Below are 51,850 nucleotides of genomic sequence, written 5' to 3'. Positions count from 1 at the left end.
GCGTTCCTCGCCGCTCAACCGCACAACATACTTCTTTACCGAAATCTCCTTGGCAGCCATCATCGTCTCCATCGCTCCCGTTGCGACGGAATCGAATCACAAAAAGACCGTCCTTTCAAATTAATTGAAGCGAGCGACTAGCCGTGAGCGCGTAACGCCGCGGCAGCCCTTTGGTTATTCGCCCGCCGGCGTTCCTGGCCAGCCGGATTCATCTGCCGCAGGCGCGCGATCACCTCCTGCGACGCCGTGTCGGGTGAGCCCGCGGAGAAGGGCGGCGCGGGATTGTATTCCAGCCGAAGCTGGATCATCTCCGCGGTTTCGCGATCGGAAAGATGTGAGACCAGCGTCAAGGCAAAATCGATCCCGGCGGTGACGCCGCCGCCGCTCACGCGGTTGCGGTCGACGCAAACGCGTATCCTGGTCGGCAGCGCGCCGTAAGGTTCGAGATATCCCATCGCCGCCCAGTGGGTGGTGGCCTTGTATCCTCTGAGCAACCCGGCGGCGCCCAGAACCAGCGATCCCGTGCAGACCGACGTGACGTATCTGGCCGCCTTCGCCTGCGCGCGCAGGAAATCGAGCATCTCCTCGTCAATCACCATGTCGTCGGTGCCCGCGCCGCCGGGCACGCAGATCACGTCACACTGCGGGCAATCGGCAAACGAGACGGTCGGCATCACCGTCAGCGCGGTGTCGCTCGGGACCGGTTCGATCCGTTTCCAGATCAGGTGCACGGTTGCGCCGGGCAGGCTCGAGAATACCTGCAGCGGGCCCGTAAAATCGAGCTGGGTCACCTTCGGAAAGACGACGATTCCAATCTGAAGCGGGTTCGACATGAGCGTTTGCCTTGAGGGGTTGCCTTCGAGGTTTGGCTTGACGTTGCCACTCTGGCATGATGTGGTCTCGTCATAAATGGCATATTTCCCTCATTTTAGGACATGAGCCTTCCGATGATCGGCGTTCTGATCTTCCCCGACTTCCAGTTGCTGGACGCCTCCGGTCCGATTTCGGTGTTCGAGATCGCAGGCCGGCTTGCTGGCAAGCCCACGTCCATCCGCGTGATTGCCGAAGCGCCGGGCGCGGTTCGTTCTTCTTCCGGCGTCGAGATGCTGGCGCGGGGCTTGCGGTCGGCTAGCGGCCTGTCGACCCTGATCGTCGCGGGCGGTGAGGGGGTTGTCGCAGCGTCCAAATCAGCGCGGCAGCTCGCCTTCGTGCGCTCCGCGGCGCGGCGCGGCGTTCGGATCGCGAGCGTCTGTTCGGGCGCCTACGTGCTGGCCGAAGCCGGCCTCCTGGATGGCCGGCGCGCCACCACGCATTGGCGACGCACGCGGCATTTTCTTGCCACCTATCCAAAGGTGAAACTGGAATCCGACCGCATCTTCGTGCGCGACGGCGATATCTGGACGTCGGCCGGCATCAGCGCCGGCATCGATCTGGCGCTGGCCATGGTTGCCGAGGATTTCGGCGAGGAAATCTCGCGGCAAACGGCGCGCCAACTCGTGCTCTACGCACGGCGCAGCGGAGGGCAGTCGCAATTCTCCTCGCTGCTCGAGTTGAAGGCCCCGACCGGCCGGTTCGCGCCGCTTTTGACGTGGGCGCGCGAGAATCTCGATGCGCCGCTGACGGTCGAACATCTCGCCGACAAGGCCGGCATGAGTTCGCGTCATTTCACGCGGGCCTTCGTCGCCGAAACCGGCACCACGCCGTTCAAGGCCGTGGAGCGGCTGCGGCTCGAGGTGGCGCGCCAACGGGTGCAATCTTCCAGCGAAGCGATCGAGCGCGTGGCGCAAAGCACCGGCTTCCGCGATCCCGAACGGATGCGCCGTGCCTTCCTGCGCGCGTTCGGCCAGCCGCCGCAATCGCTGCGGCGGGCGGCACGGGCGCGTTAGTCACCGATGCGACAGTCGCCGCCCGGCGACAGGCCCTCTTCGATCTGGTCCAGGTTCTGGATCTTGTAGATCAGCACCGAAATAACCCAGCACGCGGCAAACACACCGACGATAAGATAGCCGAGAACGCCGAAGCTCTCGTTCACTTGATCGATCAGGTTCCAGAAGCGGCCCTCGAGTCCAAGCCGGCTCGCAAGCAGGCCGAGCACTTCCAGTCCGCCGATCAACAGCGCCACGATGATCGATATCAGCGTCATCGTGAGGTTGTAGTAGAGTTTCCGGACTGGCTTGATAAAGGCCCAGCCATAGGTCTGCACCATCAGCACGCCATCGGTGGTATCGACCAGCGTCATGCCGGCCGTGAACAGCGCCGGGAAGATCAGAAGCGACCAGGCCGCAAGTCCCGCGGACCCCTGTGCGGCGGAAATCCCGAGCAGTCCAACCTCGCTCGCCGTATCGAAACCGAGCCCGAACAGGAAGCCGAGCGGGTACATGTGCCAGCTTCGGGTCATGACACGGAAGACGGCACGGAGCCCGCGCGACAATAATCCTCGCCGGGAGAGAAGATCGTGCAGTGCTTCCTCGGTCACCCGCTCGCCGCGTCGCAGCGCCGTGAAGGCGCGATAAACCGAGACCAGGATCAGCGCGTTGATCAGGGCAATAATGAAGAGAAAGCTTGCGGAGACGCCGGTCCCGATCACACCGCCGATTCCCTTGAGCCAGGCCAAGTTGCCTTCGAGCGCGCCGACCGAGAGGGCGATCAGCAGCGAAGCGATGACGACGACGGTCGAATGCCTAAGCGCAAAGAAGAACCCGGCCGAGACCGGCCGCTTGCCTTCCTGCATCAGCTTGCGTGTGACGTTATCGATGGCAGCGATGTGATCGGGGTCTACCGCATGACGGAGCCCGAAGGCGTAAGCGAGCGAAGCAGTGCCCAACAGGATCGGCTGGTCGCGAAATTCCAGGAACGCCCAGAGCCATGCCAGTACGTTCGCCGACACCAGAACGGCATAGAGAACCGCCGTCTTGGCGTTCAGCGCGGCGGGCTTGTCGTCGAACAGTTCTGCAAGGGAGATGCGCAAAGCGGATAAGCGTCAGGTTTCGCCGTCGCCCTGGCGATAAAACTGTGTGCCAAGGACGATCGGCGCGCGGCCCTGGCTGCGTCGATGCTGGTTGGTGTCGCGCAGCGAATAGACGCAGCCGCAATATTCCTGCTGATAGAACTCTTCGCGCTTGCTGATCTCGATCATGCGCTGGGCGCCGCCGCCCTTGCGCCAGTTGAAATCCCAATAGCTCAGGCCGTCGTAATGGCCGGCCGCGCGATGCCCGCAATCGTTGATCTGGGCCATGTTCTTCCAGCGTGAGATGCCGAGCGAGGAGGTCATGACCGGAAAATCGTTCTCGTGCGCATAGAGCGCCGTGCGCTCGAAGCGCATGTCGAAGCACATCGTGCAGCGCGTGCCGCGCTCGGGCTCCCATTCCATGCCCTTGGCGCGCGCGAACCAGTTTTCGGTGTCGTAATCGGCATCGATGAATGGCACGCCATGCTTCTCCGCGAAGCGGACGTTTTCATCCTTGCGCAGCAGGTACTCTTTCTGCGGATGGATGTTCGGATTGTAGAAGAAGATCGTGTAGTCGATTCCGGAGGCGAGCATTGCCTCCATGACCTCGCCGGAGCACGGCGCACAACAGGAGTGCAACAGCACGCGCTTCTGTCCGTCGGGGGCTGCGAGTTTTTGTCGTTCGCTCAATTCAATCATGCGTCGCTATCCGCCTGCGAGTTCCGGATGATGCTCGCCGCTGGCGGACCCTTCCGTACAAATCCATCGATCGGGGCTGAGAAATACCACCTCCGGAGCGGAAATGGAAATGGCGGCAGGCTGGCGCCTTATGAAACGGTTTTGCCGGCCGCCAGCTTGAACAACTCCGATCTCACCTGATCGAGCACACCTCGATAATCGCGCGTTTCGTTTTGCCGGAACAAGCGAACGGTCGGGTACCAGGGGCTGTCATCGCGGTTGAGTAGCCAGCGATAGTCCGGCGTCCAGGGCAACAGGACCCAGGTCGGGCACCCAAGCGCGGCGGCGAGATGGGCGACACTGGTGTCGACTGATATGACGAGATCAAGGCATTTCACCAACGCGGCGGTGTCGGCGAAGTCGGTGAGTTCCGTTGTCCAGTCGAGAATGTTGCTGGTCGCGAGATCGGCCTTGTCGCTTTCTCTGACGTCCTTCTGAAGGCTGACGAAGACTGCATCGACGTCGAGAATGCGCGACAGCGTTTGCAGCGACATCGAGCGGTTGTGATCGTTGCGGTGGGTTCGGCTGCCCGACCAGACCAGGCCGACCCTTAAGCGCTCATGCGGTCCAAGCCGCGCGTCCCAGGCCTGAACGTGTTCTTCGCGCGGCGGCGGCAGGTAAGAACGATCCGCCGGAATGCCATCGAGGCGGGTGTTGAAGGCGAGCGGCAGGCTGCCGATCGGGCAGTGCATGTCGAAGGCGGGCAGGGGGTCGGAGAAGGCGAGGCACTGCGACACGCCGGGAAACCCCGACAACAGGGAGACCAGCGGGCGCTCGACGGCAAGGATGACCCGCGCGCCAAGCGCCGCCACGTCAGGCACGTAGCGGACGAATTGGATCGTATCGCCCAAGCCTTCATCGACGTGCACGAGAAGGGTCTTGCCTGCGATGGATTCCTTGCCCAGCCACATCGGCTGGCTGAATTTGGGGTAGGGCGCGGGATCGGGAATCTTCCAGCGTGCCTCGCGGCCCGACCAGCCGGCTTCGAAATCGCCGAGCAGCATGTTCAGCAGCGACAGATTCCAGTCAGTGGTCGCGTTGTTCAGGTGGCGGGCACGGATGTTCTCATAGAGCGCGAGCGCTTCGTCGAAGCACTGCAGCTGTTGCAGGATGTTGGCCTTGTTGTTCAGGATTTCGATCGAGTCCGGCAAGCGCTCGAGCGCACGATCGAACCAGGCCCGCGCCTCTTCCTCGCGGCCGAGCGATTGCAGGCAGGCGCCGATATTGTTGTGCGTGTCGGCATTTTCGGGGACAAGGGTATTGGCACGCAAATTGTCCGAGAGCGCAGAATCGAATTTCCGCAAAGCGAGCAGGGCGCGGGCGCGCGCCTGCAAGGTTGGCGCGTGGTTCGGCAGCGATTGGTCGCAAATATCGAGACAGGTGACGGCTTCTTCGTTCCGTCCGGCGTCGTGAAGCAGGACGCCGCTCTTGTAAGCGGCATCCTGGTTGCGCGGATCGAGCTTGAGCGCGTGTTGAAAACTCAATAGCGCATGGTCGTACCGCTTTAGTTCCAGCAGTGCGTCGCCCATCGCCTTCCACAGGGCCGCATCGTCCGGTTTGAGCTGCACGGCCTTGTCGAAGGCCCTCAGCGCCTCTTCGTGCCGGCCCTGGCGCGACAGGGTGGTTCCGAGGCTTGCGAGATAATCGGCCCTTGGGTCGTGGGCGATGGCGCGGGCGATCCACTCCAGCGCGTGGTCATGTTGAGTGGCCGCAAATGCGATCAGCCCCATCAGGTGCAGGGCCGGCACGTGATCGGGATCGGCCGCCAGCAATTTCTGACAACAAAGCTGGGCCTCCAGCGATTGCCCCGCTTGCAGCAGGCGATGACCGACCTGACATTGCGCGGCCGCATCGGTCTTCGATTGCTCGAACTTGGATTTTTTGGCCCGGCGTTCTCTGCGGTTCATCGGCACTTTGTCGGATCGGTCGGTGCCTTAAACCTCTAGATGATTCGTCTTATCGACAAGTCTGTTTGGCTGTCATGGCCGGACGACCAGCGCTGCATTACCTCAGCGCGCGCAGCCAGGCTCCGATGTCGCGCACCGCGACGTTGGCCTGGTCAAGCAGCTTGCCCATGGTGAAGAAGCCGTGGAACTGGCCGGGGAAGGTGCGATACGTCACCGCGACGCCGGCCTGTTCGAGCTGCTTGGCATATTCCTCGCCCTCGTCGCGCAAGGGATCCGCACCGGCGGTCAGCACATAAGCGCGCGGCAGGCCCGCCAGGGTTTTGAGGCGCGCAGGTGAAGCGCGCCAGTCGTCGCCGTCGGCCGCGCGGGTTAGATAATGATCGCGAAACCAGCGGATCACCGTATGGGTGAGCAGGATGCTGGTCTCCGGCTCGCGGTGTGACGGATGCGTCATCGCAAAATCGGTAGCGGGATAGATCAGCACCTGGCCTGAGATCGCGGGCCTCTGGCTCTCGCGCGCCGTGATCGCGACCACCGCGGCCAGGTTGCCGCCGGCGCTGTCGCCGCCGACGCAGAGCCGCGTGGCGTCGATGCCGAGTTGTTGCGCGTGATCGGCGATCCAGGCGGTGGCCGCGATCGCGTCATCGACGGCAGCAGGGAATTTGTATTCGGGCGCGCGCCGGTAATCGACGGAGATGACGATGAGCTGGCCATCGTCGGCGAGTTTCCGGCACACCACGTCGTGGGTGTCGAGATCGCCAATCACCCAGCCGCCGCCGTGGAAAAAGACCAGGCACGGCGCCAGGCCGTTCGATTGCCTCAGCGTTCTCGGCGTGTAGATCCGCGCCGGGATGAGCCCCCCGGCCGCCTCGATCGCCAGCGGTTCGACCGATTTCAGCAGAGGCGGCTCGGGATTGGTTACGAAGCGGGCCTGCCGGTAATATTCGCGTGCTTCCTCCGGCGTCAGCGTCTCATAAGGAGGACGGCCGGCCTCCTGGAAGGCCTGGAAAACGAGAGCCGCGTCGGGATCGAGGGTAACAGGCATGGGAGGGAACCTCAGAAAGCGGCCCTGATGGGATGAACTATTCCATTCACGACGCCGCTTGGCTAGCGCAGTACCCCAAGGCGGCTTAGGGCCGCCCTTTCCCCGCCTTATTCAACGTGTTAACCCGAGCGCCTTATGCGCGGTTATCGCTTTTTCGTGCCGTGCATCCGATTCGCTTATGATATTCGCGAGATGATCCGAGCTCTCCTGCTGACCGGTTTTGCGGCACTAGCGCCTACTTTCCGAAGTTCGTGCTACACCTCAGCGCCGATCGTTCACGAACTTCGGAAAGTTATGGGCACTAGCAAATCTATGATTCTAGTACCGCTTCTCCATTTGAAGTTCCGGGACGGAATTCGCCGCTTGCGGTGCTGGAACTTCAAATGGGCGGTACTAGTCGCCGTCGCCACGATCTCGCTTGCGCCGGTGCCGGCGCACGCGCAGATCGGTACTATCTTTTCCGATCAGCCGCGGCCGCCGGGCAGTGTGCCCCATGGCCAGCAGCAGCCCCCTCCCGACGACGAGGAGGACGTGCCGGAATTGCCGCGTGGCCGCCTGTTGCCGACGCGGCCCTTGCCGGGCCAAGGCGTGCCGCCGCCGGGAGCCGTGACGTCGCAGCCGCTGGCGCCGCCGCCGGGCACGGCCATGATTCCGCAAAATCGGCAGCCCGGCGCCCCGCAGCAGCCGGGCCAAGGCGTCGCTGCCGCGCCGTCCGGCGTCAACGTTCCGCCGGGACAGCGTCCCGATCAGAAGGGCGCGCCGCAGGCCCCGGCGCCGTTACAGCCCGGCGACGAGGTGGTCACCGAGTTGCCGACGCAGAAGATCGTCAACAAGAAGGCGAGCTTTTCGGGCCTCGACAAGATCACCGGCCGCGTCATCAATTTCGATGAGGATATCGGCGAGACCGTCCAGTTCGGTGCGCTGCGCGTGAAGACCGATGCCTGCTATACGCGTCCTGCGACGGAAGCCGCCAACACCGATGCCTTTGTCGAGGTCGACGAGATCACCCTGCAGGGCGAGGTGAAGCGGATCTTTTCCGGCTGGATGTTTGCCGCAAGCCCCGGCCTGCACGGCGTCGAGCACCCGATCTACGACATCTGGCTGACCAACTGCAAAGCGCCGGACACGACTGTCGTCAGCGTGCAGACCGATGCGCCGCCGCCGAAACCGGCGTCGCCGCCACCCGCACCCAGGAAGCCGGCACCCAGGCAGGCGCAACAGGCACCGCGGCCGCCGCCTCCACCGCAGTATCAGCAACCGCCGCCGCCTCCGCCGCAACAGCAGGAGCAGGACTCCGGCGGCCTGTTCGGGATTTTCCGGCGATAGACTCGACATGCCCCGAACGCTGCGCAGCGCGCCGCATTCGCGGCGTGGTGCGTTGCTGATCCGGGGTCCGTTTTTTGTGTTGCGACGATGGGTCGGCTTTGTGGAGCGGCGCAACAGGCGCTGCACCGCGTCCGGGACACGATGATGCGTTCAGCTGCGCGCGGCAATGATTTCCAGCGCGCGTGCGCCGTCGAGCGGCGGTTCGGCCGGCAACCTGTCAAAATCGGCATCTCCCTGCAGCGCCTTTTCCAGCAGGGTGACGTAGCGGCGGCGCGGGATTTCGGTTGCCCCGAACTGGCGCAGATGCTCGGTCACATATTGCGTGTCGAGCAGTTCAAACTCCCCGGCGATGAGGCGGGCGACCAGATGCACGAGCGCCACTTTCGAGGCGTCGCGGGCGCGGTGAAACATGCTTTCGCCGAAAAAGGCGCGGCCGAGGTTGACGCCATAGAGGCCGCCGACCAGATCGTCGTCTTGCCACACCTCGACACTGTGGGCGTGGCCAAGCTTGTGCAGCCCGATATAGAGGTCGCGTATCCGCTGATTGATCCAGGTGTCGTTGCGGCCGGGTTGCGGCGCCGCGCAGCCGGCGATGATGGCCTTGAAGGCACGGTCGACGGTCACCGTGAAAGTGTTGGAGCGGACGGTGCGCGCCAGGCGTGAGGCGATGCGAAAGCCGGTGAGCGGGATCACGCCGCGCATTTCCGGCTCGACCCAGAACAGGCTCGGATCGTCGGCGCTCTCGGCCATCGGGAAAATGCCGCAGGCATAGGCGCGAAGCAGCACTTCGGGGGTGATCTCGGTACTGGCTGTGTTGCGTGACATCATGGAGTCAAGGATAGCAGGCGAGAGGATCGCCCCGCAAAGCGAATGTCCCGACCGGCAAATCCTAGCTCGCTGCCCTGAGGCTGGCCTTCGCCGGGCTCTTGGTGGTGCGAGGGAAGCAGAGCACGACACGGGTGCCGTCATGGTCGGGGTCGCGTTCGACGGTCGCCGCCAGCTTGGTGGCCATCGCAGCGACGATGCGCTGCCCCATGCCGGTTGAGCGCGGATCGGTTTTGGCGTTGAGGCCGACGCCGTTATCCGCAATCGACAGCACAAGTTCGTCGTCGCGCGCCACAAGATCGACATGGATCGGACCGGCGCCATCGGGATAGGCGTATTTCACGGCGTTCATCACGAGTTCGTTGACGATGATCCCGATCGCAACCGCCCGGTCGGGATCGATTTCGATCGGCGCCACTTTCAGCGTGAGCCGCGACATCCTGTTGCCTTCGGCCGACCGGCGGAGGTCCTCGATCAAGGCGTCGAGATATTGATTGAGCAGCACGCTTTTGAGGTCATGGGAGGTGTAAAGCCGGCGATGGACCTGGGCTACCGCGGCGACGCGCCCCATGGCGTTGGTGAGTGCGGCCTTGACGTCTTCCTCGGCGGCCGAGCTTGCTTGCAGATGCAGCAGCGAGGCGATGATCTGCAAGCTGTTGCCGACGCGGTGATTGACCTCGCGCAGCAGCACCTCGCGCTCGGCAGCAAGCGCGGCAAAGCGGTCGCGCGCGGCATGCACCTCGGCTTCGGCCTCGTCGCGCGCCTTTTGCAGACGCGCCTGCCGCAATGCGCCCTCGACCGCGACCTGGAGCAGGGGAATGAAATCGCCTTGTACGTCCTTGACCAGATAGTCGGCCGCGCCGGCCTTCAGCGCGGTGATCGCGATCTTGGAATCCTGCGAGGCGGTGACAAATACCACCGGCGGCGCGTTAGGGATCGCCAGAATTCGTTCCAGGGTTTCCAGCCCGTCGAGGCCTGGCATGTATTGATCGAGTGCAATGACGTCGATGCCACCTTGCGCCAGACGATCCAGCCCGTCCGCGCCGCCATTGGCGTGGACGACCTTCAGCCCAAGCCGCGTCAGGCCGCGGTCGACCAGACGCGCGAGCGCCTTGTCGTCGTCGATGTAGAGGAGCGTCGGCGTCTCAGCGTTCATGTGGCGGCAGGGGGCACCTGAATGACCGAGAAGAACAGGCCGAGCTGGCGAATGGCGTTGGCAAAGCTTTCGTAATTGACGGGTTTGGTGATGTAGACGTTGCAGCCGAGTTCATAACAACGCTTGATCTCATGGGAATCGTCGGTCGTTGTCAGCACCACCACCGGGGTCGACTTGAGGTGCTTGTTCTCCTTGACACGTTGCAGGATTTCGATCCCTCCCATGTCGGGCAGGTTGAGGTCGAGCAGGATCAGGAGCGCTTCTCCCTTGTGCTCAAGACCGGAACCGTCGTTTCCGAACAGGTAACGTAAGGCGGTCGTGCCGCTTGTAAACGGCACGATTTCGTTATTGACGCCGGATCGCCTGATATTGCGTTCGATCAGACGGGCATGACCCTCGTCATCCTCGATCATAATGATGGTGACCGCTGCGCTCATGGCTCCCTGTTCCGTCGGTTGGCGTTCCAATTGATAGGAAGAGTTACTGTGAAGGTACTTCCTCGATCAAGCTCGGAAGCGACCGACATGGTTCCGCCAAGTCGTCGCACCAAAGTGCGGACATGGGCAAGGCCAATTCCCTGACCCGGCTGGTCCTGCAGCCCTGCGCGCCGGAAAAGGTCAAAAATGCGCTGGTGATCCTTGGGGTCGATGCCGCGGCCGTTATCGCTGATGTCGAAGATCGCAAAGCCGAGCTTGGTGCGACCCCGCACGGAAATCCCGCCGGGGACGCCCGGCTTGAGGTATTTAAGTGCGTTGTCGATCAAATTGGAGAAAATCTGCTCCAGCGCAAGGCGGTCGCTGGTGATTTCGGGGAGCGGTTCGATGTGGATCTGCGCCTCTGCCTCCGACGCCTGATGCGCAACCGTGGTGACTATCGCCTCGATCAGCTCCCGCGTATCGATCCGGACAGGCTCGAATTCCCGCCGTCCCTCCCGGGTGAGATTGAGGATGGCAGAGATCAATCGGTCCATTTTCGCAATCGATGACTTGATGAATTCGAGGGCTTCGGAAAAATTATCCAGTAGTTGCTTGTCTTCGGTTTCCAGCGCGGCCTCGACGCTATTTTCCGCGTCGACCAAAACCGGGCTCTGCGCCGCAGCAAGATGAAGCGCTCCGATCCGCCTGAAGATGTCGGTGCGCAGCTCCTCGAGTTCGCTGGTAAATCCCATGATGTTGACCAGCGGCGAGCGAAGGTCGTGGCTGACGATGTAGGCGAAGCGTTGAATTTCGTTGTTGGCCTCGCGCAGGTCCGCGGTGCGCTCGTCCACTGTAGCTTCGAGGTTAAGGTTGGCGTCGCGCAATTGAGCCTCGGCCGCGTCGCGCGCGCGGGTCGAACGCCGCAGCAGAAATATGGAAATGCCGGCCAGGAGGATCACGAGACCGGAGCCCGCAACGGTGACGATGGAGGCGAGCCGTTCAGTGCGGTCTGCGGTTTGGGTACGCAGCATGAACAGCCGCTCTTCTTCCGCTCGCATTCGGCCGGCGATGTCGTTGATGCGCTGCGTTGCCTTGCCCGAGTCGGACGAGCGCAACATCGCGATGCCGCCGGCGGTGTCGCGCCGCCGGGCAAAGCCAATGGCTTTTTCGAATTCGTCGAGCCGCGCCTGAACAGGCTCCCGTATCTCGTTAAAATTCCTGATCTGGGTCGGATTGTCGCCCGACAGCTTGATCAATGCGTCGATACCGGAATGAACTTTGCTGGATGCGTCGAGATATTCATCGAGAAAGCGCTGCTCCTCGGTCAAGAGGTAGCCTCGTGCCGCACTTTCTGTCGTACGAATGCGCAATTGTAACGTTGAAATGTCGTTTTCGACCTCGACCGTGTGCACCACCCAGTCGTTGTCTTCGCGGGCGCGATCGACCAGAAGGACCGACAGCGCGCTGATCGCGACGAGCACCAGGAATCCTGTCGCAAGCGGCAGGATTTGCCAAACGGCGCCGCCACGTTTCGCACCCGGCGTTCGAATTTTCGTATTGGACGAGATCAAGGCCCCCTAAGGAAACTCCGGCGAAGCGAAACGTTCAAGCCAACTTTTTGGTTCCAGCGCGCGGAACATTTGCGGTATCGGCGCAAAACCGGCAAATTCAGTTTGCCGATTGGCCGGCGAGGTACTGCTCGAGCCAGTGGATGTGGTAGTCGCCGTCGATGATGTCGGCCTCTCGCACCAGGGCCCGGAACAGGGGGAGCGTCGTTTCAATGCCCTCAACTACCATTTCGTCGAGGGCCCGGCGCAGCCGCATCAGGCACTCGCTGCGGGTCTTGCCGTGTACAATCAGCTTGCCGACCAGCGAGTCATAATAAGGCGGGATCACATAGCCCTGGTACACGGCGGAATCGATCCGCACCCCGAGGCCGCCGGGCGGATGGTATTGCAGGATCTTGCCGGGCGACGGGCGGAAAGTGACGGGGTTTTCGGCGTTGACGCGGCATTCGATGGCGTGGCCGTTGATGGTCACCTCGTCCTGCGTCGCCGGCAGATCGCCGCCGGCGGCGATCCGGATCTGCTCCAGCACGAGGTCGATCCCGGTGATCATTTCAGTGACGGGATGCTCGACCTGGATGCGGGTATTCATCTCGATGAAATAGAACTCGCCGTCCTCGTAGAGGAATTCGACCGTGCCGACGCCGAGATATTTCATCTCCTGCATCGCCTTTGCGACGGTCGCGCCGATCTTCGCGCGTGCGGCGGCATCGAGTGCGGGCGAGGGGCCTTCTTCCCATACCTTTTGATGCCGGCGCTGCAACGAGCAGTCGCGTTCGCCGAGATGGATCGCGCCGCCGCGGCCGTCACCGAGCACCTGGATTTCAATGTGGCGCGGCTTCTGCAGATATTTTTCGAGATAGACGGACGCATCGCCGAAAGCGGATCTGGCTTCGTTCGCAGCGGTCGACAGCGCCAGCGTCAGGTCTTGCGCCGTCTGCGCGACCTTCATGCCGCGTCCGCCGCCGCCTGCCGCCGCCTTCACCAGTACGGGAAAGCCGATCTGTTGTGCGATCGCCATCGCGTCATCGCCGGCGCTGACCGCGCCGTCCGAGCCGGGCACCACGGGAATGCCGAGGCGCTTGGCGGTTTTCTTGGCCTCGATCTTGTCGCCCATCAGGCGGATATGCTCGGCCTTCGGTCCGATGAAGTGAAGGTTGTGATCGGCAAGTATTTCGGCAAAGCGGGCATTTTCCGACAGGAAGCCATAGCCGGGATGCACCGCATCCGCACCGGTAATTTCGCAGGCCGCGAGCAAGGCCGGGACGTTGAGGTAGCTGTCCTTCGACGGCGGCGGGCCGATGCAGACGCTTTCGTCCGCCAGACGCACATGCATGGCATCGGCGTCGGCGGTCGAATGCACCGCGACCGTTGCAATGCCAAGTTCCTTGCACGCGCGCAGAATGCGCAGTGCGATTTCGCCGCGATTGGCTATGAGGATTTTATCGAACATGCGGTTCCAGGGGCGAGTGGCGAATAGCGAGTGGCGAATGGTAATGGAACATTCTATTCGCTATTCGCCACTCGCTGTTCGCGTCTACTCGATAATCACTAGTGGCTCGCCGAACTCCACCGGCTGGCCATCCTCGACAAGAATCTGCGTGACGGTGCCGGCCCGCGGGGAAGGAATCTGATTCATCGTTTTCATGGCTTCGATGATCAAGAGCGTCTGTCCCACCGACACCTTGGAGCCGACTTCGATGAAGGGCTTTGCGCCGGGCTCGGATGCCCAATATGCGGTTCCGACCATCGGCGAGGGGACGGCGCCTGGATGCTTGCTGAAGTCGGTTGTCGCCGCGGGCGCGGGGGCCGTCGCTGCTGCAGGGGCCGGTGCGTGGGCGCCGGCTACGGGCGCCGCCACCGGCACCGAAGCGGCAATGCTGAGATTGCGCGCCACGCGCACCCGCAAGCCTGCGCGTTCGATCTCGATTTCAGTCAGGCTGGTCTCGTCCAGCAACAAAGCGAGTTCACGGATGAGCGCTCCGTCGCTGGTTGCAAATTTTGCGGCTGCTTTGTCGTCCGGCTGGCGCGCCATGATCTCGATCCGAAAACTCTTGCTCGTGGTTTAAAGGGCTGGTGGTCCGATTCTGACATCAGGACTTGACGTTCAAGTCTTGGCCTTGACGCCTAGCCTGGCCGCGAGGCCGATGATCGCAAGGCGGTACCCGTCAGCGCCGAAGCCCGCAAGGGTGGCAAATGCCGCCTTGGCGGTAAACGAGTGATGACGGAAGCTCTCGCGGGCGTGAATGTTGCTGACATGCACTTCGACCGCCGGAACCCTTACCCCGAGCAGCGCGTCATGAAGTGCAATCGACGTGTGCGAATAACCGCCGGGATTGATCACGATGCCGGCTGCCTTGCTGGCGTGGGCTTCGTGGATGAAATCAATCAGTTCGCCCTCCCGGTTCGACTGCCGGCAGTCGGCCTTCCAGCCGTATCTTGCAGCCGTATCGGCGCAGAGTTTTTCGACGTCGGCGAGCGTGGCTCGGCCGTAGGTTTCCGGCTCGCGGGTTCCCAGGAGATTCAGGTTCGGGCCATTGAGCACGTAAATCGTTTCGGTGTTGGCCATCCCGGTCCCGGCAAGGTGATCGATGTCGGCGGTTATAGGTAACTAAGGGACGGGAGGGAAGCCTAAGCCCGGGCAGCGCGGCTTCCAAATGCCTCATCTACCTGGTGAAAACCCTCGCAGAATCTGCGGAAACTATTGATTAACCATAATCGAAGGCCGGCCGCATGGGGTGGTCCGGCTTCCGGGAGCTTCCGACGCGAAAAGGGCGGGTCGCAAGGACCCGCCCTGGATTCGCGAAGTCGTTAGCTCAAGATCACGCCGGAAACACATCCACGATCTCGAGGGTCCGCGGATCCACCACCACGATTTGGTCGCGGGCGACGAAGAACTCATAGCCCTGCCATTCCGGATAGATCGTCGCGATCTCGGCTGGCAGCGGATGGAAACCGATACCGCCCGGCACGCGGGTACCGACCGAAACCGCAAAGTTGACATCGTTCAGAGGCGCTACGTGTTCACCGCGGATCACAGTCGTGATCCTGGTGCGCTGCTCGCCGGAGAGCTTGGCGCCGGCACCGGCCTGGCCGGTCGTCTGGCCGCGTCTGCTTTCGGCAGTCGCGTTGCCATTGCGGCCTTCGGCCTTCATGTTGCCGTTACGCTCCTGGCCCTCGGCTTTCATGTTGCCGTTGCGCTCGTTGCGCTGTTCGGCCTTCATCTTGCCGTTACGCTCCTGGCCTTCGGCCTTCATCTTGCCGTTGCGCTCCTGGCCTTCGGCTTTCATGTTGCCCCTATGCTCGTTGCGCTCCTCGGCCTTCTTGCCGGTCTCGCCTTTTTCTTCTTTTTGCGAGCTCATGCTCTTGGAACGGTCAGACTTGTTGTTTTCTTGCGCTGACTTCTCGCCGGTCGATTTTTCGCCAGCCGTGCCCTGGCCGACCGTGCGCTTTTCGGCACCCTTGTTCTCTTGCTGGGCGCTGCGATTGGTCGCACCACTCTTTTGCTCGGCCTGGCTCGACTTCATGCCTGCCGAACCCTCGTGGCCGCCTGCGCCACGGGAAGGTGACGACGGTGAACCCTGCTGCATGCCAGCGCCGCCGCTGGCCGCGCCGCTTTCATGGCCCATATTGCCTTGTGCATAAGCGAACCCGCTTCCGGCAATGAGCGCCGCGGCGGCCGCGGTGATCATCCAACGATTATTCATGAAATTCCTCCTCACGAAGTTTGCACTGCCCGCCGGTCAACGAAAGGAGATTGGTGATGTTCCGAGGTTTCCCCGGTTCCACCGGTTTTGTTTGATGAATGCGCGATGAACCGCAATGCCGCGAAAATTCCAAAGAAAAGGCCGGCGCGAAACGCCGGCCTTTACATCGAAGCTATCGCGTCAGTGCGTCAGCATGTCGCTTTGCCGCAGCGCGCAAGTGCGATCTTCTCCTTCAAACCATCGAGGCCGATGGCGCCGACGATCACCTGCTTTCCGATTACGTAGCTCGGCGTGCCGTTCATACCCATCGATTCGGCGAGCTTGAAGTTTTCTTCAATGGTGGCGCGCGCCTCGGGGCTTGCCATGTCCTTCTCGATGCGGGCCATATCGAGGCCGGCATCCTTAGCAGCAGCGAGCGCCCGAGCCTTGTCGGCCGGTCCACGGCCGCCGAGCAGCCGCTGGTGAAAGTCGAGATACTTGGCGCCGGAATCCTGCATCCGCACGGCGACGGCGACCTTTGCCGCTTCCACGGAACCCTCGCTGAGCACCGGAAACTCCTTCAGCACAACTTTGAGCTTCGGATCGGTCTTCAGCAGATTGAGCATGTCGGACATTGCGCGTTTGCAGTAGCCGCAATTGTAGTCGAAGAACTCGACGAAAGTGACGTCGCCGTTCTTGTTGCCGAGCGTGACATTGCGCGGCGAATTGAAGATCGTTTGCGAGTTTTCCGTCACGCTGGCTTCGTGCTTCTCGGCCTCGGCCGCCGCCTGGCGTTTATTCAACTCGGCCATGGCGTCTTCCAGCACCTCGGGATGGGTGATGAGGTAATTCTTGATGATGGACTCGATCGCATCGCGCTGGCCTTCGGAGAAGGTTTGTGCCGAGGCAGCCGGCGGCGCGGCAAGGATCGCCAGCGCGAACAAAGCAGGGGAGAGCAGGCGGAGCGGCGACATCGGCAATTCCTTTTGAACGGGTTTTTCTTGAATTGAGTTACTGATTGTTCTGCGAACCGGTTTCGGAATCCTGAGGATCGGTTCGATCCCGGGGGCCTACCTGAAGCTGAAACCGCGACGAGTTGTCCTTCTTTCCGGTCGGCAGCTTTGCCTGCACGATATCGTCGGCCTTGACCCAACCGGGTGTGCCGATGGCGAAGCGGGTCTTGGCGCGCGAGGCGAGATCTCGCGCGGTCTTGTTGTCGCCTCGCAGAAACGCCGCCTGTGCCGATGCAAGATCGGCCTCGGCGAGGTCTCCCTTTCGGCCATAGGCCATGGCCAGTTCCATATAGCCGAGCGGCTGCTCGGTTTCGCGCACCATGGCTTTGCGCAAAATCGAAATAGCCTCGGCAGTGTAGGCCTTGTTCTCGGTCCCCACGAGCGCCTGCCCCAGTAAAATCTCGATGAGCGGCGCGTTATTGGAGAGAGCCACCGCCTTGCGCAGCGGCGCAATGGCGTCCGTGGGCCTGCCGCCCTCGGTCAGGGCCTGCCCTTTAAGCTCGTAGAAATACGGGTTGTTGGGCTCGGCCTGGATCAGCGAGTCGATCTGGTTGACCGCGCTGTTCAGATCGCCGTGAAGATAGGTCGAGATCGCGCGCGCGTAGCGCGCGGGCAGGCTGGTATTCGATAGCGGATAGCGCCGATAAACCGTCTCGGGGCGTTCCAGGAACCCGGAAATCTTCGCGCGCATCATGTCGTGACGAAATTGCAGCGCGGGAGGATCCTTCTTGTCCCAATAGGGACTGGTGCGGGCGATCTCCTCCAGTGCCGCGACGCGCTCGGCCGGCATCGGGTGCGACTGGTAATAGGGGTCGGCGCCGTGGGCCGAGAACAGGCTGTCGTTGCTGAGGCGCTTGAACGTCTCGTACATGCCCTTGGGGGATTGACCGGTCGCGGTGAGGAATTTGACGCCGGCGCGGTCGGCGGATTCCTCCTGCGTGCGCTGATAGGAGAGCAGGTTGCGCAGGATCATGTTTTGCGGGGCGCTGATCGCGGCCGCGCCCACGTCCGCAAGCCCGGTATTGCCGTTAGACAGACCCCTTGAGCCGGCCACCAGCGCACCGGCACCAAGCAGCATCGCAATGATCATCTGTGTCTGTGCGGTGGCCAGTTGCTCGTGCATTCGGGAGAGATGGCCACCGGCAAGGTGGCCGGTTTCGTGCGCCAGCACGCCGATGATCTGGTTCGGGGTCTCCGATTGCAGCAGTGCGCCGTGGTTTATGAAAATGCGGTGGCCGTCGGCGACGAAGGCGTTGAATTGCGGCTGATTGATAATCGTGACCTGAATGTTCTGCTTATCGAGGCCCGCCGCGTGCAGGATCGGCTTTGCGTAGTCGCGCAGCAGATTTTCGGTTTCGGTGTCGCGCAGGATCGACAGTTTCTGCTCCTGCGCCAGCGCCGCCATGGGGGCAGCCGCCAGGGCGATCACGGTTGCGATCGCAGTGATTTTCGTCGTTATGCGGAAGGGGGCAAAGGTGAGCGGCATCAAGCGATCTTTAATGATTGGCGGCGGGTCCGATACGCGATATGCCCTAACAATCCGCGGATTAAGGCTTGTCTGGGGCACACGTAAAACTAGCAGATATCGATGATTGAAGCGACACTTAGAGAACGCGCCAGAGATATGTTGACGACGGCGTCCAGGCGCAGCGACGTCCCGCCGTTCATGGTGATGGATGTGATGGCGGCGGCTGCCCGGATCGAGGCAGGCGGAGGCCATGTCATCCACATGGAAGTGGGCCAGCCGGCCGCATCGGCGCCGAAAACCGCAATATTGGCGGCCCATGCCGCGCTGGACGCCGGGCGCATCGACTACACTTCCGCGCTCGGAACCCCGAGCCTGCGGCAGCGGATCGCCCGCCATTACCGCGAGAGTTATGGCGTGAGCGTCGATTCGGCGCGGATCGTTGTCACCACCGGTTCCTCGGCTGCCTTTATCCTGGCCTTTCTCGCGATGTTCGAGCCCGGCGACCGGGTCGCCGTGACGATTCCCGGCTATCCTCCTTATCGGCATATTCTGACCGCGCTCGGCTGCGAACCGGTGTTGATCGAGACATCGAGCGAGAACCGCCATGCCCTGACGGGCGAGGCGTTGCTTGCGGCGCATCGCAAGACGCCGCTCAAAGGCGTGCTGGTGGGAAGCCCGGCCAATCCGACCGGGACCATGATGTCGCGCGAGGCACTGAGTAGCCTGATCTCGGCTGCCGAAAGCGCGGGCATCCGGTTTATTTCGGACGAAATCTATCACGGTCTGGACTACGCCTTTCCGGCGGTGACTGCGGCGGAACTCTCCGCCAAGGCGCTGGTGATCAATTCCTTCTCCAAATACTTCTGCATGACTGGCTGGCGCGTCGGCTGGATGGTCGTGCCTGAAGCACTGGTGCGGCCGATCGAGCGGCTGCAGCAAAACCTCGCCATTTCGGTGCCGACGCTGTCGCAGGTCGCAGCCGAGGCCGCGTTCGACGGCTCTGCCGAAATGGAGGAGATCAAGCGCGGCTACCTGGAAAACCGGCGTATCCTGATCGAGGGATTGCCGCGTGCCGGGCTCACCAAGTTCCTGCCGGCCGACGGCGCCTTTTATCTTTACGCCGACGTGTCGGACTTCACCTCCGACAGTTTCAAGTTCGCCGGGGAGATGCTGGAGAAGACCCATGTCGCGGCGACGCCAGGTGTCGATTTCGATCCGGTCCACGGCCGACAGTTCATCCGCTTTTCCTATGCGCGGTCGGCTGAGGAAATGCGCGAGGCGGTCGAGCGCATCGCGCGCTGGTTGAAGTGATGCCGGTGGTCTTTTGAATTCGACATTCGCAAAGTGGCTGCCGGCGATCGGGCGCGAATGTTAGAATCGGATCACGACCGCCATTGACTCCATCGGGGCAATGGATTTTGGCTTGAATCGAGAAATCCGAGGAGGGGGATGAGTTCGATGGCGCCAACAACCGTGACCGCAGTTCCAATGCGTGCGGCGAAGCCTTGGTACAAGATTCTTTATATCCAGGTCCTTTTCGCGATCGTGCTTGGTGTCATCATCGGATGGCAGTGGCCAGAGCTCGCAAAGAATGACTGGATCAAGGCTCTCGGAGACGGCTTCATCAAGCTGATCAAGATGGTGATCGCGCCGATCATCTTCTGCACTGTGGTATCTGGCATTTCGCATATTCAGGATGCGCGCAAGGTGGGCCGGGTCGGCGTCAAGGCGTTGGTCTATTTCGAGATCGTCTCCACCTTTGCGCTCGCGATCGGCCTGACCATGGGCAATCTGTTCCAGATCGGCCATGGCCTTGCCGCCAGGCCAGATGCTGCTGCGGTCGCGAACTACGTCAAGCAGGCGGAAGCGCACAAGTCGGTTGACTTCGTACTCAACATCATTCCCGACAGCGTCGTCGGCGCGCTCGCGCGCGGCGACATTCTGCAAGTGCTCCTGTTTGCGATCCTGTTCGGCTTCTCGCTGATGGCGATGGGCAGCCGCGCCGATCGCCTGCGGGAGCTGATCGACGATACCGCGCATGCGGTGTTCGGCGTGATCGGCATCGTCATGAAGGCGGCGCCGTTCGGCGCCTTTGGCGCCATGGCCTTCACCATCGGGAAATACGGCCCGGCTGCGCTCGGCAATCTGATCGGGCTGATCGCTCTGTTCTATGCGACCGCGGCTCTGTTCGTGGTCGTTGTGCTCGGCCTGATCGCGCGTTTTGTCGGCTTCTCCATCTTCAAGTACATCGCCTATATCAAGGATGAGCTTCTGATCGTGCTTGGCACGTCGTCGTCTGAAAGCGCGCTACCGCAGTTGATGGAGAAGCTGGAACGGCTCGGCTGCTCAAAGCCTGTGGTCGGTCTCGTGGTGCCAACCGGGTATTCGTTCAATCTCGACGGCACCAACATCTACATGACGCTGGCGACGCTCTTCATCTCGCAGGCGCTCGGCGTCGATCTCAGCTTTGGCCAGCAGCTGACCATCCTGGTGGTGGCGATGCTGACCTCCAAGGGCGCGAGCGGCGTCACCGGAGCGGGCTTCATCACGCTGGCCGCCACGCTTTCCGTGGTCAATCCGGCACTGGTGCCCGGCATGGCGATCGTGTTCTCGATCGACAAGTTCATGAGCGAGGTGCGCGCGCTCACCAACATCACGGGCAACGGCATTGCGACGGTGTTCGTGTCGTGGTGGGAAGGCGAACTCGACAAGGCCACGCTGCACGCGAGGCTGAACCAGCAGATCGATCCGAGCGACGTCCAGACGGCGATCACAACCGGCTAGCTCAGACGCGCGAGACCGCTGATATTAAGAAACGCCCGGTTTTCCGCCGGGCGTTTTTAGATTGAAGTCCGGAAAAACCTAACCGCCGCCAAAGCGTCGCGACCACCATCCAGCGCGCCTCGGCGATGCTTCCGCCGTTGCATCGGGAGTACCCTCGGCCGATGTCTCGCTGTTGGCCGACGCCTCTGGCTGGCTGTAGGGAGCCCCGTCCGTCTCGGATGGACCGTGGTTCGCAAAACTCACCTTTTCGCGGACCGTCGATCGCCGCCTTGCGCCCTTGTCGGACTCCGCCGCATGCGCCTCGGATTCCGCGGCCGAAGGCGAAGACTCTTGAACGGCTGCCGGCTGTTCGGCAGCGGGCGCCTCGTGTTCGGTCGCCGCAGACGAGGGCTGCGAGGTGACCTCGTCGAAATCGGCCACAGCGCTTGCAACTTCCGGCGCCTGAACGGGACTGAGTTCGTCGGTGATCGATCCGGCGAGACCTTCTTCCGGTCCACCGCGACGGCGGCGTCCGCCACGGCGCCCGCGACGGCGCGGTCGCCGCTCGCCGTTACCCGCTTGATCGGAGCGGTCCTCGCTTGCCTGTTCGCCGGTTTCATCTTCATCGGTTTCGTCTTCGCCGCCGATCTCGGCCTCGGCCGGAGCGACAGCTTCTTGCGCGAAAGCGCCTTCCTCGCGCGGCATTGCACCCTCGCGGGCCTCGCCACCGCGGCCACGCCGACGCCGGCGACGCCGCTTGCGCGGACCTTCGCCTGCCGCATCGCTATTTGCTGCCGCGTCACCCGAAAGGCCCTCGGTCTCGTCGGTTTCCACTTCCGATTCCGTCTCGGCGTCGAACGGCTCTTCCTCGTCGTCGAAAGCCTCTTCGGTCTGCGAGGGCGAAGCTGCGGCCTGCGCCGCGAGTAGCGCCTTGGCCGCTTCCAGCGTGTGCACCTGCTCGCCGCGATCGATTATAAACGACTGCTGTCCGCTCACGGTCGGATCGGCAATCACCGAAAGGCTGACCTTGAAGGAGTTCTCGAGATCGCGCAAATGGCCGCGCTTGTGATTGAGAACGTAGAGTGCAACGTCGGTCCGGGTGCGCACCACCATATTGTGGGTCGCGCCCTTCATCAGAACTTCCTCCAGTCCGCGCAGCAATTGCAGCGCCACCGAAGATACGGAGCGGACGTGGCCGCTGCCGCCGCATTGCGCGCAGGGCTCGGTCGAGCTTTCGAGCACGCTGGCGCGGATGCGCTGGCGTGACATTTCGAGCAGTCCGAAATGCGAGATGCGTCCGACCTGTATCCGCGCGCGGTCCTGCCTCAGGCAGTCGGACAGCTTGCGTTCGACCGAGCGGTTGTTGCGCTTCTCGTCCATGTCGATGAAGTCGATCACGATCAGCCCGGCGAGGTCGCGCAGCCGGAGCTGTCGGGCGACTTCCTCGGCCGCTTCGAGATTGGTCTTGAGCGCGGTGTCCTCGATGTGGTGTTCTCGCGTCGAGCGTCCAGAGTTGACGTCGATCGAGACCAGCGCCTCGGTCTGGTTGATGACGATGTATCCGCCCGATCGCAACTGCACGGTCGGCGAGAACATCGCGTCGAGCTGGCTTTCCACGCCCATGCGCGAGAATAGCGGCTGACCGTCGCGGTATTGCTTCACCGCGCGCACGTTGGAGGGCATCAGCATCTTCATGAAATCGCGCGCTTCGTGGTAGCCGGCTTCTCCCGCCACCAAAATTTCGTCGATTTCCTTGTTGTAGAGGTCGCGGAGCGAGCGCTTGATCAGCGATCCCTCTTCATAGACAAGCGACGGCGCCTGCGAATTCAGCGTCAGGTCGCGCACCGTTTCCCACATCCGGATCAGGTATTCGAAGTCGCGCTTGATCTCCGGCTTGGTGCGGGAAGCACCGGCCGTGCGCAGGATGATGCCCATGCCTTCCGGCACGTCGAGGTCCTGCACGACCTCCTTCAGCCGGGAGCGGTCCTGCGCCGAGGTGATCTTGCGGCTGATGCCGCCGCCACGCGCCGTATTCGGCATCAATACCGCGTAGCGGCCGGCCAGCGACAAATAGGTGGTCAGCGCCGCGCCCTTGCTGCCGCGCTCTTCCTTGACGACCTGCACCAGCATGACCTGGCGGCGCTTGATGACCTCCTGGATCTTGTACTGGCGGCGCGGACGGAAGGACCGTTCCGGCACTTCTTCGAGAACGTCGTCACCGCCGACGGATTCGACGAGCTCTTCCTCGGCCTCATCGCCGTCGTCGTCCTCGTGAGGCTCTTCGCCGTTGGCCGTCGCATGGGTTTCGTCGGATGAAGTGGCTTGGGCTTCGCTGGCATATCCGGCATGAGCGGCGTTCTCGGCCGCAACCTCGTCCGGCCCGGCCTCGCCGTCGCTGTGATCGTCGTGCGCGTCGCCCTCGTGTGCGCCTTCCGGAGCCTCGCGCGGCGCTTCCGAAATATCGGCGGCGGCTTCTACGGGCTCGGTTGCCGGCGCTGGCGCCTCGGTGACGTGGGAACCGTGTTCGTCGCCCTCGGCATGCATGCCATGATTATCGCGATCATGATGATGTTCGTGATCGTGCGAATGCGCGTGATCGTCATGGTCATGATGATGCGCCGCTTTGTCATGATGTTCGGCAGCGTCGCCATGATGCTCGTGGACGTGGTCGTCGTGGTGCTGTTCGGCGTGAGCGTGAGCATCGTGCAGTTCTTCTGGCCGTGCCTCGGGGCTCGCCTCGACGATCTCGCTGCGAACGCGCTCGCCATGGCCGCGCCGGCGCGAGTTGCGATGGCGCGAACGGCGGCGGCTGGAGCGGTTCTCGGATTCTTCCTCCGCCTCGCGGTGCGCGCGCTCGTCAGCCTCGATCAGTGCCTGACGGTCAGCGACAGGGATCTGGTAGTAGTCGGGATGAATTTCGCTGAAGGCCAGGAAGCCGTGGCGGTTGCCGCCATATTCGATGAAGGCGGCTTGCAGCGACGGTTCAACCCGCGTCACCTTGGCCAGATAAATATTGCCGCGCAGTTGTTTGCGCTGCGCGGTCTCGAAATCAAACTCTTCGACGCGATTGCCGCGGACCACGACGACCCGGGTCTCCTCCGGGTGGGTGGCATCGATAAGCATCTTGTTGGGCATTTTGGAACTCTTGGCGGCGGCAGGCGCGCAGGACGGCGCGCGCGATTTGCGCGGCCGGGTGACGCGACGGTCCACCTGATTCGGGGGTGAGGGGAAGGCCGAAACGCAAGCTGCGGCGCCTTGCCGAACACCTTTCCCGGAACGAGCCGCGGCGTGCGTGGCTTGCGCCCCGCATCGGCGGTATTTGTCCCTGGAGTGCCGGCAACACAGTCTGGCGCATTAAGCGTCGGCCCGTCTGAGTAAAACTTGGCGGCAAAAACGCCGCTTTTGTCGGTCGCTGAAGGCTCAGGTCTAAAACCCAAGCGCGCGCCTCAATCGTCTATCGGGGCCTTGAGGTCCGATAAGCGGTCAGGTCGAATCTCAAGCCGTCCCTGGAACAAGCTGTTGACCTGGGAGCGGACACCGTCCGGGCTTGAAACCGTCGCCTCTGACGGCCGCGCGGCTCGCGCTGGCTGCAGAAGCGGCCGGAAAGACGCCGAAATCTCCTCCTTTGGAGGTTCCTGCGCTGCACCGGAACGCGACACAACCGTAAATTTTGGCCGTCAGCACCACCTACATACGTGGATCGGCGCTCCCCCGCAAGGGAGGCGTCGCCGGAGGGCAACACCAGCTTCTTTTCCGGATGAAAGTTTTAAGGCCCGATTAACCCTGCGGTCCTAATGCGGTAAGACAGCCGCTAGTGTGGCGAATCTGGCGTTCCTTTCACTATCGCCGTGAGTTGGTTAGGAACTTCAAATTCAAAGCCGCGCTAGAATCAATGAGTTGCTATAGCTCCTTTGATTTCGAGGTTCGCATCGAGGAGCCGCAACTAGCTTGCGAACTTCGGAATCGGAGCTCCAGGAGGCACGGATTCGTTGGCGGGCCGCGCAAATTGCCATGTATTGCTGGGTTTCGCGCTGTTGTGCGCCGCAGCATTGCTGTGGCCGCTTCCCGCCCGAGTGGCCGCGGTTGAGACCCAGCCACCCAGGCCTGCCACCGATGCCCACTTTCCGACCGCTTCCGGCGCGCGTCTGGCCGGTGACGAGAAGCAGACGCGCTTCGTCCTCGATCTTGATCAGTCGATTCCGGTCCACGCTTTTCCTCTTGCCGATCCCTATCGCGTGGTTATCGACATCCCGCAGGTCACCTTTCAACTTCCGCCCGGGGTCGGCGCCGCGGGGCGGGGACTGATCAAGGCCTTCCGCTACGGTCTCGTGATGCCTGGCGGCTCACGCCTTGTCTTTGATCTCACGGGACCCGCGAAGATTTCCAAAGCCTCAGTGCTGGAAGCGGCCAACGGCCAACCGCCGCGGCTTGTGCTGGAGCTGGAGCAGGTTGACCGCACGACCTTCGTCCAGTTGCTGGCGCCGGCCAGCCGCCCGGAACTGAGGCCGGCGATTGCCGATGCCCACGAGACCTCGCCGCCGGCAGCAGCCGTCCCGGCAAAGCCGGAGGAGCCTGCCGCGCCGGCTTCGCCGCCGGATGCGCGCCCGGTGATCGTCATCGATCCTGGTCATGGCGGTCTCGACAACGGTACGCAGTGGGACGGCGCCAGCGAAAAGACGATCGTGCTGGCGTTTGCGCTTGCCCTACGCGATCGCATCGAGAAGAGCGGAAAATATCGCGTCGTGATGACCCGTACCGACGACACGTTCATCCCGCTCGACGATCGCGTGAAATTCGCGCGTGGCCAGTCGGCTTCGCTCTTCGTATCGATCCATGCCGACGCGTTGCCGCGCCGCGAGGGCGATGCCCAGGGTGCTTCAATCTATACCTTGTCCGATCGCGCCTCGGACGCCGAGGCTGAAAAGCTTGCGGAGACCGAGAACAAGGCCGACGCCATTGGCGGTGTCAACCTCACGGAAGAACCCACAGAAGTCGCCGACATCCTTATCGATCTTGCCCAGCGCGAAACACGCACCTTCTCCAATCGCTTCGCGCGCCTCTTGATGGGCGAGATGAAGACCGTGACGAGGATGCACAAGAACCCGCTCAAGTCGGCCGGCTTCCGCGTCCTCAAGGCGCCGGACGTGCCGTCGGTCCTCGTCGAGCTCGGCTATGTCTCCAACAAGGACGACCTCGGGCACTTGCAATCTGACAATTGGCGTTCGCGAACGGTGGGGTCGGTGGCGCATGCCGTCGACATGTTCTTCGCCAAGCGATTGGCGACAGCCGGCAACGGGAACTAGTGGTCCGATTCTAACATTCGCATCCCTTTCTCAGCGTGCACTTTTGCGAATGTTAGAATCAAGGGACCACTAGCAATTGTCTGTTTCTAGTGGAGTTTAGGATTTGACATTCGCTTTCCAGACTCGCGGCCGGATGGGTAGCGAATGTCAAATCCACTCCACTAGTGCCGCCTATTTGAAGTTCCTGCACCACAAGCGGCGAATTCTGTTCAGGAACTTCAAATAGAAAAGCGGCACTAGAATCAATAAGTTTGTGAGTAGCCCATAGCTTTCCGAAGTTCGTCATAAGGTCGTGCTGAGATGTAATACGGACTTCGGAAAGTGGGCACTAGGTAAATCGCCGCGCTGCAATAAGAGGCCCTAGTTTGGCCACAGCGCCCGCACTATAAAAACGGCGCTAGTGGAGTGGATTTGACATTCGCTACCAGTCCGGCAGCGAGTCTGAAAAGCGAATGTCAAATCCAAAACTCCACTAGAAACTTATATTTGCTAGTGGTCCTTTAATTCTAACATTCGCAAAGTGCCCGCTGAGAAGGGATGCGAATGTTAGAATTGGACCACTGGGCCCCAAGGAATCGACACAATTCGCTCGCGGCGGCGTAAGATGACAGCCGCGGTGAACATCCGGTACCGGCCATCAATGGCTGGAAGCGGAATACCTCCAGAAGACGCCGGTCTTTATCGGTGCAGGGACTAACGGAATTTAGAATATGCGCTTGCTGGTGCGGTTCTTGGGTTTCTTGTTCGCCGCGGGAACCGTCGTGTTCCTTGTGGCCGTGGCCGCCGTCGCAGGGTTGATCTGGCACTTTTCCAAGGATTTGCCGGACTATTCGCAGCTTCAGGATTACGAGCCGCCGGTGATGACGCGTGTCCAGGCGGCGGACGGTTCGCTGTTGGGCGAATATGCCAAGGAGCGGCGTCTCTACCTGCCGATCCAGGCGGTTCCGAAACTCGTCATCAATTGCTTCCTCGCCGCCGAGGACAAGAACTTCTACGAGCACGGCGGTATCGATTATTCGGGCATGGCGCGCGCGGCGCTCCTGTACGCGGAGAATTTCGGTTCGAATCGCCGACCGCAGGGCGCATCCACCATCACCCAGCAGGTCGCCAAGAACTTTCTGTTGACCAACGAGGTCTCCTTTTCTCGCAAGATCAAGGAAGCCTTGCTGGCGATGCGGATCGAGCGGGCCTATTCGAAGGACAAGATCCTCGAGCTTTATCTCAATGAAATCTATCTCGGCCTTGGCGCCTATGGCATTGCCGCGGCCTCGCTCGTCTATTTCGATAAATCGGTCAACGAGCTCACGATCGCAGAAGCTTCGTACCTCGCCGCGCTGCCGAAGGCGCCGGCCGCACTGCATCCGGTGCGCAACCACGACCGCGCGGTCGAGCGGCGCAACTATGTGATCGACCGCCTCCTGGAAAACGGCTGGATCAGCGCCGCTGACGCCGAGAAGGCCCGCAAGTCGCCGTTGACCGTCACCAACCGCGCCAACAGCGCACGTACTTTCGCGGGTGAATACTTCGCCGAAGAAGTCCGCCGCGATATTTTCGAGCGTTACGGCGAGAAGAAGCTTTATGAAGGCGGTCTGTCGGTTCACGCCACCCTCGATCCGAAAATCCAGGTGATGGCCCGAAAGACGATGGCCGCCGGCATGGTCAACTACGACGAAGCGCAGGGCTGGCGCGGCGCCATGAGCAAGCTCGACGTTTCCGGCGATTGGGGCGTGAAGCTCGCCGATGTCAAATCGCTGACGGACATATCGCCGTGGCGAATGGCGGTGGTTCTGGAAACCAGCGATCAGTCGGCGCGCATCGGCTTGCAGCCCGGACGCGAACTTGGCGGCGCCGTGAGCAAGCAACGGCAGACCGGGATCATTACGCTCGAGGGCGTGCGATGGGCGAAAGCGGCGTCAGGCCCGACAAAAGGCAAGACGCCGACCGCGGTCTCGCAAGTGCTGTCGCCGGGCGATGTGATCTACGCCGACCCGCTGTTCAAGGACGGCAACGCGGTCGAAGGTCAATACAGGTTGCGCCAGCTGCCGGAAGTGTCAGGCGCGATGGTTGTGATGGACCCGTGGACGGGCCGCGTTCTGGCGATGGTTGGTGGCTTCTCATTCGATCAGAGCCAGTTCAACCGGGCCACCCAGGCCTATCGGCAGCCAGGCTCGTCGTTCAAGCCGATCGTCTATTCGGCCGCTCTCGACAACGGCTATACGCCCTCGAGCGAGGTGATGGACGCGCCGATCGAAATCGACCAGGGGCAGGGTGGCGGCGTGTGGCGTCCGGACAACTTCTCCAACGGCAAGTACCGAGGTGCAACCACGCTACGGAATGCGCTGCGCCTGTCGCTCAACACGGTCACCGTGCGGCTCGCGCAGGATATCGGCATGCCGCTGATCGGCGAATATGCCAGGCGCTTCGGCGTCTATGACGAATTGCCGAACTATCTGTCGTATGCGCTGGGTGCCGGTGAAACCACTGTCATGCGGATGGTCACGGCCTATTCGATGATCGCCAATGGCGGGCGGCGCGTGAAGCCGACGCTGATCGACCGTATCCAGGACCGCTACGGCCACACCATCTTCAGGCACGACAGCCGCGAGTGCCGCGGCTGCGATGCGCCGGGCGGCTGGAAGAACCAGCCCGAGCCGCAACTCATCGATCGCCGCGAGCAGGTGCTCGATCCGATGACCGCCTACCAGATCACGTCCATGATGGAAGGCGTGGTGCAGGGCGGTACCGCCATGGCCCTCAAGGAGGTCGGCAAGCCGATCGCCGGCAAGACCGGTACCACCAATGAGGCGAAGGACGCCTGGTTCATTGGCTTCTCGCCGGACATCGTCGTTGGCATCTATCTCGGTTACGACAAGCCGCGTCCGCTTGGCCGGGGCAATGCGGCGACCGGCGGCCATCTCGCCGCGCCGATCGCGCGCGACTTCCTCAAGATGGCGCTCGCCGACAGACCGGCGATTCCGTTCAAGATCCCGGCCGGCATCAAGCTGGTCCGCGTCGACGCCAAGACCGGCTTGCGCGCCGGTCCCGGCGATGGCGGCCGGACCATCCTCGAAGCCTTCAAGCCGGGAACGGCGCCGCCGGATAACTACGCCTCCGCCGTCGGTCTCGGCGATGACGGCCGGCCGGTCTACCCGCAGCAGCAACCGCCCGATGCCGACCGCAGCCTGTTCCGTCCCGGCACCGGCGGCTTGTATTAGAGTGTTCACTTAGAGCTTGGTTGCGCTTTGCGACTTCCGCCGCTACATCGGTCGGACGTCTCGTGACCTACGGGCTAACGGATCAGAGAATTATGCGTGCCGAAGTCGAACGCCTCGTCGAAGAGATCAAGCAGTCAGTCGGGCTGCTGAGGAGGCATCTTTGACGTTGAAGAATCCACAGCGCGGCTGGCGGAGCTGAACAAGCTCGCCGAAGACCCCAATCTCTGGAACGATCCACAGAAAGCGCAGAAGCTGATGCAGGAGCGCACCTCGCTGGAGGATGCGCTGTCCGGCATCGGCAAGGTCGAGCGCGAGCTTGAAGACAATGTCGGCATGATCGAGCTCGGCGAGGCCGAGAACGATGCGGCCGTCGTCGCGGATGCCGAAGCCGCGCTGAAGGAGCTCAAGAAAGAGGTCGCGCGGCGCGAGCTCGAGGCCCTGCTGTCGGGCGAGGCCGATCGCTTCGATTCCTATCTCGAGGTTCACGCCGGCGCGGGCGGCACCGAAAGCCAGGATTGGGCGCAGATGCTGCTTCGGATGTACACCCGCTGGGCCGAGAAGCACGGCTTCAAGGTGGAATATCTCGAGGAGCAGCAGGGCGAAGAAGCCGGCATCAAGTCGGCGACCATCCAGATTTCCGGTCACAACGCTTATGGCTGGCTGAAGACCGAAGCCGGCGTGCATCGCCTGGTACGGATATCGCCGTTCGATTCGAATGCGCGCCGCCATACCTCGTTCTCAAGCGTGGCGATCTTTCCGGTCATCGACGACAGCATCAAGATCGATATCAAGGATGCCGACGTGCGCACCGACACCATGCGCTCGGGCGGCGCCGGCGGCCAGCACGTCAACAAGACTGAATCTGCCGTGCGGCTGACGCATATTCCGACCGGCGTTGCGGTGGTCTGTCAGGCCGGGCGATCGCAGCACAAGAACCGTGCTCAGGCCTGGGACATGTTGCGCGCGCGGCTTTACGAGATTGAGCTGAAGAAGCGCGAGGAGAAGGCCGCCGCCGATCAGGCTGCCAAGACCGACATCGGCTGGGGCCATCAGATCAGGTCCTACGTCTTGCAGCCGTATCAGATGGTCAAGGATCTCCGCACCGGCGTGCAGACATCGGACACGTCAGGCGTGCTCGACGGCGACCTCGATGAATTTATGGCGTCCACGCTGGCGCAGCGCGCGTTCGGCACGGCGATGGGCGAAGTCGAGGATGTCGAGTAGCGTTAGGTGGTTAGCCCGCCCTGAGCCGAATGCCCGCACGCAGGAATCTTTGCGGATCGACGGCCTCGCCGTCGATTCTTGTTTCGTAGTGGAGATGTGGTCCGGTCGAGCGGCCCGTTGAACCGACGAGGCCAATCACCTGGCCGATCTTGACGACATCGCCGACCTTGACGTCGATTTCGGACAGGTGGCCGTAACGCGTCGACAGCCCGTTGCCGTGGTCGACTTCCACCATGCGGCCGTAGCCGCCCGCCCAGCCGGCCGATGCGACCTTGCCGTTGGCGGTCACGCGGACGGGATCGCCGGTGGACGCGCGGAAATCGAGACCGGTGTGCATCGCCGGACGGCCGAGGAAGGGATCGGCGCGGATTCCAAACCCAGACGTGAACTCGACTTCGCCGACCACGGGCTTGCGGTAGGGCACCAGCGCCAGCGTGTGGTTGAGGCGCTCGACCTGGGCACGGCTGATATTGATACGGTAGAGCTGGCGCTCGAATGCGTCCGCGTTGGCGGGCAGCTTCACCGGTACATAGGGACCGCCCATGCCGGCATGCGGCGTTGCCGCTTCCAACTGACCGAGATTGAGACCGAGATCGCCGATTACGCTGCGCATGCGCCGGGCGCGGGATTCCAGGCTGTCTTCGGCGGAGGTCAGCGAAGCCATCTGCCGTCGATCGACCTGATCGAGCGAATTTTGCAGGCGCCCGAGCACGCTATCGACGCCCCGGATTTTCGCCGCCTTCGTCGCGGGTGCATTGGTGATGACCGGCGCGCGGGATTCAAGCCGCGCCTCGCGATCCGGCGGGGCAACGAACACCGCGGTGTCACTGATCGGCGATGGCTTCGGAATGCCGGAGGACGCGCGTTCCGTCATCGTTGCGCCACGCGACGGTGCCCTGATCGATCCGGTGATTTCGGGAATGGCGCCCATCGCGGTCGCGCGCGATTCCAGCGCAGACTGCCGGCGCATGATCTGATCAAGCTTCTGATCGAACTGTTCCTGATCCAGAAGTTGCCGGCTGGTGGCACGGTCGACCTTGGCGCGAAGATCTGCGATCCGGTCCTCGTAGGCGTATTGCATCTCCGCCTGTCGCCCGATCAGCCGCGTCAGGACGTCGTCGCGAAAGGCAAAATAGGTCGCGGTCGCCGCTGACCACATGCCGAGCGCGGTCACCGTGCCGACCACGATCCAGAAGGCGACAGGCCCAAAACGCACCTGCTTGCCGGCGTGGACCAGCGTGTAGCCCTTCCGGTCAGGTTTGGTAGCGGGTGGATTGGTCGGCTGTCGGCTGGTTTGCCGGCCCGGATCAGGTGGCTGGCGGTACTCGGACTGATAACCGGAACGATACGACATCGGCACTCCCGCGCCGGTCGGAGGGGAGTTCCGTACGGCCCAATTTGCACGAGGGATTTGACCCGGTCATGGTTAATTTTTCGCGAATAACGCTTCCTGATCAGGCCGTTCGGGCGGTGGCAAGCACGTCATCGGCGTGGCCGTCGACCCTGACATTGCGCCAGACCTTGATGACCTTGCCATCCGTTCCGATCAGAACAGTGGTTCGAAGAATGCCCTGGAAGGTCCTGCCATACATGGATTTTTCGCCCCAGGCGCCATAGGCCTCGAGCATCTCGTGCCTTTCATCCGAGGCAAGAGGAATCGAAAGCTGGTGCTTGTTCCGAAACGCTTCCTGCGCTTTGGGTGCATCGCCGGACACGCCGACGACCGCGGTCCCCGCGGCGGCAAACGCGCTCCTGAGTCGCGTGAAGTCGGTCGCCTCGCGCGTGCAGCCAGGTGTGTCGGCGCGCGGGTAAAAAAACAGCACGAGCTTTTGGCCGGCAAAGTCCTGAAGCGAAACCGTGTTTCCTCCGTCCCGAGGTAGATGGAAGGAGGGCGCCTTTTCACCCTCGGCAAGGATGGTGCGCACGGCCTTCTTCCGATTCGATGTCGCGGCGCCTTTGGTTTTTGAGATTTTGGATGAGGGCACCCGTGCCCTGGCTTGCCCGCCTTTTTGGCTCTTGGCCGATTTGGTGGTCGATGATTTCACAGCCGGTCGCTTGGCGGATGCTTTCGAGGCGCTCACACGCGCCTTGCGCGAAGCCAGTGGTTTACCGGATTTCTCGCGCGTTTTCTTGGACATACGCCTTCCTTTCGTCGCTTTCCACGGATCAACCATTGAGGTATTGAGCGGACCAGATCACTGGGCGGGGTCCGTTCGGCATTTTTCGGATTATGCTCAAAAGGATTTCGACACGCTACCCGTGCTGCTCGCGTAGCCTAGCCGGAGACGGGCGGAACTGGTCGCTCGGTCACGCCGCGCCGCGCCAGGCTTTCGCAGCAACGGAAATCGAAGGAATATTTTGCAAGTATGCGCTTTGGTGGAGTTCTCGATTTCAATTCGCATGGGGGAGAGCCCCGGTCAAAATGGGTGGCGGATGACAAATCGATCGCACTGCACTGAGAAGAGCGATGCCGGCGCATGGCGCCGTCGTGGCTCCAGTTGGCCTGTCATCGGCGCCGGCAACGAGAGGCAATGGTAGGGCATAGGTCGACCCAGGATCCAAGACCGTCGGTTGACGCCCATCTCCAGCAGTGGGACGGCGCCGATTGGCATGCGGATGAGCACGACGAGGCGGCCGGTCACCGTGCGCGTCGGTTACTGTCCGGGTCGAATGCCGGCTTCTATCGGCTCACCGACCATCTGGGATCGTTCCGCCGCTACCTTGCCGGCGAACGCTGGTTCTGGCGGCTTTCCATCGTTCTCGCTTCGCTGCTGGTGATTTTTGCCGGCTGCTTCGGCGCCCTGTGGTGGCGGCTCGGCGCAGGTCCCATCAATCTCGACATGATGACACCCTGGCTTGCTGCGGCGATCGAGGAAAACATCGGTCACGGCAATACCGTCGAGGTCGGCGGCACGCAGATCGAGCGGGCCGGCCGTATCCGGATCGCGGTACGCATCCGCGATATCATCGTGCGCGATCGCGACCATGCGATCGTGGCGAGTGCGCCGAAAGCCGAGGTGAGGCTGTCGGGTTCGGCGCTGCTGCTGGGACGGCTGCGCGCAGAAAGCCTGAAGCTGGTCGATGCCGAACTCGCGGTGCGCATTACGCCCGACGGCAATGTCACCGTATCCGCCGGCGACAACGCGCGGCCGCTCGCGACCGGCGTAGCCTCGAAGAAGGAAGCCGGGCTGCCTCCGACGTTTCCGCGTCAGGCCGCACCGAACGAACCGGCGTCTCGTCAGCCGAGTCAGCCCGCCGCGTCCGCGCCAGCAGCCGACAGCGCGCAAACTGGACTGCTCGCGGGCCTCGACTGGCTCGACAGCCTGAGTCTGACCGGGCTTGACGGACAGAACCTCGACGAGATCGGTCTGAAGAACGGCAGCCTCATCGTTGATGATCAGCAACGCGGCAACAAATGGAATTTCCAGAACATCTCGCTCAGCCTGCGCCGCCCGAGCGGCGGCGGAGTTGCGCTCAGCGTTGCCGAGGAGGGCGCGCAGGGCTGGTCGTTGCGCGTGGCGGTGGGACCGTCGAGCAACGGTGTGAGATCGGTGGACATCAAGGCCGACAAGGTTTCGACCGCGAACATCGTTCTGGCGCTGCGGCTGAAAAATCTGAACTACAGCGCGAACCTGCCGCTAAGCGGCGAATTGAAGGGCGAACTCGGACGTGACGGGTTGCCCACTTATTTCCGCGGCAAGATCGTGGCGGGCGCCGGTGAGGTCATCGACAGCGACACGCCCGAGTATCCGATGGCGATCGACTCGATGGAAGTGAACCTTGATTGGGACGCCAACAAGCGCGTGCTGACAGCGCCTTTCAAGATCATTTCCGGCCAGAACCGGATCACGCTGCTCGCCACCCTTGAGCCTCCGAACGGCAGCATCACCGACTGGCAGCTCGGTTTTAGCGGCGGCACCGTCCTGCTGGCCGGCAACGATGACAACGAGCCGCCGGTCATCTTCAATCGCGTTTCGATCGGCGTGCGGTTCGATCCCGACAAGAAACGCGTGACCCTGACACAGGCCGATTTCAGCAATGGCGAGATCGGCGTTGCCGGCACCGGCAGCATCGATTATTCGGACGAGCCTCGGATGACGCTGGGATTTGCGGGCACCCCGATGTCGGTGGCCGCGCTCAAGCGGATTTGGCCGTCGCTCGTCGTTGCGGATATCAGGCAGTGGGTGGTCGACCGCATCGAACGCGGCGCGATCCAGCGCATCGAAATCGGGGTCAATTCTCCGGTGCGAGACCTTTCGCGCAAAGGGCCGCCTATCCCCGACGACGGTCTCAACGTCACCATTGTCGCCAACGGCGTGACGATACGGCCGGTGGACGGGTTGCCGCCCATTCATGACGCCGACCTGAAGGCGCATATCACCGGCCGAACCGCGAATGTCAGCATCGCACAGGGCGTGGCCGACACGCCGGCGGGCCGCAAGCTCAACGTGTCCGATGCCGTGTTCGAGGTGCCGGATACGTTTCCGAAACCCGTACAAGCCAAGGTCAAATTCCGGATCGACGGTCCGGTGCCGGCGGCGGCCGAAATTCTGGCCTCGGACAAGTTGAGCGACCTTTCCGCAACCTTGATCGATCCCAACGCCAGCAAGGGAACGGCTTCTGCCGTCGTCAGTCTTGCCTTGCCGATCAAGCACGACGTGACGCGGGCCGACGTGAATTACACCGTCACCGCCGATCTCGGCGGGTTTGCAGCCGATCGGCTGATGATGAATCAGAAGGTTGAGTCCAACTCGCTGAAGGTCATCGCGAACAATCAGGGCTATCAGGTCAAGGGCGACGTGAAGATCAACGGGCAGCCGGCCTCCCTCGACTATCGCAAGCAGGTTGACGGCGATGCCGATATCAAGCTGCAGGCGACGCTCGACGAGGCAAGCCGGGCCCGCTTCGGCTTCGACCTGGGGCCGGCGGTGAGCGGCTCGATCCCGGTCAAGCTGACCGGCAAGATCGGCGGCGACAATACCCGCCTTGGCATCGACGCCGATCTCACCCAGCTCAAGCTCGACAACATTCTGCCCGGCTGGGTCAAGGCACAGGGCAAGTCGACGCACGCCACGTTCAACGTGGTGCAGAAGCCGCAGTCGACGCGCCTGGAAGACATCGTCATCGAAGGCGGCGGCGCCTCGATCAAGGGATCGTTAGAGGTCGACCAGAACGGCGACCTGATCAACGCGAACTTCCCGACCTACGCTCCTTCGGAAGGTGACAAGACGTCGCTGCGCGCCGACCGCGGACCGGACGGCGTTCTCAAGGTCACCATGCGAGGCGACGTCTTCGATGGCCGCAGCTTCGTCAAGACGGCGATTTCCGGCAAAGACAGCGACCCCAAGGCCAAGGCCAAGGGCCCCGATTGCGACGTCGACGTGAAGCTAGGCGCCGTCGCCGGCTTCTCCGGCGAGGCGCTGCGCAGCGTCGACGCCAGGATGTCCCGTCGCGCGGGGACGGTCAAAAGCTTCACGTTCAGCGGCAAGCTCGGGCGCGAGACGCCGGTCACGGCGGATTTGCGCCGCGGGCAGGGCCGCGACGTGATCGTGCTCGAAACCAGAGACGCCGGCGCGTTCCTTCGTTTCACCGATACTTATTCAAAGGTCATCGGTGGCCAGCTTCAACTGGCGATCGATACCCCGACATCGGACCCGGGCCCCAGGGAAGGCTTGCTCAACGTCAGGGATTTTGCGGTCAAAGGGGAAGCCTCGCTCGACAAGCTGGTGTCGGGCGGCCAGCCGACGCCCGGCGGCATCGCCTTCTCGCGGTTGCGCGCGGAATTCAGCCGCCAGAACGGCCAGCTCACGATCCGCGAGGGCGTGCTCAAGGGGCCGAGTATCGGCGGTACGATCGAAGGCAGCATCGACTACCAGGGCAACCAGGTGCGCATGAGCGGCACGCTCATTCCGGTGTACGGGTTGAATAACCTTCTCGGCCAGATCCCGGTGGCGGGACTGTTCTTCGGCGGCAGCGATGAAGGGGTATTCGGCCTGACCTATGAGGTCGTCGGCACGCCGGACAAGCCGACGCTGAACGTCAATCCGGTATCGATGATCTTCCCCGGCATCGCGCGGAAAATCTGGGACTTCAACACCGGCAGGCAGAACGGCGGAGTTGAATTTCCCGCGAACTGAATTTTTACGTCAACGCCTGAGCGCCGGAACCAGCAGAAACGGTATCATGCCGAGGATCACGCTGATCAGCGCATAGACGATCAGCGGATTGTAGCTGTGGGTGGCGTCGTGGATGAGACCTCCGCTCCACGATCCGAACGCCGACCCCAAGCCGCTGCCGATGGCGATGGCGCCGTAAATCGTGCCGACGTGTTTTCCCTTGAATAGCTTCATCGCCGTTGCCGTGAGGAGCGGGCCGCGCGAGCCGATCATACTGCCGAAACAGACGACGAAGCCGGTCAGGACCCAGACGTTCGGATACCTTTGCAGCAGCCACAGCAGGAAGATTCCGAATACCGACATTGCATAGGAGAACAGAACGGACGGCCTGCGCCCGATGATGCCGTCGAGCCAGGAGACACCGAGCATGCCGAACAGAAGCACGACGCCGGAAAAGCCCCAGGCGGTCGCCGCATGCAACGGTGGAAAGCCGGCGTCGATCAGATAGGCCACGATCTGCGGCGTGAGCGCATACATGCCGATGGCCGTGAAGAAGAAGGTTGCGAACAAGGCCCAGAAGGCGTGGTGGCGCACGGCGCGGCCCAGCGTCCAGCCTTCATCCGGCCCGTCATCCGACAGGATCCTGGTGAGATGGGGTTGCCCTTCGGAAAACAGCCGCCACGGCAGAATGAGAAGCGGCAGCAGCAGCAACAGCGCCGTTACGCCGAAGATCTGATAGGCGCCGCGCCAGCCGAGATGCTCGATCAGGAGCTGCGAGGCCGGTAGCAGCGCCAGCACGCCGGCACCGGTTGCGGAGTAGACCACCGCCATGGCCGTCGGCAGCTTTGGGCCGAACCAGCGTCCGAGCAGAATCGAATTTGGCACATTGCCTATCAGGGCGATGCCGAGCCCGACGCAGAGGCCGACGCTGAGCTGGATTTGCCAGAGATGGCTGGCATGGGCCGCGAACAGGAATGCGCCGCCAAACAGCAGCAGGCCGAGCGAATAGACGCTGCGCGGTCCGGAATAATCGAACAGGCGGCCGATCAGGGGCGAGGCGAGGCCGCCCGCCAGCGCACTTAGCGAGTAGACCGAGACGACGTCGGCGCGGTTCCAGCCGAAGCTTTCAGAAATCGGCAGCAGGAAGACCGAAAAGCTCTCGCCCAGTCCGCGCCCGAACACTGAGAGTGCAAAGCACACGGCGAGCACGCCAAGCGCGGTATGCACCGGCTTGGCCGGTGCGGAGACAACTTCCTCCCGCGGAACGTTTTGGTCCATCGGTGCAGGGAGCGCGCTTCTACTACCTGCTACAAGCGTGAAATGGGAATGCGCCTATGCAGCTTCACCTTCCGCGCGACGCGGCCGGTGCGACCACCCTAGGCCGGCCTCAACAGCATGTGACGTTTCTTGCCGAACGACAGCTTGATGACGCCTTCCGGTGTCAGGTCTTCGAGTGTGAGAATCATGTTTTCGTCGATGACCGTCGAGTCATTGACGCGTAGTCCCCCGCCCTTGATTTGCCGTCGAGCTTCACCCTTCGACATCACCAAATGTGCTAAAATATAAGCTTCCAATACGCCGAGGCCTTCCTCTAAACGGGCCCGTGGTACGACGGCCGTCGGCAGGTTTTCCGCGATCGCGCCTTCCTCGAAGGTTTGTCGTGCCGTCTCGGATGCTTCGCGCGCTGCATCCGCGCCGTGCAGCAGCGTGGTGGCCGCGTCAGCCAGCGCTTTCTTGGCCTCGTTGATTTCCGCGCCCTGAAGTTTCGCAAGCTTGTCGATCTCGCCGATCGGCAGCGTCGTGAACAGCTTCAGGAAGCGGACGACATCAGCGTCCTCAGTGTTACGCCAATATTGCCAGAAGTCGTATGGCGAAAACTGATCAGCGTTGAGCCAAACCGCGCCCTGCGCCGTCTTGCCCATCTTGGCGCCGGAGGCGGTGGTCAATAGCGGCGTCGTCAGCGCGAACAATTGCGGCGTACCCATGCGCCGGCCGAGATCGACGCCCATGATGATATTGCCCCACTGGTCCGAACCGCCCATCTGCATTCGGCAACCGGTGCGGCGTGCCAGTTCGACGAAATCGTAGGCCTGGCAGACCATGTAGTTGAACTCGATGAAGCTCATTTCCTGTTCGCGCTCGAGCCGCAGCCGCACCGAATCCATCGTCAGCATTCGATTGACCGAGAAATGCTTGCCGATGTCGCGCAGCATCTCGATCCAGTTGAGCTTGGTGAGCCACTCCGCGTTGTCGAGCATGATGGCGTCGCTCGCGCCCGAGCCGTAATGCAGCACCTTCGCAAAAACGCCACGAATCGAGGCCTTGTTGGACTCGATTTCCGCCACCGTGCGGATCGCGCGCGTCTCGTCCCTGCCGGAGGGATCGCCGACCATGGTGGTGCCGCCGCCCATCAGCGTGATCGGCTTGTTGCCGCTCTGCTGCAGCCAGTGGAGCATCATCATGGTCAGGAAATTGCCGATATGCAGCGATGGCGCGGTGCAGTCGTAGCCGACATAGGCGGTGGCCTCGCCTTTGGCGGCGAGCGCGTCCAGGGCCTCGAAGTCCGAGGCCTGATGGATAAAGCCGCGCTCCTGCAGCACGTTGAGGAAATCAGACTTGAAAGCGGTCATCTTTCTTCGAACCCGATCATTTTTGTTTTACGGTATTTGCAGCAAATTGCGGGAACTTAACCATAGTGGACTGCTGCGAATGCGTGCGCTGTGGCATTATAAGATGTGCCTGATCGGCACAAGGTAAACGCGCTGGTTGAACGTATAGGCTGACCCCCAGGGGTAGGGGCAGAGGCTCGAACCAAGATGATGTTAACGACCCTCGGTCTGATGAGCGGGACCTCGCTGGACGGGGTCGACGTCGCCATGATCGAAACGGACGGCAAGCGCGTCAAGGCGTTCGGCCCGTCCGGCTACCGGCCCTATAGCGACCCCGAACGCCGCCTTCTGCTGCAGGCGCTGACCGAGGCCGTCCACCTCCATGCGCGTGAAGCCAGGCCCGGCATTCTCCAGGAGGCTGAGCGGGTCGTCACTGCGGCGCACGCCGAAGCGATTGCGAGCTTCAAGGCCCAGAACCACATCACGAGCGAGGACATCGATATCGTCGGTTTCCATGGCCAGACGGTGCTGCACCGCCCGGCTGACAAGCTGACCGTGCAGATCGGCGACGCCGCTGCGCTCGCGAGGGCTATCCATATTCCTGTGATGCATGATTTCCGCGCCGCGGACGTCGCGGCCGGAGGGCAGGGCGCGCCGCTCGTTCCCGTCTATCATCGCGCGCTCGCGCAATCGCTGGAGCGCGAGGGGCCGGTCGTGGTCCTCAATATTGGCGGCGTATCGAACATCACCTATATCGACGGCGATACGCTGATTGCCTGCGATACCGGGCCCGGCAATGCCTTGCTCGACGATTTCATCTACCGCACGATCAGCCAGCGCTTCGATTGCGACGGCCGCCTGGCGGCGCACGGCATAGTCGATGAGAGCTGGATCGCGCAGGGCCTGTCTCTGCCGTTCTTTGCGCTGCCGCCGCCAAAGTCGCTCGATCGCAACGATTTCGCCAAGCTCGTGCTTCGTGATCCCTCTCCCGCCAATGGCGCGGCTACGTTGACCGCCTTCACCGCGGCGGCGATCGCAAGGATCGTTCCGCTACTGCCCAGGCCGCCGAGGAGTTGGATCGTTGCCGGCGGCGGCGCGCGCAATCTCACCATGTTGCGGATGCTGCGCGAGCGGCTCAGCCCCGCCAGTGTTGAAGCCGCCGATGCGCTCGGCTGGTCGACGGATGCGATCGAGGCGCAGGCATTCGGCTTCCTCGCCGCCCGTGGCCTGAAGGGATTGCCGCTCAGCTATCCCGCAACCACCGGCGTGTCGATGCCCATGACGGGCGGCCTTGTTGCCAGGCCCTGAGAGCGGCATCGTCCAGCCTTGACGGTAAATGCAATTGCATATAGTTTTAATGCAGCTGCATGGAACGTTCGGACTTGCAAATGGCCACTCGTCTTCGGCTGATCAGCCACAAGCTTTGCCCCTATGTGCAGCGTGCGGTGATCGCGCTGACCGAGAAGGCCGTTTCATTCGATCGGGTCGACATCGATCTTTCCAATAAGCCGGACTGGTTCCTGGCGATCTCGCCGCTTGGCCGCACGCCGGTGCTCCAGGTCGGCGACGCCGCGATTTTCGAATCCGCAGTCATTCTGGAATATCTTGAGGAAACCGAACCGAAGCCGTTGCATCCCGCCGATCCGCTGCGGCGCGCCGAGCACCGCGGCTGGATCGAGTTCGGCTCAACTGTGCTCAACGATATCGCCGGGCTTTATTCGGCGCCCGATAAAGCGGCATTTGAGGCCAAAGCCGCTCAGCTAGAGGCGCGTTTCGCCCGCCTCGAGGCACGCGTCGCGGTCGCGCCGTGGTTCGATGGCGAAGATTTTTCGCTGGTCGACGCCGTATTTGGTCCTGTGTTCCGTTACTTCGACGTGTTCGACGAAATAGGCGACTTCGGAATTCTCTCGCAAAAGCCGAAGCTCGCGCGTTGGCGCCAGTCGCTCGCGGTTCGGCCATCGGTGCGCAGCGCGGTCAGTACCGAATACCCGGCGCTGCTGCGTGATTTCCTGAAGCGGCGCAATTCCTGGATATCGCAGCTTCAGACGCAAGCCGCAGCTTGATAATTCCTAAAGTTCCGCGGCCATTTTGGCGAGTGTCGCAACCGTGTTCATGTTGCGCGCGGTGCCGGTCTTTGCGGCGGGAATGACGAGTTTCGACGATCCGATCCCGTCGCCGTAATGGACATAGATCTCGCGCCGTCCGAACTTGATCTTCTCATCCTTCTGGCCGCGGACGCCTTCGAGAGTATCGGCAGGCGGCGCGCGATCGAGGAATAACGCCACCGTTCGGTTTGGCGCCAGTTTCGGAAAGGGATTATCGGCGGAGACCCGCGCCATTTCCGAAGCGCTGCGAACGAGCACGCCGACCGGCTTGCCGGCGTAGGCCTCAAGCCGCTTCTCAAGTTCCGTCTTGATCGCGGCCTCCGACTTCCGGCTCTCGAAGACGACGTTGCCACTGGCGATATAGGTTTTGACCGATATGAAGCCGAGCTCCTCGCACATCGCCTTCAACTCGCTCATCGCGAGCTTGCCGGTGCCGCCGACATTGACCGCACGCAGCAAGGCGATCCAAGCGGTCATCTTTCGGAGCTCTTTTTCTGACGCGTTTTCTTGGCGCGAACCGCTTCACCCGTCGCGTGAAAACGCCATGTCAACGAACGTTGGCCAGGCGCATGTCGAGATAGGCGGTGACCGACTGCATCAACGGTTCAAGCTTGCCGTCGAAGAAATGGTTGGCGCCGGGAATGATCTGCTGATCGATCACGATGCCCTTTTGCGTCTTGAGTTTCTCGACCAGGGTGTTGACGTCCTTCGGCGGCACCACCGCGTCCTTCTCGCCGTGCACGATCAGGCCGGAAGACGGGCAGGGCGCCAGGAACGAGAAGTCATAGAGATTGGCGGGCGGCGCGATCGAAATGAAGCCTTCGACCTCGGGCCGGCGCATCAGAAGCTGCATGCCGATCCAGGCACCAAAGGAGAAGCCGGCGACCCAGCAAGCACGGGCTTCCGGATTGATGGTCTGCGCCCAGTCGAGCGCGGACGCCGCGTCAGATAGTTCGCCGGTGCCGTGATCGAACGAGCCCTGGCTGCGGCCTACGCCGCGGAAATTGAAACGCAGCACCGAAAATCCGCGATGCGCAAACGCGTAATAGCATTGATAGACGATCTGATGATTCATCGTGCCATGAAACTGCGGATGCGGATGCAGGATCATCGCAATCGGCGCGTTCTTCTGCTTCGCCGGGTGATAACGGCCTTCGAGACGGCCCGCGGGGCCGGTGAAAATAACTTCAGGCATGGACGGTCCTTAGGCGGTCGACCAGTGTGTCGCTGGCATCATCTGGCGCGCGAGGAGGAGAGCCGGTCGCAGACGATGGCTCACGATGGAGGCCGCGTTCTAACATAGGGCGAGGGGCAAAATGCAAGGGTTTTGAACATCCGCTTGCTTGTTCAAGATGTTAGGTGGCATTCCGGAATTTCATCGCCAACTGGCATAAGAAGTAGCTTATCCGGCAAGCCCGCAAAAGTTGAAGGTATTATTTTACGCTGATGTCTGACCGCGTTTATCTCGACTGGAATGCGACGACGCCGCTTCGCGACGAAGCGCGGCGCGCGACCGCCGCCGCGCTGGATCTTCCGGGCAATGCATCCTCGGTTCATGCTGAAGGCCGTGAAGCACGGAAATGGATCGAGGGGGCGCGGAGCGCAGTCGCAACTGCTGTCGGAGCGCAACCGAGGAGCGTCGTCTTTACGTCGGGCGGCACGGAGGCCAATGCGCTGGCGCTGGCACCTGGCCTGAGACGCGATGGGGGTTCGGCTGTCGAACGGCTCATTGTGTCGGCGGTCGAACACGTCTCCGTGCTGTTCGGCGGGCGGTTTTCGCAAACTTCTATCGCAAGTATCGGTGTCACCCGTGCCGGCGTCGTCGATCTTGACCACCTGCGCGATTTGCTGCGTGGTGGGCCACCGGCGCTGGTGTCGATCATGCTGGCAAACAATGAAACCGGCGCGATTCAGCCGGTCGAAGAGGCCGCCGCGATCGTCCACGAGGCGGGCGGGGTGCTGCATATCGACGCGGTCCAGGCACTCGGCAAGATATCGTTCGATATGAGGGGGCTGGGCGTCGATCTTCTAACGGTGTCTGCGCACAAGGTCGGTGGCCCCAAGGGCGTTGGCGCACTGGTGCTGTCGGAGGGGTTGAGCGGACCGGAGCCGCTGTTGCGCGGTGGGGGACAGGAATTGAGCCGCCGCGCCGGAACCGAGAATGTCGCCGGGATTGCGGGCTTTGGCGCCGCCGCTGCAGCCGCCATGGATTGCCTGCCGGCCAGCACTGCGCGAATCCAGACCTTGCGCAAACAGCTGGAAAATGGCCTCCGGCAGACCCGCGGCACCCTCATATTCTCCGATTCCGTGCAGCGGTTGCCAAATACCACTCTGTTCACGGTACCGGGCTTAAGGGCTGAAACCGCGGTCATCGGCTTCGATCTGGCGGGAATAGCCGTCTCGTCTGGCTCAGCCTGTTCCTCGGGCAAAGTGCAGCCGTCCCATGTGCTTCAGGCGATGGGATTCGACGCCGAAATCGCCCAAGGGGCAGTGCGGCTCAGTATGGGCTGGTCCACGCAGGATGCGGACATCGATTCTTGCCTGGAGGCTTGGCGAAGTCTTTCGGGCCGACTACTTAAGAGTCAGCGACGAAACACAGCTTGAACCGTTCTAAGCAGGTGATTTCGTCCGGGAAACATCGTAAGAGACCCAGAGAATTGAACTTGTTCCACCGCGGCCCTTGAAACCGCGAGCGGAGGACTGAATGGCTGCCGTACAAGAGACGGTCGATCGGGTTCGCCGGATCGACGTCGACCAGTATCGATATGGGTTCGAGACGCTTATCGAGTCCGAGAAAGCCCCGAAGGGGTTGTCGGAAGATACCGTCCGCTTCATCTCGGCAAAAAAGCACGAACCGGCCTGGATGCTGGAATGGCGTCTGGAGGCCTATCGCCGCTGGCTGACCATGACCGAGCCGACCTGGGCGCGCGTCGACTATCCGAAGATCGACTATCAGGACATCTATTATTACGCCGCGCCGAAGCCGAAGAAGGCGCTGACGTCGATCGACGAGATTGATCCGGAAATTCTCAAGACCTACGAGAAGCTCGGCATTCCCCTGCGCGAAGTCGCAATCCTTGAGGGCGTCGAACCGCCCGCAGGCGGAGAGCCGTCGCCGAGCCGCAAGATCGCGGTCGACGCGGTGTTCGATTCGGTATCTGTCGCGACCACCTTCAAGGAAGAGTTGCGAAAGGCCGGCGTGATCTTCATGCCGATCTCGGAGGCGATCCGCGAGCATCCGGAACTCGTGAAGAAATATCTCGGCTCCGTGGTGCCGACATCGGATAATTACTTTGCCACGCTGAATTCGGCCGTATTCTCTGACGGCTCGTTCGTCTATGTGCCGCCGGGCGTGCGCTGCCCGATGGAATTGTCGACCTATTTCCGCATCAACGAACGCAACACCGGCCAGTTCGAGCGCACGCTGATCATCGCCGAAAGGGGCTCCTACGTCAGCTATCTCGAAGGCTGCACCGCGCCGCAGCGCGACGAGAACCAGCTTCACGCCGCTGTCGTCGAACTCGTCGCCCTGGACGATGCCGAGATCAAATATTCGACGGTACAGAACTGGTACCCCGGCAACTCCGAGGGCAAGGGCGGCATCTACAATTTCGTCACCAAGCGGGGCGACTGCCGCGGCGTCAATTCCAAGATTTCATGGACGCAGGTCGAGACCGGCTCGGCGATCACCTGGAAATATCCGAGCTGCATCCTGCGCGGCGACAACTCGCGCGGCGAGTTCTATTCGATCGCGATCTCGAACGGTCATCAACAGGTCGATTCCGGCACCAAGATGCTTCATCTCGGCAAGAACACGACCAGCCGGATCATCTCCAAAGGCATCGCGGCCGGCGTCTCGCAGAACACCTATCGCGGGCTTGTCACGGCCCATCGGAAGGCCACCGGCGCGCGCAACTATACCGCCTGCGACTCACTTCTGATCGGCGACAAATGCGGCGCGCACACCGTGCCTTACGTCGAGGCGAAGAATTCGTCCGCGCTGTTCGAGCACGAAGCCACGACCTCGAAGATTTCCGAAGACGTGTTGTTTTATTGCACCCAGCGCGGCCTGAGCCAGGAAGAGGCGGTTGGCCTCGTCGTCAACGGCTTTGTGAAAGACGTGCTGCAGCAATTGCCGATGGAATTTGCGGTCGAAGCGCAGAAGCTGATTTCGATCTCGCTGGAGGGATCGGTCGGGTAGTTCCTCATCCTGAGGAGGCCGCGTGAGCGGCCGTCTCGAAGGATGAGAGGAAAGATTGTCGGCCACGTCCTTCGAGACGCACCTTTGGCGCTCGTCAGGACGAGCATGAACGGAAAGACGGAACAACGTAATGGCACTACTCGAAGTCAAAGATTTGCAAGTTCGCGTCGACGAGCGCGAAATCCTTCACGGGCTGTCGCTGACGGTGAACGAGGGCGAAATCCACGCGATCATGGGGCCGAACGGATCTGGCAAGTCGACGCTCTCCCATGTCATCGCAGGCAAACCTGGCTATGAAGTCACGGGCGGCGAGATCCTGTTCAAGGGCGACGATCTCCTGGAGATGGCTCCGGACGAGCGCGCCGCCAAGGGCGTGTTTCTCGCCTTCCAGTATCCGGTCGAGATCCCGGGCGTCGTCACCATGAATTTCCTGCGCACGGCCTATAACGCCCAGCGCAAGGCACGAGGCGAGACCGAACTGATGGCGCCGGAATTCCTGAAAAAGGTACGCGAGGTCGCCAAACGCCTCAGCATCCCGCAGGACATGCTCAAGCGCGGCGTCAATGTCGGTTTCTCCGGCGGCGAAAAGAAGCGCAACGAAATCCTCCAGATGGCCCTGTTCGAGCCGAGCCTTTGCATCCTCGACGAAATGGATTCGGGCCTTGATATCGACGCGCTGCGCATCGCGGCCGACGGCGTCAATGCGTTGCGCGCGCCTGATAGGGCGATCGTGGTGATCACGCACTATCAGCGGCTTCTGAATTACATCGTCCCTGACGTCGTTCACGTGATGTCAAAAGGCAGGGTCGTCAAAAGCGGCGGCAAGGAACTCGCGCTGGAACTGGAGGCGTCCGGATACGCCCAGTTCGACGACGCGGCCTGAGCGCTGGAACAACGGGATCTGCCATGAATGTCGTATTGGCCAAGAGCGAGACGCGGCAAGCGGTGAGCGATGTTTTCGCCAGCGTGCGCGATCGCTTGCCGGGCGCCGGCAAGGCTGCAGAGACACGCACGCAGGCTTTTGAAGCCTTTGAGCGCGCAGGTCTGCCGCATCGCCGGCTCGAGGACTGGAAATATACCGATCTGCGCGCGCTGATGCGCGAGGTGCTGCCGCTTGCGGCCGTGCCCGACGCCAACGCGCTGAACCGCGCCGAGGCAGCGCTGGCCGCGTTGCCAGAAGTTGACGGCTCGCGCCTGGTGCTGGTCGATGGCGCCTTCGCGCCGGCATTGTCGAAGCTGGCCGGCCTGGAAGCCGGCGTTCACGTGCAGACGTTGCGCGAGGCGCTGAAAGACGGCAGGAATGCCGAACTGCTCAGCAATGGCACAGAACCGGGCGCGATGATTGCGCTGAATGCGGCCATGGCAACCGATGGCGCCTTGGTCACGGTGGCCGACGGCAAGGCTCTGACAAAACCGATTCACATCGTGCATGTCGCCACGCGCGCGTCGGCAGCCAGCTATACGCGCTCATTCCTGAAGATCGGAAAGGCTGCGCGGGCGACGCTGCTGGAGAGCTTTGTCGCGGCCGACGGCGCCAAGTCCTACCAGGTCAATGATGCCGTCAGCATTTCCGTCGGCGACGACGCCCACCTTCAACACGTGCGGTTGATGGCAGATAGCGCGGACGCCACGAACATCACGACCGTGATCTTCACGATTGGCGCAAAGGTGCGCCTCACCACCTTCAACATGACGAGCGGCGGCGGCCTCAGCCGCTATCAGGGCCATCTTACGTTTGCAGGCGAGGGCGCCGAGGTGAACGCCAATGGCGTCAATCTCCTCAACGGCCGTCAGCATGCCGATACGACGCTGTTCCTGGATCATGCGGTTCCGCACTGCATGAGCCGGGAAGTGTTCCGCTCTGTCCTCGACGATCGCGCCCATTCGGTATTCCAGGGCCGCATCATCGTTCGGCCGGATGCGCAGAAGACCGACGCCAAGATGATGACGCGGGCGCTCTTGTTGTCCGACGAGGCCGAGGCCGACAACAAGCCGGAACTGGAAATCTTCGCCGACGATGTGACCTGCGGTCACGGCGCCACTACCGGCGCGCTCGACGAAAGCCTGCTGTTTTATCTGCGCGCCCGCGGCCTGTCCGAGAAGGAAGCGCAGGCGCTTCTGATCCAGGCCTTCGTTGGCGAGGCCATTGAAACCATTGCTAGCGATGATTTGCGCGAAGTGGCGATTGCGACCGCGCAGCGCTGGCTGGAAGTGCGGGGATGACCATGCATCCGGCCGTCGCAAATGGTTCTTACGATGTCGCCCGGCTGCGGGAGGATTTTCCCGCGCTTGCCATGCAGGTCTATGGCAAGCCGCTTGTCTATCTCGATAACGCCGCGTCTGCGCAAAAGCCGAACGCTGTGCTCGATCGCATGACCGAGGCCTATCGAAGCGAATACGCCAATGTGCATCGCGGTCTGCATTATCTCGCCAACGCGGCGACCGAGGCCTATGAGGGCGCCCGCGCCAAGGTCGCAGCCTTCCTCAAGGCTTCGCGGCCCGAAGAAATCGTCTTCACCCGCAACGCGACCGAAGCGATCAACCTTGTGGCTTCGTCGTGGGGCGGGCCGAACCTCGGCGAGGGCGACGAGGTCGTGCTCTCGATCATGGAGCACCATTCCAACATCGTGCCCTGGCATTTCCTGCGGGAGCGTCAGGGCGCCGTCATCAAATGGGTCGACGTCGACGACGAAGGCAACTTCCTGATCGAGGAGTTCGAAAAGCAGCTCACGTCGCGCACCAAGCTCGTCGCAATCACGCAGATGTCGAACGCGCTTGGCACCATCGTGCCGGTGAAAGACGTCGTGACGATTGCCCATTCAAAGGGCATTCCGGTTCTGGTCGACGGCAGCCAGGGCGCCGTGCACCTGATGATCGACGTGCAGGATATCGGCGCGGATTTCTATGTCTGCACCGGTCACAAGCTGTACGGGCCGTCCGGCATCGGCGTGCTCTATGCGAAATACGATCACCTCGTGAAGATGCGGCCCTATAACGGCGGCGGCGAGATGATCCGCGAGGTCGGGCGCGAGGTCGTCACCTATGGCGACCCGCCGCACAAGTTCGAGGCCGGTACGCCGGCGATCGTGGAAGCGATCGGACTGGGAGCTGCGATCGACTACGTGAATTCGATCGGCAAGGAGCGCATCGCCGCGCATGAGCACGATCTTCTGACCTATGCCGAGGCACGCCTGCGCGAAATCAACTCGCTGCGCATGATCGGCACCGCGAAGGGCAAGGGACCTGTGATTTCCTTCGAAATGAAGGGCGCCCATCCCCACGATGTCGCGACCGTCATCGACCGGCAGGGGGTCGCGGTTCGCGCCGGTACCCATTGCGTGATGCCGCTTTTAGAGCGGTTCAATGTGACCGCGACGTGCCGGGCTTCCTTCGGGATGTATAATACGCGCGAGGAAATCGACCATTTGGCGCAGGCGCTGATCAAGGCGCGGGAATTGTTCGCATGACCGACACAGCTGAAGTCAAGAGTCCCGAAAAGGACGTGGAAGTGAAGACTTCCAACATGGAAACGTATTCGGCGTTGCCGCCGGAGGAAACAGAACGGCTGGGCAACGACATCGTGGCCGCGCTGAAAACAGTGTTCGATCCGGAAATTCCGGCTGACATCTATGAACTCGGCCTGATCTACAAGGTCGAGCTCAAGGACGACCGTTCCGTCGATCTGGTGATGACGCTGACTACGCCGAATTGCCCGGCGGCCGGCGAGTTGCCGACGATGGTGGAGAACGCCGTCGCCAGTGTGCCGGGCGTGGGTGTCGTCAACGTCAACCTGGTGTGGGACCCGGCGTGGACGCCGGACCGCATGTCGGATGAGGCGCGTCTCGTCCTCAATATGTGGTGAGCGTTCTCCGGTGCGATCAGGCGCCCTTATTGAATTGGCTTTGGGACACGCCACATGACTGACATGACCCCGACTTCTCCGGCCCCCAAGGCAAGGCGCCCCCGTCCGCAGGTGATGAAGCTGACGGAAGCCGCCGCTGCGCGAATCCAGGAACTGACCGGGCGCGCCGATTCCGAAATCGTCGGCCTTCGGGTTGGCGTCAAGAATGGCGGTTGCGCCGGTCAATCCTATACCGTCGAATACGCCCACGAGGTCCGTCCGACCGACGAAGTCGTTGAGGACAAGGGCGTGAAGATCCTGATCGATCCCAAGGCCGTGCTGTTCCTGCTGGGCACCGAGATGGACTACAGGACCGACAGGATGCAGGCCCAGTTCATCTTCAACAACCCGAACCAGGTCGGCGCCTGCGGCTGCGGCGAATCCGTTCAGCTCAAGCCCGCGAACGTCGAAGGCTAGTGTCCCGAAGCTGTTATTCAAGTGCGGCTTTGGTTCAGAAGTCCGCATGACGAACCAGCGACACAAATGATGCGGACTTCTGAACCGCCACACTGATCCCGTCCCATCGTGCTGCGTCGTTGACGTCGACGTGCTATAGCCGATGCGATGGATCGCGATTTTCTGACAGACCTGTTCTCGGGTTTTGGCCCGGTGACGCTGCGCCGGATGTTTTCCGGTTACGGCATTTCCGCCGACGGTACCAATTTCGCGCTGGCCCTGCGCGCCGGTCTTTATTTCCGTGCCGACGAAGCGACCATCCCGCAGTTCGAGGCGGAGGGATCGAAACCGTTCCAGTATCAACAGCGGTCGACGGGGAAGGTCGTCACCGTCAATTCCTACTGGGAATTGCCAGCGCGGCTGTTCGATGATTCCGAGGAATTGACCGGCTGGGCGAAGGCCGCGCTCGCGGCCGCGCAGCGCGCCGCACTGAGCAAACGCCCGAGCCGGAAAGCGGCAAGGAAGCCCCTTGCCAAAACAACGGCGAGCAAGAAGAGTCCAGACGAGAAGGCCGCAGACAAGACGCAAGCGGCAAAGAAGGCGGCGAAGCGAAAACCAGCCGCGCGCAAAACGGCGCGGCGAAAGCGGAGTTGATTTCGCTCAAAGGAGCTTGTTTAAGCCACTTCGCCGCGGGTTTCCGCCATATATTCCGGATCGGCTTCGCAGACCACGCGGTTGCGCCCGGCGCGTTTGGCCGCATAAAGGCAAGCGTCGGCGCGTTCGATCAGGGAATCGGTGTCGTCACCCGCCTTGAGCATCGACACGCCGACCGAGATGGTGACGCGGCCGAGAATCTCGCCGGTGGACTTCTTCTTCAATTCCTTCGACATCACGGCGCGCCGGATGTGATCGGCGACCGTCAACGCCTGGCGCAGCGCCGTATCGGGCAGCACGACGGCAAACTCTTCGCCGCCATAGCGGGCGGTAATGTCCTGTCCCTTGATCGACTGCTTCAGCGACATCCCGACCAGCCGCAACACCTGGTCGCCGGTGAGATGACCGAAGGAGTCGTTGAACGACTTGAAATGGTCGATGTCGAACATCATGAGCGACAGTGGCTCGCCGGTCTCGATCGCATTCGCGACCGCCACTTCGAGCGATCGATCGAAGTATTTGCGGTTGCCGAGCCCGGTCAGGGGATCGGTAAGGCTCTCGGCCCTGATGGCCTCGAGGCTCTGCTGAAGATTGCTGATTTCGGCTTTCGACAAGGCCAGCCGGTCTTCCAGCGCCTTGGCGGTGTCGCGCATCTCGTTCGTCGTCTTGACGAGCGAGTCCACCACCTTCATGACCTGCTCGCGGTCCACGGCTTTTGTCAGTCTCTCGGTGGCGCCGGAGAGGCTTGCATTGTAGGCGGCGGACATGCCAAGCGCGTCGCCGATAAGCCGCATCACATCGTCGATTTCGCCGATGACGCGCGCGCCGACCTTGTCGATGCGATCGGTCGTCTTGAGGTGGGAAAGGTAGGTCTCGTAGATCTGCTCGAGATCGGCTTCGGTCAGCTTGCCGTTGCGGGCAAGCGTCTCGTTGATGACCTGATTGAGCTGCGAATTGTATCCGGTGGCGTAGACGTACCAGATTTCATAGTTGCGCGGGATTGCGGTTTGCCGCAGCGACCGGATCTGGCCCAATGCCAGTTCGGCAAACGCCATCGTGCGTTCGTGTTCGTCCAGCACTGAACCGCGTCCCCAAAATGCATGTCAGCGCGGCCCGATTCTCGCGCCAATCTCATAAACTATGGCGAGGAAGCTACCGTGGGTTGACTAACGAGGGGTAAACGAGGACGCCTTGCTATCGCATTGTCTTCGCGCCGCCAGCCCGGTCTGGAATCAGACTCGGGCGCGCACAGGACGCAGCAAAAACGCGGG

At 62.1% G+C, this 51,850-nt stretch carries 41 protein-coding genes; 18 read left to right on the top strand and 23 right to left on the bottom strand.

Going from position 1 to position 51,850, the window contains the following annotated elements; translation table 11 throughout:
* Window positions 1-137 precede the first annotated feature (137 nt).
* Window positions 138-833, bottom strand: coding sequence for a DJ-1/PfpI family protein (locus M6D32_RS00610; protein WP_298252312.1), 696 nt, complete (start codon window positions 831-833; stop codon window positions 138-140).
* Between the two features lie 114 nt (window positions 834-947).
* On the opposite strand from M6D32_RS00610, the gene M6D32_RS00605 reads away from it, so the two are divergent.
* Window positions 948-1,886, top strand: coding sequence for a GlxA family transcriptional regulator (locus tag M6D32_RS00605; protein WP_298252319.1), 939 nt, complete (start codon window positions 948-950; stop codon window positions 1,884-1,886).
* Here M6D32_RS00605 and M6D32_RS00600 read toward each other — a convergent pair.
* The 4 genes from M6D32_RS00600 to M6D32_RS00585 all read right to left on the bottom strand — a co-directional run bounded on the left by M6D32_RS00600 (window position 1,883) and on the right by M6D32_RS00585 (window position 6,637).
* The gene (locus M6D32_RS00600) at window positions 1,883-2,962 is read right to left on the bottom strand and encodes a HoxN/HupN/NixA family nickel/cobalt transporter (RefSeq protein ID WP_298252317.1); all 1,080 of its coding nucleotides are present in this window, start codon (window positions 2,960-2,962) and stop codon (window positions 1,883-1,885) included. The genes M6D32_RS00605 and M6D32_RS00600 overlap by 4 nt on opposite strands.
* Before the next feature lie 18 nt (window positions 2,963-2,980).
* Window positions 2,981-3,646 carry an epoxyqueuosine reductase QueH gene (locus tag M6D32_RS00595; protein ID WP_298252310.1) on the bottom strand — a complete coding sequence of 222 codons (666 nt, stop codon included), beginning with the start codon at window positions 3,644-3,646 and terminating at the stop codon, window positions 2,981-2,983.
* 128 nt (window positions 3,647-3,774) lie between these two features.
* Entirely contained in the window at window positions 3,775-5,592 is a 1,818-nt protein-coding gene (locus tag M6D32_RS00590) for a tetratricopeptide repeat protein (RefSeq protein ID WP_298252308.1), read from the bottom strand.
* 97 nt (window positions 5,593-5,689) lie between these two features.
* Window positions 5,690-6,637, bottom strand: coding sequence for an alpha/beta hydrolase (locus M6D32_RS00585; RefSeq protein WP_298252306.1), 948 nt, complete (start codon window positions 6,635-6,637; stop codon window positions 5,690-5,692).
* Window positions 6,638-7,000: 363 nt separating this feature from the next.
* Here M6D32_RS00585 and M6D32_RS00580 point away from each other — a divergent pair, with 363 nt between their 5' ends.
* Window positions 7,001-7,963 carry a DUF2155 domain-containing protein gene (locus tag M6D32_RS00580; RefSeq protein ID WP_298252304.1) on the top strand — a complete coding sequence of 321 codons (963 nt, stop codon included), beginning with the start codon at window positions 7,001-7,003 and terminating at the stop codon, window positions 7,961-7,963.
* 150 nt (window positions 7,964-8,113) lie between these two features.
* Here M6D32_RS00580 and aat read toward each other — a convergent pair whose 3' ends face one another.
* From aat to M6D32_RS00530, 10 genes are all read right to left on the bottom strand, one after another.
* Window positions 8,114-8,791 (bottom strand): leucyl/phenylalanyl-tRNA--protein transferase, encoded by a 678-nt coding sequence (gene aat, locus M6D32_RS00575; RefSeq protein WP_298252303.1) that lies wholly within the window; start codon window positions 8,789-8,791, stop codon window positions 8,114-8,116.
* 61 nt (window positions 8,792-8,852) lie between these two features.
* A complete protein-coding gene (locus M6D32_RS00570) occupies window positions 8,853-9,944 on the bottom strand; it encodes a histidine kinase dimerization/phosphoacceptor domain -containing protein (protein ID WP_298252302.1) in 1,092 nt (363 codons plus the stop codon).
* The gene (locus M6D32_RS00565) at window positions 9,941-10,381 is read right to left on the bottom strand and encodes a response regulator (protein ID WP_298252301.1); all 441 of its coding nucleotides are present in this window, start codon (window positions 10,379-10,381) and stop codon (window positions 9,941-9,943) included. Before M6D32_RS00565 ends, M6D32_RS00570 begins: the two co-directional genes overlap by 4 nt.
* Complete coding sequence (locus tag M6D32_RS00560; protein ID WP_298252300.1) at window positions 10,378-11,931, bottom strand: CHASE3 domain-containing protein; 1,554 nt, start codon at window positions 11,929-11,931, stop codon at window positions 10,378-10,380. The genes M6D32_RS00565 and M6D32_RS00560 overlap by 4 nt, the downstream gene beginning before the upstream one ends.
* A gap of 97 nt (window positions 11,932-12,028) precedes the next feature.
* On the bottom strand, window positions 12,029-13,378 hold the full coding sequence (gene accC / locus M6D32_RS00555) for an acetyl-CoA carboxylase biotin carboxylase subunit (RefSeq protein ID WP_298252299.1): 1,350 nt from the start codon (window positions 13,376-13,378) through the stop codon (window positions 12,029-12,031).
* Window positions 13,379-13,462: 84 nt separating this feature from the next.
* On the bottom strand, window positions 13,463-13,960 hold the full coding sequence (gene accB / locus M6D32_RS00550; RefSeq protein ID WP_298252298.1) for an acetyl-CoA carboxylase biotin carboxyl carrier protein: 498 nt from the start codon (window positions 13,958-13,960) through the stop codon (window positions 13,463-13,465).
* Window positions 13,961-14,032: 72 nt separating this feature from the next.
* Window positions 14,033-14,494: a type II 3-dehydroquinate dehydratase gene (gene aroQ, locus M6D32_RS00545; protein WP_298252296.1), complete on the bottom strand. Its 462-nt coding sequence runs from the start codon at window positions 14,492-14,494 to the stop codon at window positions 14,033-14,035.
* A 253-nt stretch (window positions 14,495-14,747) separates the two neighbouring features.
* On the bottom strand, window positions 14,748-15,632 hold the full coding sequence (locus tag M6D32_RS00540) for a DUF1236 domain-containing protein (protein WP_298252294.1): 885 nt from the start codon (window positions 15,630-15,632) through the stop codon (window positions 14,748-14,750).
* A gap of 188 nt (window positions 15,633-15,820) precedes the next feature.
* Window positions 15,821-16,585, bottom strand: coding sequence for a DsbA family protein (locus tag M6D32_RS00535; RefSeq protein WP_298252292.1), 765 nt, complete (start codon window positions 16,583-16,585; stop codon window positions 15,821-15,823).
* A gap of 37 nt (window positions 16,586-16,622) precedes the next feature.
* Entirely contained in the window at window positions 16,623-18,110 is a 1,488-nt protein-coding gene (locus tag M6D32_RS00530) for a M48 family metalloprotease (protein ID WP_298252290.1), read from the bottom strand.
* 102 nt (window positions 18,111-18,212) lie between these two features.
* On the opposite strand from M6D32_RS00530, the gene M6D32_RS00525 reads away from it, so the two are divergent.
* Together M6D32_RS00525 and dctA are read left to right on the top strand one after the other, a co-directional pair.
* Window positions 18,213-19,403: an aminotransferase class I/II-fold pyridoxal phosphate-dependent enzyme gene (locus tag M6D32_RS00525; RefSeq protein WP_298252288.1), complete on the top strand. Its 1,191-nt coding sequence runs from the start codon at window positions 18,213-18,215 to the stop codon at window positions 19,401-19,403.
* A 138-nt stretch (window positions 19,404-19,541) separates the two neighbouring features.
* Complete coding sequence (gene dctA, locus M6D32_RS00520) at window positions 19,542-20,876, top strand: C4-dicarboxylate transporter DctA (protein ID WP_298252286.1); 1,335 nt, start codon at window positions 19,542-19,544, stop codon at window positions 20,874-20,876.
* A gap of 78 nt (window positions 20,877-20,954) precedes the next feature.
* Here the strand turns inward: dctA and M6D32_RS00515 are convergent, their stop codons facing one another.
* Window positions 20,955-23,990, bottom strand: coding sequence for an Rne/Rng family ribonuclease (locus M6D32_RS00515; RefSeq protein WP_298252284.1), 3,036 nt, complete (start codon window positions 23,988-23,990; stop codon window positions 20,955-20,957).
* Between the two features lie 854 nt (window positions 23,991-24,844).
* Here M6D32_RS00515 and M6D32_RS00510 point away from each other — a divergent pair.
* From M6D32_RS00510 to prfB, 3 genes are all read left to right on the top strand, one after another.
* Window positions 24,845-26,158: an N-acetylmuramoyl-L-alanine amidase gene (locus tag M6D32_RS00510; protein WP_298252282.1), complete on the top strand. Its 1,314-nt coding sequence runs from the start codon at window positions 24,845-24,847 to the stop codon at window positions 26,156-26,158.
* A 710-nt stretch (window positions 26,159-26,868) separates the two neighbouring features.
* Window positions 26,869-29,373, top strand: coding sequence for a penicillin-binding protein 1A (locus tag M6D32_RS00505; RefSeq protein WP_298252280.1), 2,505 nt, complete (start codon window positions 26,869-26,871; stop codon window positions 29,371-29,373).
* A gap of 92 nt (window positions 29,374-29,465) precedes the next feature.
* Window positions 29,466-30,597 (top strand): peptide chain release factor 2 gene (gene prfB / locus M6D32_RS00500; RefSeq protein WP_298252278.1). Its coding sequence is split into 2 segments (ribosomal slippage): window positions 29,466-29,534 and window positions 29,536-30,597, totalling 1,131 coding nucleotides; the frame shifts between segments, so codons are not numbered across the junction.
* 10 nt (window positions 30,598-30,607) lie between these two features.
* Here the strand turns inward: prfB and M6D32_RS00495 are convergent.
* Together M6D32_RS00495 and M6D32_RS00490 are read right to left on the bottom strand one after the other, a co-directional pair.
* Window positions 30,608-31,951 carry a peptidoglycan DD-metalloendopeptidase family protein gene (locus tag M6D32_RS00495; protein WP_298252276.1) on the bottom strand — a complete coding sequence of 448 codons (1,344 nt, stop codon included), beginning with the start codon at window positions 31,949-31,951 and terminating at the stop codon, window positions 30,608-30,610.
* Window positions 31,952-32,051: 100 nt separating this feature from the next.
* On the bottom strand, window positions 32,052-32,735 hold the full coding sequence (locus M6D32_RS00490) for a peroxiredoxin (RefSeq protein ID WP_298252275.1): 684 nt from the start codon (window positions 32,733-32,735) through the stop codon (window positions 32,052-32,054).
* 393 nt (window positions 32,736-33,128) lie between these two features.
* Between M6D32_RS00490 and M6D32_RS00485 the strand changes: the two genes are divergently transcribed.
* The gene (locus M6D32_RS00485) at window positions 33,129-36,734 is read left to right on the top strand and encodes a DUF3971 domain-containing protein (protein WP_298252273.1); all 3,606 of its coding nucleotides are present in this window, start codon (window positions 33,129-33,131) and stop codon (window positions 36,732-36,734) included.
* Between the two features lie 9 nt (window positions 36,735-36,743).
* On the opposite strand, the gene M6D32_RS00480 is transcribed toward M6D32_RS00485, so the two are convergent.
* Both M6D32_RS00480 and tyrS read right to left on the bottom strand, forming a co-directional pair.
* Entirely contained in the window at window positions 36,744-37,991 is a 1,248-nt protein-coding gene (locus M6D32_RS00480) for an MFS transporter (protein WP_298252272.1), read from the bottom strand.
* Window positions 37,992-38,089: 98 nt separating this feature from the next.
* Complete coding sequence (gene tyrS, locus M6D32_RS00475; protein ID WP_298252269.1) at window positions 38,090-39,343, bottom strand: tyrosine--tRNA ligase; 1,254 nt, start codon at window positions 39,341-39,343, stop codon at window positions 38,090-38,092.
* Window positions 39,344-39,529: 186 nt separating this feature from the next.
* On the opposite strand from tyrS, the gene M6D32_RS00470 reads away from it, so the two are divergent.
* Window positions 39,530-40,630: an anhydro-N-acetylmuramic acid kinase gene (locus M6D32_RS00470; protein ID WP_298252267.1), complete on the top strand. Its 1,101-nt coding sequence runs from the start codon at window positions 39,530-39,532 to the stop codon at window positions 40,628-40,630.
* An 80-nt stretch (window positions 40,631-40,710) separates the two neighbouring features.
* Window positions 40,711-41,385 carry a glutathione S-transferase family protein gene (locus tag M6D32_RS00465; RefSeq protein ID WP_298252265.1) on the top strand — a complete coding sequence of 225 codons (675 nt, stop codon included), beginning with the start codon at window positions 40,711-40,713 and terminating at the stop codon, window positions 41,383-41,385.
* 6 nt (window positions 41,386-41,391) lie between these two features.
* Here M6D32_RS00465 and M6D32_RS00460 read toward each other — a convergent pair whose 3' ends face one another.
* Both M6D32_RS00460 and M6D32_RS00455 read right to left on the bottom strand, forming a co-directional pair.
* Window positions 41,392-41,904, bottom strand: coding sequence for a DUF1697 domain-containing protein (locus M6D32_RS00460; RefSeq protein WP_298252263.1), 513 nt, complete (start codon window positions 41,902-41,904; stop codon window positions 41,392-41,394).
* 70 nt (window positions 41,905-41,974) lie between these two features.
* Window positions 41,975-42,622 (bottom strand): alpha/beta hydrolase, encoded by a 648-nt coding sequence (locus M6D32_RS00455; RefSeq protein ID WP_298106051.1) that lies wholly within the window; start codon window positions 42,620-42,622, stop codon window positions 41,975-41,977.
* A 251-nt stretch (window positions 42,623-42,873) separates the two neighbouring features.
* On the opposite strand from M6D32_RS00455, the gene M6D32_RS00450 reads away from it, so the two are divergent.
* The 8 genes from M6D32_RS00450 (at window position 42,874) to M6D32_RS00415 (ending at window position 50,579) form a co-directional block, all read left to right on the top strand.
* The gene (locus tag M6D32_RS00450) at window positions 42,874-44,031 is read left to right on the top strand and encodes a cysteine desulfurase family protein (protein WP_298252261.1); all 1,158 of its coding nucleotides are present in this window, start codon (window positions 42,874-42,876) and stop codon (window positions 44,029-44,031) included.
* Window positions 44,032-44,131: 100 nt separating this feature from the next.
* The gene (gene sufB / locus M6D32_RS00445) at window positions 44,132-45,628 is read left to right on the top strand and encodes a Fe-S cluster assembly protein SufB (RefSeq protein ID WP_298252259.1); all 1,497 of its coding nucleotides are present in this window, start codon (window positions 44,132-44,134) and stop codon (window positions 45,626-45,628) included.
* Window positions 45,629-45,758: 130 nt separating this feature from the next.
* Window positions 45,759-46,511, top strand: a complete 753-nt coding sequence (gene sufC, locus M6D32_RS00440; RefSeq protein ID WP_298252257.1) for a Fe-S cluster assembly ATPase SufC — start codon at window positions 45,759-45,761, stop codon at window positions 46,509-46,511.
* A 23-nt stretch (window positions 46,512-46,534) separates the two neighbouring features.
* Window positions 46,535-47,851, top strand: a complete 1,317-nt coding sequence (gene sufD / locus M6D32_RS00435; RefSeq protein WP_298252255.1) for a Fe-S cluster assembly protein SufD — start codon at window positions 46,535-46,537, stop codon at window positions 47,849-47,851.
* Window positions 47,848-49,095, top strand: coding sequence for a cysteine desulfurase (locus M6D32_RS00430; protein WP_298252253.1), 1,248 nt, complete (start codon window positions 47,848-47,850; stop codon window positions 49,093-49,095). The genes sufD and M6D32_RS00430 overlap by 4 nt, the downstream gene beginning before the upstream one ends.
* Complete coding sequence (locus tag M6D32_RS00425; RefSeq protein WP_298252251.1) at window positions 49,092-49,490, top strand: SUF system Fe-S cluster assembly protein; 399 nt, start codon at window positions 49,092-49,094, stop codon at window positions 49,488-49,490. The genes M6D32_RS00430 and M6D32_RS00425 overlap by 4 nt, the downstream gene beginning before the upstream one ends.
* Before the next feature lie 54 nt (window positions 49,491-49,544).
* Complete coding sequence (locus M6D32_RS00420; protein ID WP_298252249.1) at window positions 49,545-49,946, top strand: iron-sulfur cluster assembly accessory protein; 402 nt, start codon at window positions 49,545-49,547, stop codon at window positions 49,944-49,946.
* A 147-nt stretch (window positions 49,947-50,093) separates the two neighbouring features.
* Window positions 50,094-50,579, top strand: coding sequence for a TfoX/Sxy family protein (locus tag M6D32_RS00415; protein WP_298252247.1), 486 nt, complete (start codon window positions 50,094-50,096; stop codon window positions 50,577-50,579).
* 20 nt (window positions 50,580-50,599) lie between these two features.
* Here M6D32_RS00415 and M6D32_RS00410 read toward each other — a convergent pair whose 3' ends face one another.
* Window positions 50,600-51,634: a GGDEF domain-containing protein gene (locus M6D32_RS00410; RefSeq protein ID WP_298252315.1), complete on the bottom strand. Its 1,035-nt coding sequence runs from the start codon at window positions 51,632-51,634 to the stop codon at window positions 50,600-50,602.
* Window positions 51,635-51,850: the final 216 nt, after the last annotated feature.

This window comes from Bradyrhizobium sp. (genome assembly GCF_027307225.1).
In the GTDB taxonomy this organism is placed as follows: Bacteria; Pseudomonadota; Alphaproteobacteria; order Rhizobiales; family Xanthobacteraceae; genus Bradyrhizobium.
This window is presented reverse-complemented; position numbering and strand designations above follow the sequence as displayed.

Coding starts and splice junctions, on each gene's coding strand:
- M6D32_RS00460 (WP_298252263.1), bottom strand. CDS start 41,904: ATGACCGCTTGGATCGCCTTGCTGCGTGCGGTCAATGTCGGCGGCACC.
- aroQ (WP_298252296.1), bottom strand. CDS start 14,494: ATGGCCAACACCGAAACGATTTACGTGCTCAATGGCCCGAACCTGAAT.
- M6D32_RS00590 (WP_298252308.1), bottom strand. CDS start 5,592: ATGAACCGCAGAGAACGCCGGGCCAAAAAATCCAAGTTCGAGCAATCG.
- M6D32_RS00530 (WP_298252290.1), bottom strand. CDS start 18,110: ATGCCGCTCACCTTTGCCCCCTTCCGCATAACGACGAAAATCACTGCG.
- M6D32_RS00455 (WP_298106051.1), bottom strand. CDS start 42,622: ATGCCTGAAGTTATTTTCACCGGCCCCGCGGGCCGTCTCGAAGGCCGT.
- M6D32_RS00525 (WP_298252288.1), top strand. CDS start 18,213: ATGATTGAAGCGACACTTAGAGAACGCGCCAGAGATATGTTGACGACG.
- aat (WP_298252303.1), bottom strand. CDS start 8,791: ATGATGTCACGCAACACAGCCAGTACCGAGATCACCCCCGAAGTGCTG.
- M6D32_RS00465 (WP_298252265.1), top strand. CDS start 40,711: ATGGCCACTCGTCTTCGGCTGATCAGCCACAAGCTTTGCCCCTATGTG.
- M6D32_RS00410 (WP_298252315.1), bottom strand. CDS start 51,634: ATGGCGTTTGCCGAACTGGCATTGGGCCAGATCCGGTCGCTGCGGCAA.
- M6D32_RS00570 (WP_298252302.1), bottom strand. CDS start 9,944: ATGAACGCTGAGACGCCGACGCTCCTCTACATCGACGACGACAAGGCG.
- tyrS (WP_298252269.1), bottom strand. CDS start 39,343: ATGACCGCTTTCAAGTCTGATTTCCTCAACGTGCTGCAGGAGCGCGGC.
- M6D32_RS00490 (WP_298252275.1), bottom strand. CDS start 32,735: ATGTCCAAGAAAACGCGCGAGAAATCCGGTAAACCACTGGCTTCGCGC.
- M6D32_RS00470 (WP_298252267.1), top strand. CDS start 39,530: ATGATGTTAACGACCCTCGGTCTGATGAGCGGGACCTCGCTGGACGGG.
- M6D32_RS00430 (WP_298252253.1), top strand. CDS start 47,848: ATGACCATGCATCCGGCCGTCGCAAATGGTTCTTACGATGTCGCCCGG.
- M6D32_RS00450 (WP_298252261.1), top strand. CDS start 42,874: ATGTCTGACCGCGTTTATCTCGACTGGAATGCGACGACGCCGCTTCGC.
- M6D32_RS00565 (WP_298252301.1), bottom strand. CDS start 10,381: ATGAGCGCAGCGGTCACCATCATTATGATCGAGGATGACGAGGGTCAT.
- M6D32_RS00425 (WP_298252251.1), top strand. CDS start 49,092: ATGACCGACACAGCTGAAGTCAAGAGTCCCGAAAAGGACGTGGAAGTG.
- accB (WP_298252298.1), bottom strand. CDS start 13,960: ATGGCGCGCCAGCCGGACGACAAAGCAGCCGCAAAATTTGCAACCAGC.
- M6D32_RS00585 (WP_298252306.1), bottom strand. CDS start 6,637: ATGCCTGTTACCCTCGATCCCGACGCGGCTCTCGTTTTCCAGGCCTTC.
- accC (WP_298252299.1), bottom strand. CDS start 13,378: ATGTTCGATAAAATCCTCATAGCCAATCGCGGCGAAATCGCACTGCGC.
- M6D32_RS00420 (WP_298252249.1), top strand. CDS start 49,545: ATGACTGACATGACCCCGACTTCTCCGGCCCCCAAGGCAAGGCGCCCC.
- M6D32_RS00480 (WP_298252272.1), bottom strand. CDS start 37,991: ATGGACCAAAACGTTCCGCGGGAGGAAGTTGTCTCCGCACCGGCCAAG.
- dctA (WP_298252286.1), top strand. CDS start 19,542: ATGAGTTCGATGGCGCCAACAACCGTGACCGCAGTTCCAATGCGTGCG.
- sufB (WP_298252259.1), top strand. CDS start 44,132: ATGGCTGCCGTACAAGAGACGGTCGATCGGGTTCGCCGGATCGACGTC.
- M6D32_RS00610 (WP_298252312.1), bottom strand. CDS start 833: ATGTCGAACCCGCTTCAGATTGGAATCGTCGTCTTTCCGAAGGTGACC.
- M6D32_RS00415 (WP_298252247.1), top strand. CDS start 50,094: ATGGATCGCGATTTTCTGACAGACCTGTTCTCGGGTTTTGGCCCGGTG.
- M6D32_RS00595 (WP_298252310.1), bottom strand. CDS start 3,646: ATGATTGAATTGAGCGAACGACAAAAACTCGCAGCCCCCGACGGACAG.
- M6D32_RS00505 (WP_298252280.1), top strand. CDS start 26,869: ATGCGCTTGCTGGTGCGGTTCTTGGGTTTCTTGTTCGCCGCGGGAACC.
- M6D32_RS00515 (WP_298252284.1), bottom strand. CDS start 23,990: ATGCCCAACAAGATGCTTATCGATGCCACCCACCCGGAGGAGACCCGG.
- M6D32_RS00605 (WP_298252319.1), top strand. CDS start 948: ATGATCGGCGTTCTGATCTTCCCCGACTTCCAGTTGCTGGACGCCTCC.
- M6D32_RS00485 (WP_298252273.1), top strand. CDS start 33,129: ATGGTAGGGCATAGGTCGACCCAGGATCCAAGACCGTCGGTTGACGCC.
- M6D32_RS00495 (WP_298252276.1), bottom strand. CDS start 31,951: ATGTCGTATCGTTCCGGTTATCAGTCCGAGTACCGCCAGCCACCTGAT.
- sufC (WP_298252257.1), top strand. CDS start 45,759: ATGGCACTACTCGAAGTCAAAGATTTGCAAGTTCGCGTCGACGAGCGC.
- M6D32_RS00540 (WP_298252294.1), bottom strand. CDS start 15,632: ATGAATAATCGTTGGATGATCACCGCGGCCGCCGCGGCGCTCATTGCC.
- sufD (WP_298252255.1), top strand. CDS start 46,535: ATGAATGTCGTATTGGCCAAGAGCGAGACGCGGCAAGCGGTGAGCGAT.
- M6D32_RS00535 (WP_298252292.1), bottom strand. CDS start 16,585: ATGTCGCCGCTCCGCCTGCTCTCCCCTGCTTTGTTCGCGCTGGCGATC.